The 55,978-nt window shown below is 61.2% G+C and carries 56 protein-coding genes (2 of these 56 only partly in view); 29 read left to right on the top strand and 27 right to left on the bottom strand.

Features of this window, described 5'->3' with window-relative positions; all coding sequences use genetic code 11:
- The 5 genes from VWZ85_RS10280 to VWZ85_RS10260 all read right to left on the bottom strand — a co-directional run.
- Positions 1-748, bottom strand: the 5' portion of a protein-coding gene (locus tag VWZ85_RS10280) for a FliM/FliN family flagellar motor C-terminal domain-containing protein (RefSeq protein WP_416588154.1). Its footprint begins 611 nt before the window's first position; 748 of the gene's 1,359 nt are visible here — the first part of the coding sequence; the start codon lies at positions 746-748; the stop codon falls past the left edge of the window.
- Between the two features lie 81 nt (positions 749-829).
- The gene (locus tag VWZ85_RS10275; RefSeq protein WP_416588151.1) at positions 830-3,508 is read right to left on the bottom strand and encodes an ATP-binding protein; all 2,679 of its coding nucleotides are present in this window, start codon (positions 3,506-3,508) and stop codon (positions 830-832) included.
- Positions 3,508-3,843 (bottom strand): hypothetical protein, encoded by a 336-nt coding sequence (locus VWZ85_RS10270; protein WP_416536172.1) that lies wholly within the window; start codon positions 3,841-3,843, stop codon positions 3,508-3,510. The genes VWZ85_RS10275 and VWZ85_RS10270 overlap by 1 nt, the downstream gene beginning before the upstream one ends.
- Positions 3,840-4,286, bottom strand: coding sequence for a response regulator transcription factor (locus VWZ85_RS10265; protein ID WP_340545327.1), 447 nt, complete (start codon positions 4,284-4,286; stop codon positions 3,840-3,842). The genes VWZ85_RS10270 and VWZ85_RS10265 overlap by 4 nt, the downstream gene beginning before the upstream one ends.
- A gap of 99 nt (positions 4,287-4,385) precedes the next feature.
- Positions 4,386-5,699, bottom strand: coding sequence for a short-chain fatty acyl-CoA regulator family protein (locus VWZ85_RS10260; RefSeq protein WP_340545326.1), 1,314 nt, complete (start codon positions 5,697-5,699; stop codon positions 4,386-4,388).
- Between the two features lie 232 nt (positions 5,700-5,931).
- Between VWZ85_RS10260 and VWZ85_RS10255 the strand changes: the two genes are divergently transcribed.
- The 9 genes from VWZ85_RS10255 (at position 5,932) to aat (ending at position 14,714) form a co-directional block, all read left to right on the top strand.
- A complete protein-coding gene (locus VWZ85_RS10255) occupies positions 5,932-7,278 on the top strand; it encodes a substrate-binding protein (RefSeq protein ID WP_340545325.1) in 1,347 nt (448 codons plus the stop codon).
- Between the two features lie 154 nt (positions 7,279-7,432).
- Positions 7,433-8,455 (top strand): branched-chain amino acid ABC transporter permease, encoded by a 1,023-nt coding sequence (locus VWZ85_RS10250; protein WP_340545324.1) that lies wholly within the window; start codon positions 7,433-7,435, stop codon positions 8,453-8,455.
- 4 nt (positions 8,456-8,459) lie between these two features.
- Entirely contained in the window at positions 8,460-9,662 is a 1,203-nt protein-coding gene (locus tag VWZ85_RS10245; RefSeq protein ID WP_416536174.1) for a branched-chain amino acid ABC transporter permease, read from the top strand.
- Between the two features lie 12 nt (positions 9,663-9,674).
- Positions 9,675-10,430 (top strand): ABC transporter ATP-binding protein, encoded by a 756-nt coding sequence (locus VWZ85_RS10240; RefSeq protein ID WP_340545322.1) that lies wholly within the window; start codon positions 9,675-9,677, stop codon positions 10,428-10,430.
- An 11-nt stretch (positions 10,431-10,441) separates the two neighbouring features.
- Positions 10,442-11,197 carry an ABC transporter ATP-binding protein gene (locus VWZ85_RS10235; RefSeq protein WP_340545321.1) on the top strand — a complete coding sequence of 252 codons (756 nt, stop codon included), beginning with the start codon at positions 10,442-10,444 and terminating at the stop codon, positions 11,195-11,197.
- Positions 11,198-11,399: 202 nt separating this feature from the next.
- On the top strand, positions 11,400-11,936 hold the full coding sequence (locus tag VWZ85_RS10230) for a LuxR C-terminal-related transcriptional regulator (protein ID WP_416536176.1): 537 nt from the start codon (positions 11,400-11,402) through the stop codon (positions 11,934-11,936).
- 160 nt (positions 11,937-12,096) lie between these two features.
- The gene (accB, locus tag VWZ85_RS10225; RefSeq protein ID WP_340545319.1) at positions 12,097-12,591 is read left to right on the top strand and encodes an acetyl-CoA carboxylase biotin carboxyl carrier protein; all 495 of its coding nucleotides are present in this window, start codon (positions 12,097-12,099) and stop codon (positions 12,589-12,591) included.
- Positions 12,592-12,600: 9 nt separating this feature from the next.
- Positions 12,601-13,953, top strand: coding sequence for an acetyl-CoA carboxylase biotin carboxylase subunit (gene accC, locus VWZ85_RS10220; RefSeq protein ID WP_340545318.1), 1,353 nt, complete (start codon positions 12,601-12,603; stop codon positions 13,951-13,953).
- Between the two features lie 128 nt (positions 13,954-14,081).
- Positions 14,082-14,714, top strand: coding sequence for a leucyl/phenylalanyl-tRNA--protein transferase (gene aat, locus VWZ85_RS10215; RefSeq protein WP_416536180.1), 633 nt, complete (start codon positions 14,082-14,084; stop codon positions 14,712-14,714).
- Here aat and VWZ85_RS10210 read toward each other — a convergent pair.
- The 3 genes from VWZ85_RS10210 to VWZ85_RS10200 all read right to left on the bottom strand — a co-directional run bounded on the left by VWZ85_RS10210 (position 14,678) and on the right by VWZ85_RS10200 (position 15,974).
- Positions 14,678-15,040, bottom strand: a complete 363-nt coding sequence (locus tag VWZ85_RS10210) for a DUF2155 domain-containing protein (protein WP_416538634.1) — start codon at positions 15,038-15,040, stop codon at positions 14,678-14,680. The genes aat and VWZ85_RS10210 overlap by 37 nt on opposite strands.
- Positions 15,040-15,492, bottom strand: coding sequence for an outer membrane lipid asymmetry maintenance protein MlaD (gene mlaD, locus VWZ85_RS10205; RefSeq protein WP_340545315.1), 453 nt, complete (start codon positions 15,490-15,492; stop codon positions 15,040-15,042). The genes VWZ85_RS10210 and mlaD overlap by 1 nt, the downstream gene beginning before the upstream one ends.
- 95 nt (positions 15,493-15,587) lie before the next feature.
- Positions 15,588-15,974, bottom strand: coding sequence for an NADH:ubiquinone oxidoreductase subunit NDUFA12 (locus VWZ85_RS10200; protein WP_340545314.1), 387 nt, complete (start codon positions 15,972-15,974; stop codon positions 15,588-15,590).
- 172 nt (positions 15,975-16,146) lie between these two features.
- On the opposite strand from VWZ85_RS10200, the gene VWZ85_RS10195 reads away from it, so the two are divergent.
- Positions 16,147-16,434 carry a hypothetical protein gene (locus VWZ85_RS10195; protein ID WP_340545313.1) on the top strand — a complete coding sequence of 96 codons (288 nt, stop codon included), beginning with the start codon at positions 16,147-16,149 and terminating at the stop codon, positions 16,432-16,434.
- A gap of 29 nt (positions 16,435-16,463) precedes the next feature.
- Here the strand turns inward: VWZ85_RS10195 and VWZ85_RS10190 are convergent, their stop codons facing one another.
- From VWZ85_RS10190 to VWZ85_RS10180, 3 genes are all read right to left on the bottom strand, one after another.
- A complete protein-coding gene (locus VWZ85_RS10190) occupies positions 16,464-16,823 on the bottom strand; it encodes a RidA family protein (RefSeq protein ID WP_340545312.1) in 360 nt (119 codons plus the stop codon).
- 106 nt (positions 16,824-16,929) lie between these two features.
- Entirely contained in the window at positions 16,930-18,198 is a 1,269-nt protein-coding gene (gene clpX, locus VWZ85_RS10185) for an ATP-dependent Clp protease ATP-binding subunit ClpX (RefSeq protein WP_340545311.1), read from the bottom strand.
- A gap of 140 nt (positions 18,199-18,338) precedes the next feature.
- Positions 18,339-18,971, bottom strand: a complete 633-nt coding sequence (locus VWZ85_RS10180) for an ATP-dependent Clp protease proteolytic subunit (RefSeq protein WP_340545310.1) — start codon at positions 18,969-18,971, stop codon at positions 18,339-18,341.
- A gap of 273 nt (positions 18,972-19,244) precedes the next feature.
- On the opposite strand from VWZ85_RS10180, the gene VWZ85_RS10175 reads away from it, so the two are divergent.
- Positions 19,245-20,252 carry a GlxA family transcriptional regulator gene (locus VWZ85_RS10175; protein WP_340545309.1) on the top strand — a complete coding sequence of 336 codons (1,008 nt, stop codon included), beginning with the start codon at positions 19,245-19,247 and terminating at the stop codon, positions 20,250-20,252.
- A 56-nt stretch (positions 20,253-20,308) separates the two neighbouring features.
- Here VWZ85_RS10175 and VWZ85_RS10170 read toward each other — a convergent pair whose 3' ends face one another.
- The 11 genes from VWZ85_RS10170 to VWZ85_RS10120 all read right to left on the bottom strand — a co-directional run bounded on the left by VWZ85_RS10170 (position 20,309) and on the right by VWZ85_RS10120 (position 30,770).
- Positions 20,309-21,118: a lytic murein transglycosylase gene (locus VWZ85_RS10170; RefSeq protein ID WP_416588827.1), complete on the bottom strand. Its 810-nt coding sequence runs from the start codon at positions 21,116-21,118 to the stop codon at positions 20,309-20,311.
- Between the two features lie 181 nt (positions 21,119-21,299).
- Positions 21,300-22,550: an Hsp70 family protein gene (locus VWZ85_RS10165; RefSeq protein WP_416588147.1), complete on the bottom strand. Its 1,251-nt coding sequence runs from the start codon at positions 22,548-22,550 to the stop codon at positions 21,300-21,302.
- A 184-nt stretch (positions 22,551-22,734) separates the two neighbouring features.
- Positions 22,735-23,766, bottom strand: a complete 1,032-nt coding sequence (locus tag VWZ85_RS10160) for a c-type cytochrome (protein ID WP_416588825.1) — start codon at positions 23,764-23,766, stop codon at positions 22,735-22,737.
- Between the two features lie 61 nt (positions 23,767-23,827).
- Entirely contained in the window at positions 23,828-25,099 is a 1,272-nt protein-coding gene (soxC, locus tag VWZ85_RS10155) for a sulfite dehydrogenase (RefSeq protein WP_416588145.1), read from the bottom strand.
- Between the two features lie 76 nt (positions 25,100-25,175).
- On the bottom strand, positions 25,176-26,873 hold the full coding sequence (gene soxB / locus VWZ85_RS10150) for a thiosulfohydrolase SoxB (protein ID WP_416588142.1): 1,698 nt from the start codon (positions 26,871-26,873) through the stop codon (positions 25,176-25,178).
- Between the two features lie 98 nt (positions 26,874-26,971).
- Positions 26,972-27,823, bottom strand: coding sequence for a sulfur oxidation c-type cytochrome SoxA (soxA, locus tag VWZ85_RS10145; protein WP_416536194.1), 852 nt, complete (start codon positions 27,821-27,823; stop codon positions 26,972-26,974).
- 73 nt (positions 27,824-27,896) lie between these two features.
- Positions 27,897-28,226, bottom strand: a complete 330-nt coding sequence (soxZ, locus tag VWZ85_RS10140; RefSeq protein ID WP_340545304.1) for a thiosulfate oxidation carrier complex protein SoxZ — start codon at positions 28,224-28,226, stop codon at positions 27,897-27,899.
- 49 nt (positions 28,227-28,275) lie between these two features.
- Entirely contained in the window at positions 28,276-28,692 is a 417-nt protein-coding gene (gene soxY / locus VWZ85_RS10135) for a thiosulfate oxidation carrier protein SoxY (RefSeq protein ID WP_340545303.1), read from the bottom strand.
- A gap of 49 nt (positions 28,693-28,741) precedes the next feature.
- Positions 28,742-29,218, bottom strand: coding sequence for a sulfur oxidation c-type cytochrome SoxX (soxX, locus tag VWZ85_RS10130; protein WP_340545302.1), 477 nt, complete (start codon positions 29,216-29,218; stop codon positions 28,742-28,744).
- Positions 29,219-29,419: 201 nt separating this feature from the next.
- Entirely contained in the window at positions 29,420-29,995 is a 576-nt protein-coding gene (locus VWZ85_RS10125) for a thioredoxin family protein (RefSeq protein ID WP_340545301.1), read from the bottom strand.
- A 37-nt stretch (positions 29,996-30,032) separates the two neighbouring features.
- Complete coding sequence (locus VWZ85_RS10120; RefSeq protein ID WP_416553500.1) at positions 30,033-30,770, bottom strand: cytochrome c biogenesis CcdA family protein; 738 nt, start codon at positions 30,768-30,770, stop codon at positions 30,033-30,035.
- 314 nt (positions 30,771-31,084) lie between these two features.
- Here VWZ85_RS10120 and VWZ85_RS10115 point away from each other — a divergent pair, with 314 nt between their 5' ends.
- The 10 genes from VWZ85_RS10115 (at position 31,085) to mdoH (ending at position 43,146) form a co-directional block, all read left to right on the top strand.
- Complete coding sequence (locus VWZ85_RS10115; protein WP_416588822.1) at positions 31,085-31,564, top strand: hypothetical protein; 480 nt, start codon at positions 31,085-31,087, stop codon at positions 31,562-31,564.
- Positions 31,565-31,583: 19 nt separating this feature from the next.
- Entirely contained in the window at positions 31,584-31,919 is a 336-nt protein-coding gene (locus tag VWZ85_RS10110; RefSeq protein ID WP_340546305.1) for an ArsR/SmtB family transcription factor, read from the top strand.
- A gap of 86 nt (positions 31,920-32,005) precedes the next feature.
- The gene (locus VWZ85_RS10105; RefSeq protein WP_416588140.1) at positions 32,006-33,076 is read left to right on the top strand and encodes a YeeE/YedE family protein; all 1,071 of its coding nucleotides are present in this window, start codon (positions 32,006-32,008) and stop codon (positions 33,074-33,076) included.
- Positions 33,077-33,299: 223 nt separating this feature from the next.
- Entirely contained in the window at positions 33,300-33,737 is a 438-nt protein-coding gene (locus VWZ85_RS10100; RefSeq protein WP_340546304.1) for a DUF302 domain-containing protein, read from the top strand.
- A gap of 81 nt (positions 33,738-33,818) precedes the next feature.
- The gene (locus VWZ85_RS10095; RefSeq protein ID WP_416588137.1) at positions 33,819-35,483 is read left to right on the top strand and encodes a thiamine pyrophosphate-binding protein; all 1,665 of its coding nucleotides are present in this window, start codon (positions 33,819-33,821) and stop codon (positions 35,481-35,483) included.
- Positions 35,470-36,690, top strand: a complete 1,221-nt coding sequence (locus VWZ85_RS10090) for a CaiB/BaiF CoA transferase family protein (protein ID WP_416588820.1) — start codon at positions 35,470-35,472, stop codon at positions 36,688-36,690. Before VWZ85_RS10095 ends, VWZ85_RS10090 begins: the two co-directional genes overlap by 14 nt.
- Before the next feature lie 369 nt (positions 36,691-37,059).
- On the top strand, positions 37,060-38,424 hold the full coding sequence (locus VWZ85_RS10085) for a tetratricopeptide repeat protein (RefSeq protein WP_416588134.1): 1,365 nt from the start codon (positions 37,060-37,062) through the stop codon (positions 38,422-38,424).
- A 23-nt stretch (positions 38,425-38,447) separates the two neighbouring features.
- Positions 38,448-39,719, top strand: coding sequence for an OpgC family protein (locus VWZ85_RS10080; RefSeq protein WP_416542416.1), 1,272 nt, complete (start codon positions 38,448-38,450; stop codon positions 39,717-39,719).
- The gene (locus tag VWZ85_RS10075) at positions 39,716-41,239 is read left to right on the top strand and encodes a glucan biosynthesis protein (protein ID WP_416588818.1); all 1,524 of its coding nucleotides are present in this window, start codon (positions 39,716-39,718) and stop codon (positions 41,237-41,239) included. The genes VWZ85_RS10080 and VWZ85_RS10075 overlap by 4 nt, the downstream gene beginning before the upstream one ends.
- Positions 41,236-43,146, top strand: coding sequence for a glucans biosynthesis glucosyltransferase MdoH (gene mdoH / locus VWZ85_RS10070; RefSeq protein ID WP_416588131.1), 1,911 nt, complete (start codon positions 41,236-41,238; stop codon positions 43,144-43,146). The genes VWZ85_RS10075 and mdoH overlap by 4 nt, the downstream gene beginning before the upstream one ends.
- A gap of 126 nt (positions 43,147-43,272) precedes the next feature.
- Here mdoH and VWZ85_RS10065 read toward each other — a convergent pair whose 3' ends face one another.
- Positions 43,273-44,133 carry an alpha/beta hydrolase family esterase gene (locus VWZ85_RS10065; protein WP_416540315.1) on the bottom strand — a complete coding sequence of 287 codons (861 nt, stop codon included), beginning with the start codon at positions 44,131-44,133 and terminating at the stop codon, positions 43,273-43,275.
- Entirely contained in the window at positions 44,133-44,696 is a 564-nt protein-coding gene (locus VWZ85_RS10060; protein WP_416588129.1) for a rhodanese-like domain-containing protein, read from the bottom strand. Before VWZ85_RS10060 ends, VWZ85_RS10065 begins: the two co-directional genes overlap by 1 nt.
- Positions 44,697-44,960: 264 nt before the next feature.
- Between VWZ85_RS10060 and VWZ85_RS10055 the strand changes: the two genes are divergently transcribed.
- From VWZ85_RS10055 to selD, 7 genes are all read left to right on the top strand, one after another.
- On the top strand, positions 44,961-47,822 hold the full coding sequence (locus VWZ85_RS10055; RefSeq protein WP_416588127.1) for a monovalent cation/H+ antiporter subunit A: 2,862 nt from the start codon (positions 44,961-44,963) through the stop codon (positions 47,820-47,822).
- Between the two features lie 2 nt (positions 47,823-47,824).
- Positions 47,825-48,178, top strand: a complete 354-nt coding sequence (locus VWZ85_RS10050; protein WP_340545289.1) for a Na+/H+ antiporter subunit C — start codon at positions 47,825-47,827, stop codon at positions 48,176-48,178.
- Positions 48,175-49,731: a monovalent cation/H+ antiporter subunit D gene (locus VWZ85_RS10045; protein ID WP_416588125.1), complete on the top strand. Its 1,557-nt coding sequence runs from the start codon at positions 48,175-48,177 to the stop codon at positions 49,729-49,731. Before VWZ85_RS10050 ends, VWZ85_RS10045 begins: the two co-directional genes overlap by 4 nt.
- A 1-nt stretch (position 49,732) precedes the next feature.
- Positions 49,733-50,230 (top strand): Na+/H+ antiporter subunit E, encoded by a 498-nt coding sequence (locus VWZ85_RS10040; protein ID WP_340545287.1) that lies wholly within the window; start codon positions 49,733-49,735, stop codon positions 50,228-50,230.
- On the top strand, positions 50,227-50,496 hold the full coding sequence (locus VWZ85_RS10035; RefSeq protein WP_014874349.1) for a K+/H+ antiporter subunit F: 270 nt from the start codon (positions 50,227-50,229) through the stop codon (positions 50,494-50,496). Before VWZ85_RS10040 ends, VWZ85_RS10035 begins: the two co-directional genes overlap by 4 nt.
- Before the next feature lie 9 nt (positions 50,497-50,505).
- Entirely contained in the window at positions 50,506-50,886 is a 381-nt protein-coding gene (locus tag VWZ85_RS10030; RefSeq protein ID WP_340545286.1) for a Na+/H+ antiporter subunit G, read from the top strand.
- Positions 50,887-50,977: 91 nt separating this feature from the next.
- Complete coding sequence (gene selD / locus VWZ85_RS10025) at positions 50,978-53,137, top strand: selenide, water dikinase SelD (RefSeq protein WP_416588817.1); 2,160 nt, start codon at positions 50,978-50,980, stop codon at positions 53,135-53,137.
- An 8-nt stretch (positions 53,138-53,145) separates the two neighbouring features.
- Here selD and mnmH read toward each other — a convergent pair whose 3' ends face one another.
- Positions 53,146-54,198, bottom strand: a complete 1,053-nt coding sequence (gene mnmH / locus VWZ85_RS10020) for a tRNA 2-selenouridine(34) synthase MnmH (protein ID WP_340545285.1) — start codon at positions 54,196-54,198, stop codon at positions 53,146-53,148.
- A gap of 163 nt (positions 54,199-54,361) precedes the next feature.
- Between mnmH and VWZ85_RS10015 the strand changes: the two genes are divergently transcribed.
- Positions 54,362-54,853 carry a MarR family winged helix-turn-helix transcriptional regulator gene (locus VWZ85_RS10015; protein ID WP_416536217.1) on the top strand — a complete coding sequence of 164 codons (492 nt, stop codon included), beginning with the start codon at positions 54,362-54,364 and terminating at the stop codon, positions 54,851-54,853.
- Between the two features lie 117 nt (positions 54,854-54,970).
- On the opposite strand, the gene VWZ85_RS10010 is transcribed toward VWZ85_RS10015, so the two are convergent.
- Positions 54,971-55,279: a DUF1992 domain-containing protein gene (locus VWZ85_RS10010; RefSeq protein ID WP_416588124.1), complete on the bottom strand. Its 309-nt coding sequence runs from the start codon at positions 55,277-55,279 to the stop codon at positions 54,971-54,973.
- A gap of 100 nt (positions 55,280-55,379) precedes the next feature.
- Positions 55,380-55,978: the 3' portion of a bifunctional metallophosphatase/5'-nucleotidase gene (locus VWZ85_RS10005; RefSeq protein ID WP_340545282.1), read on the bottom strand. Its footprint extends 979 nt past the window's final position; 599 of the gene's 1,578 nt are visible here — the last part of the coding sequence; its start codon lies off the right edge, out of view; it ends in the stop codon at positions 55,380-55,382.

Here is a 55,978-nt window from a genome sequence, read left to right as displayed (position 1 = left end):
AGGAGAATTCATTTGCGGGGATCTTCATCTTGCAGAGGATCGCGCGCAGCTCTGCACGCATTGACCCCATGTTGCTGCCCAGTGACGGACCCGCAGCATGGGCCGATTGCCCGGCCTGCCCCAGATCCTCCGGCGTGGGTTCCGGCAGGATCAATGTCAGCCCGCCCTGCATGGCACCGCAGGCCAGATCCAGCGTCAGCTCAATCACCCGGTAATCTTCAGCCTCAAGACCCAGAACGAGGCTGCGCACATCCTCTACCTGCGCGCCGAAACGGTAGCCGGAGAAGATCGCCTCATCCTTTTGCTGGGCCAGCATGGAGACCACCTTGGCAAAGGTGCGCTCAAGAAAATCGGCAACCATGGCCGCGTCTGTCGGGGTGTAATTACGTTCGCTCGGCGCCTTGCCCAGAACCTGCCCCATGGTCTGCTGCTGAATGAGGGCGGTCACGGTTGGCGCGTCCAGTGTCGCAGCACCGATACGCCCGTTCGGCCCGTCCAATACCACCAGCAGATGCTTGTCCGACAGATGCGGTGGCAGATCTTCCGGAACACGGTTGGACTGGCGCGCGGCCAGCACAGCGACCGGCAGATCACACAGATCCGCCGCCGCCCGCGCAATCGAGCGGCGCAACGCCTTGAGGGTCAGGGAGCTGGTAAGCCCGCCTTTGCCTTCTTTGGTGGCGGCCAATTTGCGAGCCAATACGCCGCTGCCACCAGTCGCTGCCGATTCCGATTTCGTTTCAGACATAGGTTGTAAACCTGCCCCTCTCGCACCGCTTTGCCATAGGTCTACCCCAAGAGTGGTTACCAATAACTTTACGATAAACAGTTAAACCGGGTTTTCCCGACGAAGAGGTAAGGAAACCTGAAACGCGCCGCCGACCTCATCCGATAGGTAGGCCACATCACCGCCGAGTCGCTGCATGATCTCGCGACAGATCGCCAAACCAAGACCGGCACCGCCTGCACGTTCTGGGCTAACTCGCGAGAATTTCTCGAAAATCATGGTCCGAAACTCCGCCGGGATTCCCTGCCCATTGTCGATGAAGTCAATGAACAACCAGTCACCGCTCTGCCGCGCCATGATACGCAGCTGCGGCTCTGACGCGGTGCAGTATTTGTCGGCATTGGCGATCAGATTGATAAACACCTGTGCCAGCCGGTCCAGATCCGATGACAGCCGCATCTCATCCGTCGCCGTATCACGCTGAACTTTCAGCCGCGCGGAACCATCCGCCAGCGCGGTTGCCTCCGCATGATCCAGCACATCGCCGAGCCGCCCGGCGCTGATGTTGAGGCTGACCTGACCGTTTTCCAACACGCTCAGATCCAGCAGATCGTTCAGCAGACGGGTCAGCCGCTGCGCCTCGTCATGGATGATACCAGCATAGCGGCTGTGATCACGGGGTTCGAGGTTCTCAGTGTCGCGCAGGATTTCGGAGAAGGCGCGAATAGAAGTCATCGGCGTACGCAATTCATGGCTCACCTGGCTAAGAAACGCATCCTTCTGCTGCGATAGCTGGGTCAGCTTTTCGTTTGTTTCCTGAAGCTTGCGCGCGGTTCTTGACAGCTCTTCAGATTGCGCTTCAAGCCGGTTGGAATACTCGAGGATCTGCGCTGTCTCATCCGCCACAGCCAGCAGATCCTGCACCGACACCGACGATCCCCCCACAATCTGCCCCACCATGGCGTGGGCCGCCGCCGCCCCGATCGAGGCGCTGAGTTCGCGTTCCAGCCGCTCCAGAAACGCAGGCGTCGGCTCCGGCAACGGACCACGCCCTCCCTGCCGCGCCAATTCGCTCTGAAAGAACTGCTGAGCCTCGCCCGCGCCCAGAATACGCTGCGACATGATCATCAGATCCTCGCTTTGCGCAACCGAGCCGGTCCAGCCGCGCGGCCCCGACGAATGATCGAACACATGAACAAACTGCGCGCCCTGTAACCGCTCCAAAGGGCTCGGAAAGGTCAGCAATGATCCGATAAGAAACGCCGCCGTGTTCAAGGCCATCGACCAGAGCACCGCATGGACCGTGGGATCAAGGCCCTCGATCCCAAAGAGCGCATGTGGCCGCAACCAGGATAGGCCCAGCAGCCCCTCGGCCAGCACCCGCGCGGGCAACAGCCCACCGCCAAGCTCCGGCAGCAGCATTGTATAAAGCCAGATCGCAAAGCCGACCGACAGGCCGGCCAGCGCACCGCTGCGCGTGGCGCCGCGCCAGAACAGGCCCCCGACAAGGCTCGGCAGCATCTGGGAGATACCGGTAAAGGAGATCAGACCGATGGCGGCCAGCGCCGCACCGCCGCCTGACAGCGTGTAATAGAAATACCCCAGCGCCATGATGCCTGCGATGGACAGACGTCGCGACAGCAGCACCACATGCCGCACATCCCCCGAGACCGAGGCGCCCACCTCCTGCCAGCGCAGCCAGATCGGCATCACGATATGGTTCGACACCATCGTCGACAGCGCCATTGCAGCCACAATGGCCATGGATGTTGCCGAGGAAAACCCGCCAAGGAAAGACAGCATCGCCAACCCTTGCTGCCCCTGCGCCAGCGGCAGGGTCAGCACGAACAGATCCGGATTCGACCCGGCCGGGAGCAACTCCAGCCCGATGACCGCAATCGGCACCACGAAGATCGAGATCAACAGCAGATAAAGTGGAAACGCCCAGGCCGCGACCCGCAGGTGGCGTTCATCCTCATTCTCGACCACCATGACCTGAAACATACGCGGCAGGCAGACAAAGGCGGCGGCAGACAGGAATGTAATGGTGGCCCAGCGACCGCCATCGACCTGCCACTGACCTATGCTGGAGGCGTCAATCCGCGCCATCGTCTCGCCCACACCACCCGCCACTCCCCAGACCACAAAAATGCCCACCGCCAGCAGGGAGATCAGTTTTACCACGGCCTCAAGCGCGACGGCGGTGACAACACCATGATGGCGTTCGTTGGCGTTGAGATTGCGCGTACCAAACAGAATGGCAAAGGCCGCAAGCCCCGCCGCCACCCAGAACACCGTCTGCGTTTCATTGACGCTGCGCAGCGGATCAGCCTCGGCAAAGATCGAGAAAGACAGTGTAATGGACTGCAATTGCAGCGAAATATAGGGGGTCGTACCAATCACCGCCAGAATCGTGACGCCAATCGCCAGAAGGTTCGACTTGCCATAGCGCGCAGACAAGAGGTCAGCGATAGAGGTGATCCGCTGGCTGCGGCCGACCCGTACCAGCTTGCGCAGCCCCCACCACCAGCCGACCATTACCAGCGTCGGGCCGAGGTATATGGTGATAAACTCCAGTCCCGAACGTGCCGCATAGCCCACGGCGCCATAGAAGGTCCAGGCCGTGCAGTAGATCGACAGCGACAGCGTATAGATCAGCGGAGATCGCATCCATCTGGCGGCGCGACCGTGGCTGGCATGGCGGTCCGCCGCAAAGGCGACGATGAACAGAAGGGCGACATATCCCAGACAGACCAGCGCCAGAACATTGAGTGACGCCATCAGTCTGCGTCCCCGCCTCGGCGCGGCTCGCCACCCTCTGTCCAATGTTCCGCCCAGCGGCGCACCGCCAGCGCAAAGCCGAAGCTGGCCAGGATCAGCCCCGCCCAAACGACCAGGATATAGATCATCGCCCGCGACAGGGGCATACCCGACACCGTGTCGGGGGCCGGATAGGGATCAGGGTCAGGCCACATCAGCGGTACCGCAAACAGCAGCGCGCCGAGCACCGGCAAGAATCGTGCGACATCCATCAGGCGACGGCGGCGGTAGGTCTTGCGCTCGACAAACGGCGCCGCGGTTTCACCCTCGCCTTCGGCCCCGTCGCCACGGATCATCCCTGGCGGGCCTGTTCGGCCAGATCGGCAGCGGCGGCAGCCGCCGCATCAGACAGTTTGGCCCGGTTCTGGGCAGCCTGCGCGTGCAGATCCCGCACAGCGGTCAGCACCTCATTGTTGGAAAACGGTTTGGTCATGAACCGCGTAACTCCGGCCTGTTCGGCCATCTCCCGGTCGCGCAGCTGCCCCCTTGCGGTCAGCATCAGCACCGGCAACCCCGGCAATCGCGCGCTCTCGCGCAGCTCGCGGATAATCTCCAGGCCGCTTTTGCCCGGCAACATCAGATCCAGGATCACCAGATCCGGCTTGGCTGCACAGATCACCTCTACCGCATCACTGCCATCGGCATGGCTGTCCACCTGCCAGCCGTCGCGGGTCAGCAGAAACCGGATTGCTTCGGTGATATTCGGCTCGTCTTCGACCAGAACAACATGCCTGCCCATTGTGTGGATAGTCCTCCCCTACGCCCGAACCTTCGCGGGGTCATTGCCCCCAGGCGCCTCCGTCCCTGGCGCAACAGTAGCGCTGCGCTTGCGCCGCTGTCAAAACTCTTCCTTCAGGATCGACGGCTCGCGCCGCGCCACACAGTCGCGGCGCGAACAGATCCGGCAGCTCGCGCCGACCGGCTGAGCGGTCTCGGCCACGTCACGCTTGGGCAGGATCAGCATCACAGCATGATACAACGGATCACTGTCGAAATCCGGTCGCTGATGCGGCCAGGAAACCGCCAGACAATCAAACCCGACTGCATTGCGCCCCTGTTGCACCACATCGCGGCGCACGGGTTCCTGCGGCCGCGACAGCGCCGTGTAAAGCGGCCAGAGCGGACAGGAGGCTCCAAAACGCGGCAGGGCGAACCCGGTAACAGGCTTGCGGAACAGGATCGACCCCGAGGCATCGCAGATCACCAGCCCTGCCTCCTGCCCCAGAACTTCAGGCGGCAAGGCCCCAAGCCGCCGCAGCACCGTCGGCAGGTCACAGTCGAACGCACGCGCCAGGGCGACGGGGGCCACGCCATCGCGGGCAAGCCGCTCGGCCAAATCTGTCAGCGGCATCGCCTCGGCATCGGCGCAATATTGCAGCAGCCCGGCGCGGGCAATGGCGGTTCCGGCGGCGCTGACCAGCTCATCGGCCTGCGACAGCAGCGCCTCGATCAGCCCGGGGCGGGCGGCCACATCCGCAACTTCCAGTTCCACAAAGTGGTGCTCATGAGCGGCAAAGAACTGCTCCGCCTCTTCCTGGGGCATCCCCCGCCGTTCGACCGATGTGTTGCTCTCATCAAGAAAATTAACCAGCGCGCGGCTGCTCTCGGCCAGACGCCGGGAATCCTCGTTGAGGTTCTTGTGGAACCGATCCCGCCATTCGGCCTCCAGCTCGCCGGTTTCGGCGAGGATCGAGGCAGTCGACCGGATGGCGGCAGCGGTAGACAGCACCTCATGCAGCGAAGCCGCCAGCTGAGGATCATGTGTCAGCCGGTCCGACAACGTCTGGACCGTCCGTTCCAAGCTGGCAATCCGCAGTCGGCCCTGGGCCAGAACCTCGGCCCAGCCGGGAAAGCGGCCCGCAAATTCGTCTACCCGGTCAAGTTCGGCCACAGGTCGGGTGAGATCAGCCGCCGCCTCCCGCAGGGTCGCCAGCAACGCCACCTCTGCCCCTTCGGTCAGCATGGAGGGTTCAACCGCCAGCACCCGTGCAAGATCCACCAGCAGCTTACCGCCGATTCTGCGGCGATTGTGTTCAATCAGGTTCAAATAGGAGGCCGAGATATCGACCAGCCGGGCCAGCTCCGCCTGACGCAGTCCCAACATCAAGCGCCTCTCCCGGATACGGCTTCCTGTCAGCGTGTCACGGCCCATGGCAATGCCCCCTCTCAAAAACACGGTGGATCAAGGGTTTTCTGCAACGCAACATAAGTTTCTTTACAAAAAATCCTTAACACCTGTTCATTTCTTTACAGAATAAACCTGCATTTCAAGGGTTTTATTGCGCAATTTTACAAGCCGCGCCCATACTGATTTTGCACGAAAACGTGCGGGCGCCAGCGGAAGTGAGGAGCTGTTGTCGTCATTACACAAATGGGAGGATTACATGTCCAAGACTGACGTATCACGTCGCGGAGTCCTGAAGACCGGCGCCCTGGCAGGTGCCGGCGTTGCGCTTCCGACAATCTTTACCGCATCGTCTGCTGCGGCGTTTACCAACGAACCGACCGGCAGCAGCGTGACGCTGGGCTTCAACGTTCCGCAAACAGGCCCCTATGCCGACGAAGGCGCGGACGAGCTGCGCGCCTACAAGCTGGCGGTCGAACATCTGAATGGCGGCGGCGACGGCGGCATGATGAACACCTTCTCGTCCAAGTCGCTACAGGGCAACGGTATCCTGGGCAAAGAAGTCAAATACGTCACCGGCGACACTCAGACAAAATCTGACGCCGCCCGTGCCTCCGCCAAGTCGATGATCGAAAAGGACGGTGCCGTAATGATCACCGGTGGCTCGTCCTCCGGTGTTGCGATTGCCGTGCAGGGTCTCTGCCAGGAGGCCGGCGTGATCTTCATGGCGGGTCTCACCCACTCCAACGACACCACTGGTAAAGACAAGAAAGCCAATGGCTTCCGTCACTTCTTCAACGGTTACATGTCCGGCGCTGCCCTGGCGCCGGTGCTGAAGAACCTCTACGGCACTGACCGGAACGCCTATCACCTGACGGCGGATTACACCTGGGGCTGGACCCAGGAAGAATCCATCGCCGCCGCCACCGAGGCCCTGGGCTGGAACACCGTGAACAAGGTGCGCACGCCGCTGGCTGCAACCGACTTCTCGTCCTACATCGCCCCGGTTCTGAACTCCGGCGCGGATGTGCTGGTGCTGAATCACTATGGCGGCAACATGGTGAACTCGCTGACCAACGCGGTTCAGTTCGGCCTGCGTGAAAAGGTTGTAAACGGCAAGAACTTCGAGATTGTCGTACCGCTCTATTCGCGTCTGATGGCGAAAGGTGCGGGCGAGAACGTGAAGGGCATCCACGGCTCCACCAACTGGCACTGGTCGCTGCAGGACGAAGGCTCGCAGGCATTCGTACGTTCCTTCGGGTCCAAGTATGGCTTCCCGCCCAGCCAGGCCGCGCATACCGTCTACTGTCAGACCCTGCTATATGCAGATGCGGTGGAACGCGCGGGTTCGTTCAACCCCTGTGCGGTTGTCGAAGCCCTCGAAGGGTTCGAATTCGACGGTCTGGGCAACGGCAAGACGCTCTATCGCGCCGAAGACCACCAGTGCTTCAAGGACGTTCTGGTTGTGCGCGGCAAGGAAAACCCGACCTCGGAGTTCGACCTGCTTGAAGTGGTCGAAGTGACCCCGGCAGCGCAGGTGACTTACCCGCCGGATCACCCGATGTTTGCAGGCGGTGCCCTGGGCACCTGCAACAGCGGCGCCTGATCGCGATAACCGGGGCGGGCACTCTCAACGGTGCCCGTCCCGTCACTCTCCCGGCTTGACCCTGCCCGACATGTCTAGACGACAGGACCAGCGCCAGCGGCGCTGAACAGCCGACTTATGCCAATTCCAGACGGACCAACCGAAGGTGGGGACAATGGACGCAATCCTATTGCAAATCTTGAACGGGCTCGACAAGGGCTCGGCCTATGCGCTGATCGCGCTGGGTCTGACACTCATCTTTGGCACGCTCGGCGTGGTGAACTTTGCCCATGGGGCGCTGTTCATGATCGGCGCGTTCTGTGCGGTCACCGTGCAACGCGTCCTGAGCCTCAGCTTTGAAACCGTGGATGAAACCCAGAAGGATTTTCTGGGCAATCCGCTCAAGGTGAAAACCCCCTATGTGGAGAGTTGGTTCGGCCCCGAGGTGGGCGGTGCCATCGTCGACTGGGCCGTGCCGTTGGCGATCCTATTTGCCATCCCGATCATGATTACGGTTGGCTATGTGATGGAACGCGGGCTGATCAAGCATTTCTACAAGCGCCCCCATGCGGATCAGATTCTGGTGACCTTTGGCCTCGCCATCGTGTTGCAAGAGGTGGTGAAATATTTCTACGGCGCCAACCCGATCCAGACGCCTGCGCCCGATGCGCTGAACGGCGTGATCAATCTGGGTGCGATCATCGGCCTCGACATCATCTATCCGGTCTGGCGCGTGGTCTATTTCGGCTTTGCCCTTGTGATCATCGGCGGCATCTTCTCCTTCCTGCAGTTTACCACATTCGGCATGGTGGTGCGCGCCGGTATGGCCGACCGTGAAACCGTCGGGCTGCTGGGGATCAATATCGACCGCCGCTTCACCATCATGTTCGGCATCGCGGCCGCCGTCGCGGGACTGGCCGGCGTTATGTACACACCGATCAACTCCCCCAACTACCACATGGGTATGGATTTCCTGGTGCTGAGCTTTGTGGTGGTGGTTGTCGGAGGTATGGGATCGCTGCCCGGCGCCGTGCTTGCAGGGTTCCTTCTTGGTGTGCTCGAAAGCTTCGCCTCGATGAATGAAATTAAATCCCTGATCCCCGGTATCGACCAGATCATCATCTATGTGGTCGCAATCATCATTCTGCTCACCCGCCCTCGAGGCCTGATGGGCCGCAAAGGTGTGATGGAGGACTAAGCACATGTTCGCACTCAACAAAAAAGACAAGACGCTGCTGCTGGTCGTTGCCATCCTGACCCTGTTTGCACCGTTCATCCTGAACCCCTTCCCGACTGGCAGCGCCCTGGCGCAGTTCAACGCGGGCTACCCGGACCTGATGCAGCGGTTTGTGATCTTCGGGATCTTTGCCATCGGCTTCAACATTCTCTTTGGCCTCACCGGCTACCTGTCCTTTGGTCATGCCGCCTTCCTTGGTGTGGGATCCTATTCAGCGGTCTGGATGTTCAAGCTGCTCAGCATGAACGTGGTTCCGGCCATCGTGCTGTCGGTGATCGTCGCGGGTCTGTTTGCACTGGTGATCGGCTATGTCAGCCTGCGCCGCTCCGGCATCTACTTCTCGATCCTGACGCTGGCATTCGCGCAGATGTCCTTCAATCTGGCCTATTCGGTGCTGACCCCAATCACCAATGGCGAGACCGGCCTGCAGCTGACGCTGGATGACCCGCGCATTCTGGGCGTGTCGGCGACCGCTGATGGCTCGATCCCGGTGACCAGCCTCTTTGGCCTGGAGATGCGCTCGACCTTCGAGATGGTCGTGGGTCCGTGGGCCTTCCAGTTCAACGCGGGCTACTACCTCTGCGCACTGATCCTGCTGGCCGCATTCTACCTGTCGATCCGTATCTTCCGCTCGCCCTTTGGTCTGATGCTGAAGGCGGTGAAATCGAACCAGCAGCGGATGAACTACACCGGCCTGAACACGCGGCCCTACACGCTGGCTGCCTTTGTGATCTCGGGCATGTATGCCGGTCTGGCTGGCGGCCTGATGGCCTCAATGGACCCGCTGGCAGGCGCCGAACGGATGCAGTGGACCGCCTCTGGTGAAGTGGTTCTGATGACAATCCTCGGCGGAGCAGGCACCCTGATCGGGCCGGTTCTGGGCGCAGGGTTCATCAAATACTTCGAGAACATCTTCTCCAAGATCAACGACAACGTCCTGCACAGCTGGTTCAGCTTCATGCCCGACGGGATCGAGGATGCGATGGTCTTCATCGTCCACCCCTTCATCGGCAAGGGCTGGCACCTGACGCTGGGCATCCTGTTCATGCTGGTTGTGATCTTCCTGCCCGGTGGCCTGGTCGAAGGCGGACAGAAGCTGCGCGGCTGGATCCAGGGGCGCAAACACGAAAAAGACAGCCCCTCGGGCAAAACTGAACCTGCGGAATAAGGAGCAAGACCAATGGGTATCCTTGAAGTCAAAAACGTAGGCAAACGGTTCGGCGGCCTTCAGGCGCTGTCAGAGGTGAACCTCAGCGTGCGCGAAAACACGGTCCATGCCATCATCGGCCCCAACGGTGCAGGCAAATCGACCCTTCTGAACTGCCTGGTGGGCAAACTGATCCCGGATACAGGGTCGGTGATGTTTGACGGCAAATCCGTTCTGGGCCGCGCGCCCTATGAGATCAACCAGATGGGCATTTCCCGCGTCTTCCAGACGCCAGAGATCTTTGGCGACCTCTCGGTGCTGGAGAACATGATGATCCCCTGCTTTGCCAAACGCGACGGCGCCTTTGAGATGAATGCGATCAGCGCCGTCTCCAGCCAGCGCGACATTCTGGAAAAGGCAGAGCATATGCTGGAGGAGATGAACATGGCCGACAAACGGCACATGAACGCGGCCTCCATGTCACGCGGGGATAAGCGACGGCTTGAGATTGGCATGTGTCTGTCACAAGAACCGCGCCTCCTGTTGCTGGACGAACCCACAGCGGGCATGGCGCGGGCCGATACCAACAACACCATTGATCTGCTGAAACAGATCAAGTCCGAGCGCGACATCACCATCGCGATCATCGAACACGACATGCACGTCGTATTCTCGCTGGCGGACCGGATCACCGTGCTGGCGCAGGGCAAACCACTGGTGGAGGATGATCCGCAAAACATCAAAGGCAACCCGAAGGTGCGCGAAGCCTACCTCGGCGAGTCGGCGTAAGGAGATCACAGATGAACGTCAAACCCGACTTTTCCAAACACGCCAACCACGCCACCACGGCCCCGGCCTTTCTCTCGGTCTGGGACATGCACGCCTATTACGGCGAGAGCTACATCGTTCAGGGCATTTCCTTCAATGTGCATGAAGGTGAGATCCTGGCGCTTCTGGGTCGCAACGGCGCTGGCAAGACTTCGACCCTGCGTTCCATCGCGCGCACGGGTTCACCGATGGTGACCAAGGGCGAAATCTGGCTCGATCATCAGCCACTGCACACGATGTCCTCGCATGAGGCTTCGGCGGCGGGCCTGGGTCTGGTGCCGGAAGATCGCCGCATCATCCCCGGCCTGACGGTTGAGGAAAACCTGCAGCTGGCCCAGATCGCCCCGCCCATCGGCTGGTCGATCGAACGTTTATATGAGCTGTTCCCGCGTCTTGGCGAGCGGCGCAAGCAAGAGGGCGTGACCCTCTCCGGTGGGGAGCAGCAGATGCTGGCCATCGCCCGCGCGCTGGCCCGTGACATCAAGGTGCTGCTGCTCGACGAACCCTATGAAGGTCTGGCCCCCGTGATCGTCGATGAGATCGAAAAGACCCTCATCCACATCAAACAGCAGGGCATCACCACCGTCATCGTCGAACAGAACGCGGTGCGCGCCCTGGAACTGGCCGACCGCGCGGTGATCCTCGACACCGGCGGCATCGTCTTTGATGGCTCAGCGGCCGAGGTTCTGGAAAACGAGGAACTGCGCGCCGAATATCTGGCCATCTGATCCAAACACTCCCCGTCGGGTCGGTACGAATGGCCGACCTTGGCACCTTGGGGCTGATGCCAGTGCATCAGCCCTTTTTTTGGTGCCGCATCCGCGCGGAATCCCGGACAATGAAGGCCTGCCACCACGAGACAGATCGGCACTGGCGCCTATCCGACGGAATTCGCTTTGCTTTGCACAATAACAGCGGTTATCTGCCCGCATGACCGATCTCGCCTTTGAATTTGCCCCGGTGGGGCTGGCTTTGCTTGACAAACGGGTGATCCAGCGCTGCAACCGGCAGTTTGCCGAAACCTTTGGCGGCGACAGCGCCAGTTATGTCGGCCTGCCCATCGCCGAGCTTTACCCCAGTCAGGAAGACTTCCAGCGGATTGGAGATCGGCTGCAACAGGCGGATGCGCAATCCGGCCACTATAACGACGAACGGATCATGCGCCGTCGCAACGGCGATCTGTTCTGGTGCCGGGTGCGCGGGCGGTCGCTGACACCGGAGCAGCATTTTCGCAGCGGTGTCTGGAGCTTTGCCGATATTTCAGACGACCGACCGGTGGTCAGCCTCACCCCGCGCGAGCGGGATGTCGCGATCCTTACCTGTCGCGGGCTGTCGGCCAAGGAAATCGGTGCGGAACTGAACCTTTCGTATCGCACGATAGAAACCCATCGCGCCCATCTCCTGGTCAAATTCTCCGCCCGCAAGCTGCCGGAACTGGTGGCAAAACTGACCGGAATGCCGCTCTGAGCTCTGATCTGCGCGACGAGATTGCAAATCCTGCCAATGGCGCTCATGTTAGCGGCTATCTTGTCAGCGCTTTCCTTGTGGTAAAGCATACCCTATAAGCGCCTTCAATTCTTATGCCCGTAGGGATCTGCGGGCCTGTCGGAACCGGCTGAGGACAACAATGACAAATAAGACCCACGAAGCAGACGTATCCTTCATCAAAGCGCTGGCGGAACTGCTGCGCGACAATGATCTGACCGAATTGCAGGTTAAACGTGACTACGGCGAAGACGACAGCCTGAACGTGCGCGTATCGCGCCAGACCATGGCCGCGGCCCCTGTACAGGCTTATGCCGCACCGGCCCCGGTGGCCGCGGCAGCTGCCCCGGCGGCCGCCGCCCCTGCCGCAGCACCCGCCGCCGCAGAGGATCCCGCCAGCCACCCCGGCGCCGTTCCCTCGCCGATGGTCGGGACCGTCTACACCCAGCCCGAACCGGGCGCGCCGACCTTTGTAAAAGTTGGCGATCAGGTGGCCGAGGGCGATACCCTCTTGATCGTCGAAGCCATGAAGACCATGAACCACATCCCGGCCCCGAAGGCCGGCACCATCAAGCGTATCCTCGTCGAAGACGGCGCAGCGGTCGAATTCGGAACGCCGCTGGTCATCATCGAGTAAGGGTCCAACATGTTTGATAAGATCCTGATTGCCAACCGAGGTGAGATCGCGCTGCGCGTGATCCGCGCCTGCCGGGAAATGGGCATCAAGTCGGTTGCCGTGCATTCCACCGCTGACGCGGATGCGATGCATGTTCGCATGGCCGACGAATCCGTCTGTATCGGCCCGCCGTCCGGCACCCACAGCTACCTGTCGATCCCCGCCATCATCTCCGCCTGCGAGATCACCGGTGCTCAGGCGATCCATCCCGGCTATGGCTTCCTTTCGGAGAATGCCAATTTCGTTCAGATCGTCGAAGACCACGGGCTGACCTTTATCGGCCCCACCGCGGAACATATCCGCGTCATGGGCGACAAGATCACCGCAAAGGACACCATGAAGGATCTGGGCGTGCCCTGCGTGCCCGGCTCCGATGGTGGTGTACCGGATCTGGAAACTGCCAAGAAAATTGGCGAGGACATCGGCTATCCGGTGATCATCAAGGCCACCGCCGGCGGTGGCGGACGTGGCATGAAGGTAGCCAAGACCGCCGCCGACATGGAACAGGCCTTCATGACTGCCCGCGCCGAAGGCAAAGCCGCCTTTGGCAACGATGAGGTCTATATCGAGAAATACCTGACTACACCGCGCCACATCGAGATCCAGGTCTTTGGCGACGGCAAGGGCAATGCCGTGCATCTGGGCGAGCGCGACTGTTCGTTGCAGCGGCGCCACCAGAAGGTTTTCGAAGAGGCTCCCGGCCCCTGCATTACCCCAGAGGAACGCGCGCGGATCGGCAAGACCTGTGCGGATGCTGTTGCAAAGATCAATTACATTGGCGCTGGCACCATCGAGTTCCTCTATGAAAACGGTGAATTCTACTTCATCGAGATGAACACCCGCCTGCAGGTGGAACACCCGGTCACCGAGAGCATTTTCGGTGTCGATCTGGTGCGCGAGCAGATCCGGGTCGCCGAAGGCCTGCCGATGTCGTTCACCCAGGACGATCTGGAGATCAACGGCCACTCGATCGAGGTGCGGATCAACGCCGAGAAACTGCCGAACTTCTCGCCCTGTCCGGGCAAGATCACCCAGTATCACGCCCCCGGCGGGCTGGGTGTGCGGATGGATTCGGCGCTTTACGACGGCTATTCGATCCCGCCCTACTACGACAGCCTGATTGGCAAGCTGATCGTGCATGGCCGCGACCGGCCAGAGGCCTTGGCGCGTCTCAGCCGTGCCCTTGGAGAGCTGATCGTGGATGGTGTCGACACCACCGTTCCGCTGTTCCACGCGCTGCTCGAAGAGAAGGATATCCACACCGGGCAATACAATATTCATTGGCTGGAAAAATGGCTGGAAACCAATCTCGGTAACGCCTGATCATTTGGGGCGGCCTTGCGGGGCCGCCTTTTTTCTTTCCCGCTGCCCGATTTTTAGCCCTGCCCTTTGCCTTGTATCATCGCGTTTTCCATTTCCCCGAACCCACTATCCCATTTTAGACTAGCCTTATGACCCTCACGCCAGAACTGCTGCTTCACGCCTATTCCGTCGGCGTTTTTCCCATGGCCGAGAGCCGGGACGACCCCGACGTTTTCTGGGTAGATCCGAAGCGGCGCGGCGTGTTCCCGATCGGTGGATTTCATCTGTCGCGCTCGCTGGCCAAAACCCTGCGAAAGGGGGGGCATGAAATTGCCGTGAACCGGGATTTTGCCGCAGTGCTTGACGGCTGTGCCGATCGCGCCGAGACATGGATCAACCCAGAAATCCGCGCCCGCTACATTGATCTGCACCAGCAGGGCAACGCCCATTCGCTTGAGGTTTATCACGCAGGTGAGCTGACAGGCGGCGTCTATGGGGTTGTGCTGGGCGGTGCGTTCTTCGGTGAGAGCATGTTCTCCCGGCGCCGGGACGCGTCAAAGATCGCATTGGCCTATCTGATGGATCGGCTGCAACAGACGGGTTTCACCCTCTGTGACACGCAGTTCCTGACGCCGCATCTCGCCTCTCTCGGCGCGGTCGAGATCAGCCGGGCGCGCTATCGCCGCCAATTGCGGGAGGCGCTGGATATTGACGCGGATTTTACCGCCGCCCCCCTGCCCACGCCTCAGGCGTTGGTGCAGCGCATCACCCAGATATCATAGCGGCTGTGATCCAGCGCGTTCAAAGCCGGGCTTGACGCGATCATCCAGCCGTCAAAATAAACCGTGGCATCATTGGGATTGCGCACCGTCACATAGGCATAGGCATCGCCGGTTGGGTTGTCGGCAGGAAAGCGGCATTCCTGCAGGCTGACGATCACGCCAAATATCTCAGCGCTGCCGCCCACCGGAATTTCCAGATCCTGCGTCTGACCATTGACCTTGTCGAGGCCGCGCAGAACGGCGGAGGTGCCATTTTCAGCAGCCCCCTGCGCGCAAGCGACACCCGTGGCTGTCACAAGTGCAAAAAGCGCCGCAATCAGACGCATCAGCCTTCGTCTCCGCTGCCTGCAACAAATTTCACCAGAAGCGAGATCAGGCTGACCGCGCCCTGAGTGTCCTCCACCGCGTCCCCCGCCTCAAAGGCAAAGGGCGATCCGCCGGGCATCACCTCAACGAAGTTGCCGCCAAGCAGGCCTTCGGAAGAAATCACCACCGCGCTGTCGTCGGGGATCTCGATCCCTTCCTTGACGGAGAACCGGGTATCGGCACGAAAGGTCTGCGGGTTCAGTTCAACACCGGTGACCGTGCCGATCTTGACACCGGCAAGACGGACATCGGTGCCAACGCTCACCCCTTCCAGAGACCGAAACGAGGCGTTCAGCTCATAAGCAGAGCCGGCGCGCGACAGACCGGCAGCCTGACCGGCATAGACGGCAAATCCGATGGCAGCGGCCAGAACCAGCCCACCTGCCAAAACCTCGGTAGTGTTATGCGACATGCTGTTTCAGCCCCTGCCTTTGGATGGGTCGACACCTGTGCCAACCGGCCAGCGCCGCTGGCGACGCTGTTGTCTCGATCAGATGTGACCGATGCTTATTCCGGCGACCATGCTTCATAGTCGCTGCGTTCCTTGGGAGCTCCGGCTGCGCGGATCGACCCGGCCGGCGCATAGGCCAGCATGGTGCCGGTCAGGTTTTCCTGATGCGGCTTTTCCCAGGGTTTATGCGCCAGAGGTTTTTCGGACGGCACTTCGTCAAACGTGCGGTGCAACCAGCCATGCCAATCTGCCCCGATGCGCGAGGCCTCAACCTCGCCGTTGAACATCACCCAGCGCTTGCTGTCGTCGGCATTGCGATAATACACGTTGCCCTGATCGTCCTCACCCACCTTGGTGCCCTTACGGGCGGTGAAGATACGCGTATTCAGGGTCGAGCCGTTCCACCAGGTCACAGCCCGCAAGAGAGAGTTCAGGATTCCCATCGGTTCCTCCGAAAATTTCGCTTCTGATATGGCGCAATTTACCGCCAAGGTCCAGACACGCTGCACCCGCCCATGGGGATTGTCGCAAAACTTCTCGGGCATTTGCACAATCGGGCCATAATTGCCGCCTAAGATGCGCGTGAATTCTTAACATCCGATAGCGAGGCCGCCCGTGCGCTTCATCCTTTCTCTGGTCGCAACCCTTATTGTCGCCGTTACTGTGCTGGACCTGATGCAGGTGACCAGCCTGATGATCCACGGCGACCGTGCCCAGCAGGGGCCAAAGACGATCCGCCTGACCGAACCGGATGAAGGAGATTGGCAGCAGATGACAATGAAAACGCTGGACGCGGCGAAATCCATGCTGGGCCTGGATGCAGACCCAGAGAAAAGCGAGTTGCAGAAGCTGATGGAGCGGCGCCGCAAGGAAACCGCCCCTATGCGTAGTTTCGAGTTCTAGCCCGCAGTCGGCCCAGGCCAGAGTTCCCCTTAGGCCGACGCCAGGGCCGTTACCTCGATCTCGATCCGAAACTTGGGATCAATCAGCCCGCATTCGATCATCGTGGCAGCTGGCGGGTTATCGCCAAAGGTCTGCGCCAACAGCGGCCAGCAGGGCTCGAACTCAGCGCGATCGGGCAGGTAGTAGTTCACCCGTACCACATCGGCAAAACTGCTGCCCGCCTGCTCAAGCGCGGCGCCAATGATATTAAGCGCTGACTGGCACTGCGCGACCACGTCGTCCCCCTGTCCCACGGTGCCTGCCACATGCACAAAGCCGCCCGCAACCACGGCGCGGCAATAGCCGATCTTGGCCTCAAATTCGCCTCCGGAGGAAATGCGTTTGATCATGTTCTCTGTCTCTTTCTTACCGAAAATCACATGGAAAAGCGGCGCAAGGTTACCCTCACGCCGCCTTTCAATCATCTCAGCTCTGCCATTGGCATCGCTACAAAGCTTAACCAGCTGTCGCCGACTCTTTTTCGGCGTCGGCGTGGATCATCAGCGGTTGTGCGTCCGAGTTCACAGCCTCTTCGTTCACGACCACTTTCTCGACGCTGTCCATTCCCGGCAGCTCAAACATGGTGTCGAGCAGGATATCCTCCAGAATGGAGCGCAGACCACGGGCGCCGGTTTTGCGTTCGATCGCTTTCTTCGCAATCGCACTCAGCGCTTCCTCGGTAAAGTCCAGCTCGGTATCTTCCAGCTCGAACAGGCGCTGATACTGTTTGACCAGAGCATTCTTCGGCTTGGTCAGAATGGTGATCAGCGCGTCCTCATCCAGATCTTCCAGTGTTGCCAGAACCGGCAGACGGCCGACGAATTCCGGGATCAGGCCGAATTTCAGCAGGTCTTCAGGTTCAAGCTTCTTGAAGGTTTCACCGACACCCGCATCGCTGTCATCACGCACATCCGCGCCAAAGCCCATGGCCGAGCCCTTGCCGCGCTGTTTGATGATCTTGTCGAGACCGGCGAAGGCACCACCGCAGATGAACAGGATATTGGTGGTGTCCACCTGCAGGAATTCCTGCTGCGGATGCTTACGCCCGCCCTGCGGCGGCACGCTGGCCACGGTACCTTCCATCAGCTTCAGCAGCGCCTGCTGCACCCCCTCGCCCGACACGTCGCGGGTGATCGAGGGGTTTTCCGACTTGCGGGTGATCTTGTCGACCTCGTCGATGTAGACAATGCCGCGCTGCGCACGTTCGACGTTGTATTCCGACGCCTGCAACAGCTTGAGAATGATATTCTCGACATCCTCGCCCACATAACCGGCTTCGGTCAGCGTGGTCGCATCCGCCATGGTGAAGGGCACATCCAGAATACGCGCCAGCGTCTGCGCCAGCAGCGTCTTGCCGCAGCCGGTTGGGCCGATCAGCAAAATGTTGGATTTTGACAATTCGATGTCCGAACCCGCCTTCTGAGCGTGATTCAGGCGCTTGTAGTGGTTGTGCACCGCAACAGACAGCACCCGCTTGGCCATTGCCTGACCGATCACATAATCGTCAAGGACCTCGCAGATGTCCTTCGGCGTCGGAACGCCGTCGGTGGACTTCAGCCCGGAGGCCTTCGTCTCTTCGCGGATGATGTCCATGCACAGTTCGACGCATTCGTCGCAGATGAACACGGTTGGGCCCGCAATAAGCTTGCGTACCTCATGCTGGCTCTTGCCGCAGAAGCTGCAATAAAGCGTGTTCTTACTGTCGCCGCTTGAGTTCGTTGCCATGGTCTACCTTTCCGTCCAGGGCGTGCATGCGCCTCCTGCGCCACCCGTAATATTGGCAGCTTATGCCACAGGCACAGCAGCCACAATCGCAAAGTGTGCCCCGATGACGACGGGGCACACCTGCCAGCTCACACCGCTGATCAGCTGTCCTCGTCGTCCAGCTTGCTGCGGTTTTCGACGATTTCGTCGATCAATCCGAATTCCTTCGCCTCTTCGGGAGACATGAAATTATCCCGCTCCAGCGCGTTCACGATCTTGTCGTATTCCTGGCCGGTGTGCTTGACGTAGATTTCGTTCAGGCGCTTCTTCAGCTTCAGGGTTTCCTCGGCGTGGATCATGATATCCGTCGCCTGCCCTTGGAAGCCACCAGAGGGCTGATGCACCATGACGCGGCTGTTGGGCAGCGAGAACCGCATCCCCGCCTCACCCGCCGTCAGCAGCAGCGAGCCCATGGAGGCCGCCTGGCCGATCACCAGTGTCGAAACCTTCGGCTTGATGTATTGCATGGTGTCATAGATCGACAGACCTGAGGTCACAACGCCGCCGGGGCTGTTGATATACATCGAGATCTCTTTCGACGGGTTCTCCGCCTCGAGGTGCAGCAGCTGGGCCACGATCAGGGAGCTCATGCCGTCGTGAACCGGACCATTAAGGAAAATGATCCGCTCCTTCAGCAGGCGCGAAAAGATATCATAGGCGCGTTCACCGCGGCTGGTCTGTTCCACCACCATCGGCACCAGCGTGTTCATGTATGTTTCTCTTGGATCGACCATATTGACCTGCCTGCTTTGAATTGTATCGGCATCATAGCCGACTGAGTATTACCCGAGTCTTAGTGCCGCCACATTTGGGCTGCAAGGGGCGGCGATTGTTTTTGCGCTGGCCTGTGCCCTGCACCCGAATGCGGCCTCGGTGGCGCAAACAGTCAGGTCCGCGTCGAAAACCATCGCCCCGCCGTCGCAAAAGGTGGGATGCAGGCCGTAGATCGGGGTTAACTAGCAAAGATCACAGACCCAACCGAAACCGGTGTGTTACAGGTTCCCGAAATGATCGATGACTATTTTGTGCAAAAAGGGGCGTCGGCCAATCTGACGATCCCCTTTGACGGTGAGCCGCAGGATTTCTATTTCCTGCTGCTGCCGAAGGCGACGATGCTGCCCATCGCGGCCGCCGTCGAGCCGTTGCGCATTGCCAATCAGGTCACCAATACGCAGCTCTATCGCTGGTATGTGATGACACCGGATGGCGAACCGATCCGCTGTTCAAACGGGATGACCATCACGCCGGACCTGCCAATGGGTCCGCTCCCGGGGGATGCTCTGGCTTTTGTCTGCTCGGGCGTGGAACCGCAGAATGCCGCCAGTGAGACGGTGTTGAACTGGCTGCGGCGCGAACGCCGCTTTGGCCGCTCGATCGGCGGCATCTGCACCGGGGCCTTTGCTCTGGCGCAGGCTGGGCTACTGGGCGAGCATCGGTTCACCCTGCACTGGGAGAACCAGCCCGGTTTTGTCGAGAGATATCCGGACCTGCTCCCATCGCCCCGGATCTTTGAAATCAGCGATACTCTGATGACATGCGGCGGCGGCAATGCAGCCACAGATATGATGCTGAACCTGATCGAGGAACGCCATGGCAAGCAGCTGGCGATCATTGTTGCCGACATGTGCCTGCATGTGCGTACCGGCGGGCAGAGCACACCGCAGAAGTCCAATTACGCGGTCGCAATCGGCAGCCGCAACCAACGGCTGCTGAACGCGCTTCAGCTGATGCAGGAATCAATTGAGGAGCCACTCTCAATCGGCGAGCTCTGTGATCGGCTGGATATCTCGCGCCGTCAGCTGGAGCGGCTGTTTGCGCGCTATCTTGACCAGAGCCCGATGCATGTCTATTTCGACATGCGGCTCAGCCATGCCTTTGCGCTGATGAACGAGACCTCGATGTCAGTGACCGAGATCGCGCTGGCGTCTGGCTTCAACAGCGCCACGCATTTCTCGCGCCAGTTCAAACGCAAGTTCGGCGCCAGCCCGCATTTTTTCCGCAAGGGGTGGAACTGAGCCGCAGCAGCCGCCGACAGCAGCAGCCCCCCGTTGCGGATGAGCAGGCGGTGTCCTCAGCCGTCGATCTTGCGCCCCATGATGGCCAGCGACTGCTGGTAGACGGTTGCCGCATTCCATTCCTTCAGCACGCGGTAATTCGGCTCCCCCTGTTGGTAGCCACGCCCGGGTTTCCAGCCTTTCTTGCGCAGGAAATGGGCGGTTGAGGCCAGCGCATCCCCCATGTTGTAGAAATCCACCCGCCCGTTGCCATCCCAGTCCACACCGTAGTTGAGCGCATTCCCCGGCAGGAACTGGGTGTGCCCCAGTTCGCCGTGTTTGGCGCCTTTGGTCGCGCTGGTAATGGCGCCCTGATCCACCAGTTTCAGCGCACCAATGGCATGGGGTTTGAAGAAATCGGAGCGGCGGCAGTCATAGGTCAGCGTCACGATGGCCGAGACCACCTGACTGTCACCCATGTAATTGCCAAACGCAGTTTCCATACCGTGAATCGCAATCAGGATCCCGGCCGGAACCCCGAACTTGCGTTCCAACGCGGCAAAGAACTCCGCATTGCGTGCCTTGCGCTTGCGGCCTTGGGCGATGATCGTATTGGCGCCGCGGATCTGCATGAATTTCTCAAGAGAATAGCGAAAGCTCTTCTGGTTGCGATCTGCGGCGATGGTGCGGCTGGCGTAGCTGGTATTGGCCAGCGCGTTCAGCCCGGCCTGGCGGACGCCGGCGCGTTGCGCCTCCTGGGCGAAATCGCGTTTCCAGGTCTCAAACCCGGCAGAGGTATTGCCGCAGGATGCCGCCATCGCGGCAAGGGGAAGGCCAGAGGCCAGTATCGCGGCGGCTGCGATGGCTGACAGTCGACGGCTGAGCAGCAGCGGCGCTCGACGATGAGTGGCGGCGGCATCTGAGGTGAAGGGGCGAAACAACTGGAACATCTTAAAAAACCTGAATCCGAAGCTTATGGGCTGAACCTTCAGTCTAGCTGAAATCTGCGTCGAGACCAGCCATCAGATCACCCCAGCGCAAGCCTATGTCCGGCGTCAGTTCGCGGCCTCAGGCAAACGCGCTGCCCGCAGCCAGCGCCAGACCATCGGCGACAGCTGTCATCGCGTTCTCCGAATATAGCTCAGCGCGCGGACAGAGCTGCTGCATCTGCGTCTGCACCGCCGCAAGCAGGGCCGAACCCCCGACCAGAACCACCCGCGTGACCTGATCACCGCGCAGATCCGCCCGACGAAGGGTCTCGCGGGCGCAGGCGGTGATCTCCTCGATATCGCTCGCCAGGCTCTGCTCAAGCGTCTGCGTGTCCAGGGGCACCGACAGCCCCGGTTCCAGAACCTTCAGATCAATCACCGCGCGGCGGCGATCTGGGTGATTGACCGCGATTTTGCCCCGCTCTACGGCAAAGGCCAGATCGTGCCCCAGCTCATCTTCCAACACGGAGACAAGCCGTGCCAGTTTTTCAGGTTCTTCGGCATTGCGCGCCAGATCCTGCGCGGCGCGGCGACTGTCGGCAGCATAGAGGAAAGGGATCATCTGCCAGGTCGCCAGATCGTTGAACAGCCGGTTGGGTGCAGGCAGGCTGCCGCCGCCAAAACTGTTGCGAATGGCACTGCCGCGCCCCAACAGCGGCATCACGTGATCAATGCTCAGCTGCCGGTCGAAATCGGTCCCGCCAAGACGCACGCCATGCGAGGCCAGAATACGCGCGGTCCCATCCCGTGACTGCTCAAAGGCTGTGAAGTCCGAGGTGCCGCCGCCGATATCAACGATCAGGCCGATGCCGGGCTTGGGCTGTGCCGAGCGCAGGGCCGCTTCGGGTTCCAGCATGAAACGGACCTCCTCAAACCCTGCGGCCAGATAGCAGGCGCGCAGGTCCACTTCGGCCTGGGCATCGCGGGCTGCATCCTTGCTGTGAAACAGCACCGGACGGCCTGACAGCGCATGGCTGAACGACTGGCCGGTTGCCGCCTCTGCCCGGGTCTTCAGCTCGGCCAGAAAACGGGCCACGATAGTGACAAAATCGACCAGCTCACCGTTCAGACGACGCTTTTCATACATCAGCGGCGTGCCGAGAAGGCTTTTCAAGGCACGCATGAAGCGGCCTTCGTCCCCATTGATCAACGCGCGGGTGGCTGGCCGCCCGATAATCATCTTGCGACGATCAGGATCAAAGAAAACGGCGGTTGGCAGCGTGGTTTCCCCCGGCTCGATCTCCACCAGCCAGGGTCGTCCGTTGACCGCAACACCGGCTGCCGAGTTGGAGGTGCCAAAGTCGATTCCAAGGGTGTTGGGAGTGGGCATGTCTGGCACCTATCGCTGAGAAAGAACCGGCGTGAGTATCTGAAGACGTTGTGCAAAACAAGTGTTCAGACAGCGGCGGAACGACACAACTCTGGCGGAACGCAAACCACCCCCGCGATAGCCATCGCGGAGGTGGTGGGAGGCAGGCATCGCCTGACGCCTGCATTGAGGAGTGCTGGCGGGGTCAGTCGGCGGTTGCGGCCTTCAGATAAGCGATCACCGCTTCGATATCGGCGTCTTTCTTCAACCCCGCAAAGGACATCTTGGTCCCTTTCATGTATTTCTTCGGATTTGCGAGAAAGGCCGCAAGCGCGGCCTCATCCCAGACCAGCCCATTCTCTGCCGCCGCTAGCAGAGCCTTGGAATAGCGAAACCCATCAACATGGGCGGCTGGCGACCCGATGATTCCGTTCAGGATGGGACCGGTTTTCGATTTCGCGCCCGCGCCGATCTGGTGGCAGGATTTGCATTTGCGAAAGGTCTTCTCGCCCTTTGCGACCAGCTCAGGGTCTGGGCCGATGTCTGGGGTAGCCTCTGGGGCGACGGCCTCTTTAACGGACGCGCTGTCTGCCTCTGCGGCGGGCACGGCCGGTTCGGCTGCAGTGTCCGCTTGTGTCTCAGCGGCATCGGTTTCGTTCGGCGTCACATCCAGCACCATGGCGCGCATGGTAATCTCGACGCTGTCCTTGCAGCTCTCCATGCAGGGCGAAGCGGTCCAGAAGTGTTTTTCCGCTTCCAGCCGGTCATCCAGAATGAAGCCATCCGCATTGGGCAGCTGCACCCCGGCAAAGGTTTCGTCCGACAGCACAAACTCATCATCGGCCAGGTCGTTGGAATAGAGGATATAGGCGACAATCGCATAGACCTCATCCGGGGTCAGAGATTGTGCATCGCCAAAGGGCATGGAACGGTTCACGTAATCCCACGTGGTCGAGAGATACGGCCAGTAGCTGCCGACAGTTTTCAGCGGATCGTCATGGTCGAGCGTGCCCTGCCCGCCCGCCAGCTTGGGCCAATTGCCCACACCCTCGGCGAAATCGCCGTGGCAGACCGCGCATTTTTCGGCAAAGACCTCCTCGCCGGTGAAGACATCGCCCGAGCCTTCGGGCAGCCCGGTGCCATCGGGAGAGACATCGAGATCCCAGGCCGCGATTTCCTCCGGCAAGGCCGGGCGACCGAGGCCGAATTTTTCCGCCGCAGCTGGCGTCACGACCATCGTGGAAACGACAGCCGCTGCAAGCAAGCTCCGCCTCCCCTCGGTGGGCTTTATCACCACTTCAAGAAACCTCGACATTTTCCGCCTCCCCGTTTGCCTTGACCCACCAGGTCTGGATGGCGTTGTTGTGATAAATCGAATTCAGCCCCCGCACCTCGCGCAGCTGCGCCTTGGTTGGCTGCACATAGCCCGACGCGTCGCGGGCCCGGCTTTGCAGCAGCATCTCGGACCCGTCCCAGTTGATATCCAGATAGAACCGGGTCAGCGCCTTGTCCGTTCCCGGTGCCGCCAGCCGCGCCTCGGTCCAGTTCTTGCCGCCATCCAGGGACACATCCACGCCAGTGATTGCGCCGCGCCCGGACCAGGCCAGGCCAGTGACCACCAGCGGCCCGGCGCCATGGGTAATCGGTGCCTGAGGGCTTGGGCTGGTCACAACGGATTTTGCGTCCATCTCCCAGGTCCACTTGCGGCTGATGCCATTGGCCAGCGTGTCGGTATATTTCGAGGTTTCCTCGCGGCTCTCGACCGGACCTGCCATGACCTCGATCCGGCGCAGCCATTTGACCCACATGTTGCCTTCCCAGCCGGGCACCACGAGGCGCACCGGATAGCCGTGCTCCTTGCGCAGCGCCTCACCGTTGGCCTTGAAGGCGACCAGCACGTCGTCCATCGCCTTTTCCAGCGGGATCGAGCGCCCGTTGGAGGACGCATCCGCCCCCTCGACATAAACCCATTTGCCTGCGGGGTTTACGCCCGCTTCCTCAAGCAGGGTGCGCAGCGGGACACCGGAATATTCCATGTTGTGGATCATGCCATGGGTGAACTGCGCGCCATTGAGTTGTGCACCGGCCCACTCCATGCCGGAATTCGCAGCACATTCGCAGAAATAGACGCGGTTTTCGCGCGGGAAGCGTTCCAGATCCGCATAGGTAAACACCAAAGGCGTGTCGACCAGGCCGTTGATCATCAGCCGGTAGTCATCCTTGCGCAGCTCAATCGCGCCGGAGTGATGACGTTCAAAGGCGCAGCCTTGCGGGGTGATGGTTCCGTCCAGCGCGTGGATCGGCGTGAAGTTGATCGAGCTGATGGTGTCCGCCGTCAGCCACTCCACATTGCGCCGGACCACGTCGCTTTCGTATTTGATCGGCAGGCCGTAGGGGGTGGTATCCACGCCGTCGCCAAGACCGGATGCCCAGTCCTGCACCTCTGTGATCAGCGGGTCGGGTGTCGCAGCGCCAGCAGAACGGCTCGCCATTGCCCCTGCCCCAACCGCCGCAGCACCGGCCAGGAACTGGCGGCGCGACCGGCTGGTTTGCTTCGGTTTATCAGTCATCTCTGATTGCCTCCTTACATCGAAAAATTCACTTTCGTGAATTCATCAGCGCAAAAATTTTTGGCGGATGCCGGGCTTAGGCGCCCGACACCTGCACGGAATTGTTCGGGGAAAGGGTAACGGTGCCCATCTTGCGAATGTGGCTTTCGACCACATCCCAGATCTGCGGGCCCTCGGTCCCTTCATTCACGCTGGCCCAACCGGCAACGATATAGGTCTTGGCCGGGTCAATCGCCTCGCCGGTCTTCAGCAGTGTCATATTGCTGATCCGTTCGCCCTGCGGCTTGGTGATGTCGATATGGTAGCCCATGCCACCGACGCGCACCATGTCGCCGCCCTGCTGGTAATAAGGGTCGGGATTGAAAATGTTGTCGGCCACGTCCTCCATCACCACCTTCAGGAATTCGCCTGTCATTTCATTGCGATAGGCTGCACCGTAGCTCATCGACGTGACATTCCAGATATCCTCGCGGGTGATGTCGTCTCCGGGCAGCAAGGACGGCCCCCAACGCACGCCGGGCGACAGGGCGATATCGGCTTCACGCTCGGTCAGCAGCGCGTCACAGATGAGATCGTCCCAAGTGCCGTTGAAATTGCCGCGCCGATAGAGCAGCTCATCAGTCTGGCCGATCACCTCGGCCAGCTCTGCCTCATAGGGCGCGCGCTGGTCGTTGATCAGCTGGCTGATCACCGGATCCGGCGCAATGACGTCGGAAAACACCGGGATCAGCTTGTGCCGCAGCCCCATCAGCTGGCTGTCACGCACATCCAGATCCACGCGGGAGACGAATTTACCATTGGACCCAGACGCAACAATGTGGGTCTGACCAACAAGAACCGATTCCGGCAGCGCATCATGGGTGTGGCCGGACAGGATCACGTCGATGCCGCTGACCACACCGGCCATTTTCTTGTCAACGTCAAAACCGTTGTGCGACAGCACCACAACAACATCCGCACCAGCGGCGCGTACCTCGTCGACCATCTCCTGCATATGTTCATCGCGGATCCCAAAGGAGTATTCCGGGAACATCCAGCCGGGGTTTGCAATCGGCATATAGGGGAAGGCCTGACCGATCACGGCTACCTTGGCCCCGCCCCTTTCGAAAAATTTGTAAGGTTTGAACAGCTCAGCCGGTTCATCCCATTCCGCGTCAAAGATATTCTGGCCAAGTGCGGCAAAGGGCAGCCCCTCGACGATCTCATTCACCCGGTCCGATCCCAGCGTGAACTCCCAGTGGAAGGTCATCGCATCCGGCTTCAGCGCGTTCATCACATTGACCATGTCCTGGCCTTCGGTGTGATGACAGGTATAGGAGCCATGCCAGGTGTCGCCGCCATCCAGCAACAGCGCATCGGGGCGGTCGGCGCGGATGGCATTGATGATTGTTGCAACACGATCCAGCCCCCCGACCCGGCCATAGCCCTGCGCAAGCGACGCAAAATCATTGTAGGTCAATGCATAAGCTGAGGGGCTGCCATCGGCGATCCCATAGGCCTTGCGGAAATCCGCGCCGGTGATATGCGGAACATGGCCCTTGTTGTCACCAACCCCAAGATTGACCGAGGGCTCACGAAAATAGATCGGCTTCAGCTGAGCGTGAATGTCCGTGACATGGATCAGGCTGATGTTGCCATAGGTGTCAAACTGCAGGAGCTGATCCTGTGTCAGCTTCTGCTGCGCTGCCAGTCTGGCCCAGCTGCCAAAACCTGAGGCCCCGACAAGCGCTGACGCTGCCATGGAGACCTGCAAGAAATCACGCCGCGAGATCATGGGTTCATCTTCCTACTGAGACACACGATATATTCGCATGTTTGAATGATATTGAGGGAAACGCGCCCCGCATCATCTCTGACACGGGGCCACGCGGATCAGTTGCGGACAGACGGTGCCTCGACCGAGAGGCCGTTGCCACGCGATGCGACATAGAGCTCCAGCGCCACAAACTCAGCCGAACCCGGTTTGTAAGTCTCGGCGCGGGTGTCACGCACGCAGCCTTTGAACCGCGCATGGGCCGTGTTCAGCTTGGTGTTCTTCAAGCGGTAGACCGGGAAGCCATTGATCTGGCCCTGGCTCAGATGGTCGGCGCGGATCATGTTGCCATAGTTGTCTTCATGGCAATTGGCACAGGAGAGTTCCAGCTGACCGGTGCGGGTGTAGTAGAGCTCCTTGCCCTGTTCCCAGGTGGACTGGGCCGGGCCGTCAATGGCCACGTTGACCGGCATCCCGCGCGATTGCACCGAAATCAGCGCTTCCATGGCCGCCATCTTGCCGCTGGTGTATTTCCACTTCTCCGCGCCCATCTGGTTCTCGCGGCAGTCGTTGATCTGCATGACGAGGGTACGCATCTCGCCTGCATCCTCGTTCCACTTGGGGTAAACCGCGCGGACGCCGACCATGCTCTCTTCGACATCGTCGTGGCAGGAGGCGCAGGATTTCTCCGCGGTGCCTTCAACCTTGGACCATGTATCCATTGCCTGATCGACAAAGACCATTGCAGGGTTGTCAAAATCATCCATCTGCAGCGCCTGCGTCTCATCCGAGCGGAAATGCCAGCCTGACATCACCTCGTCCAGCACATCAGCAACATGCGCGGGTGCGGCGGTCTTGGTGACCATTTCGATCTCGTCATTGACGACCAGCGTATCATCATCCGCCTCGGCAAAGGCGGTAACGGGCAAGGCCAGCGCCATGGCAATTGCGGTGATTGCCTTATTATTCATCTTGTTTCCTCCCTTGGGTGGTCGTCCCGCCCGGCGTTCCGGACAGGGCGTTTGCCTATGGATCCGGAAGGGATCAGCCGATCGCGATCGGTTTTTGTTCCGTGTAGACAGAACCGTCATCGTCGTACCAGGTGAAGACGAATTCACCCGCCTCGGGGACGGTGGCGTCGAACTGGAAGTAAGGGTTGGTGGAAATGGCGGGTTCCATGGCCACATCAACAACGGACTGACCGTTAAACTCGCAGGTAAAGCGATTGATGATCGACCGCGGAATGACGTTGCCTTCCTTGTCCTTGCGCTGACCGCTTTCCATGTTGTGGCTGATCAGCGTCTTGATGGTCACCGCTTCGCCTGCGGCTGCTTTCTTCGGGACTTTGACGCGGGGTTTTACACCGGATGCCATGTCGTTAACTCCTGATATCTATGGGGCGAACCTGACGGACAGGTCGCGCTTAGCCGCCGCAGCCGCCGATGGTCACCTTCACGGTCGCGCTTGCCTTGGCAAAGCTGCCGTCGGCCATTTTGGCAACCGCCACAATGTCTTGCGTGCCTGCGAGGCGAATCCGTGTGGCGGCTGACTGGCTGGCAGCCAACGGACCAAAGGTAAAGGTCGCGACGCCCGGGGTCGGGTTGCCGGTCGCCAGGATCATGATGGCGGAAGCACCGGGCGCATCGACCTCGATCGGTACGGTATTGCCGTTTTCGGCGATTTCGGGCGCGGTCAGTGTCAGGCCGGTGTCAGCCATATCAGCGCCACCCGTGAACTCTGCAATCCGATCCTCGGCTGCAGCAACGACACGCAGGGGCAGCATGGTCAGGGCAGCGGCCCCAAGGCCAAGGCCAAGTGTGTCGCGACGTGAGAACTCCATCGTATGTCTCCTTTGACGTTGATGGCGCAAAAGATCCCGGTCCTTTGCGTCAGTCTTCTTTCAGGGTCGCAAGGAATGCGACCACATCTTCGATTTCCTGGGCGGTCAGGATCGGCGGCAATGGCTCGGTCCCCGCCTCGCCCGTGTAGGCATCGCCCGGCCGGATGAAGCCATCGACCTTGTAAAAGGCGGGCATCATCGTGCCGTCGAATGTCATCTTGGCATTGGCCACCAGACCGCGCAGCTCCGCCTCGCTCCAGCGGCTGCCGGCACCATCCAGCGCAGGGCCGATTTCACCGTGAAACGGCACATCCGACAGCGCGGACACCTGATGGCAGGCCACGCAATTGCCCTTGGATTTGTCGCCAACCAGCAATGCGCCGCTGGCGGCATCCCCGGCAGCACCGCTGAGCGATACGGCAACAGCGCCGTCATCGTCATAGGCGACCTCTTTCGGCGCGATCTCAGCGGCAAACGCAACTGTCCCGGCCAGACAGGCTGCCAGTGTCAGAGATATTTGCTTCATGTTTCCTCCCATTGGCTCCCACGCGCTTTGGCGTGCTTCGCTGGCGTTTACCCTAGGCGACCTCACCCGGCTAACGCAACATCAAATTCAGTAATTTGAATTTCATTATGTCGTTTCGACCGTTCAACCTATCCGGCCTCGTCTGCCCGACGGCACGCAGGCAAGGCCATCTTTGCTGCAAAGACGATCAAATCACCGGTATCAATCGGTGGAGCCGTTGTTCCGTTCCTGGATGCGTCGGGCATGGTAACGTTGAAAATCTTCTCCGTTATCAAGCAAATAGCGCTCTTCGTTCACCCATGTGAACATATCGAGCGTAGTGCCGACCCCAAAGGCACCGGGCATGATCGCCACCGCGGCCTGCGGCGCCGGAATCTCGGGCACCTCCTGCGGCAGGAACATCATTGTCGGGGTAAACAGAACGCCCCATTTTCGGGCCATATCTTTTTCCGACAGGGTTTCACCGTCAAAATCCGTCACTTCGACATCGCCATATAGATTGAGCTGCACCACAAAGAAATTGTCGCCGATGTAGGACCCGACCTCGGGTGTCGGGAACACCTCCTCGTGCATCTTGGTACAATAGACACAGCCCCTTTGCTCAAAGAACAGCACCAGCCGCTTGCCCTCGGCATTGGCCTCGTCCAGATCCTCGCGCAGATCCTTGAAGGTCTCGCGCATCCAGGGGGTCTTGTGCAGGCCATCATCGCCGAGCTCCACCGCCCCCGCAGAGCCGACACAAAGCAGCCACAACAGTCCGATCATTAGTCGTTTCATCTCTTACCCTCCCAATACGGCCGCCATTCTGGGCCGCTCAGCCGATACTTGCAAAACCCGGGAACCACCGGATCATAGCCTCGGCAATATAACGCACGCTGCCCGTGGCGATCAGAACCGCAAAGATGATGAGCATGACGCCCATCCCCTTTTCCACCCAGGCAAAGGCAGACCGGTGGCGGGCCACAAACCTAAGAAAAGGCCCGGCAAACAGCGCCGCCACCACAAAGGGCGCGGTCATCGCCGCGCCGTAGACCAGCAACAGCAGCCCGCCGCGCCAGATATCGCCAAGGCCAGAGGCAATCATCAGGATAGAGGCCAGGGCGGGCCCCACGCAGGGTGTCCAGCCAAAGCCAAAGGCCAATCCCATCAAATAGGCGCCAGCCAAGGTCGCGGGCGGCGCGGTGCTTTCGATCCGGGCCTCGCGATAAAGCAGTGGAATCCGCAGGACCCCCAGAAAATGCAGCCCAAAGACCAGCAGCAATACCGCAGCGCCATAGGCCAGCACATCCAGATATTGGCCAAACACCTGCCCCAGTGCGGTGGCTCCCATTCCCATCAGCACGAAGACAGTGGTCACCCCTGCGGCAAAGCAGATCGACGCCAGCACAAGGCGCCGCCGCGCGCCCAAAGCGATCTCGCCGTCGCTGCGCAGCTCCGCGATGGAAAGCCCCCCCATATAGGAGAGGTAAAACGGCACCATGGGCAGCACGCAGGGCGTGAAGAATGACAATAGCCCCGCAACAAGCGCTCCGAACAAAGAGATTTCCAGCATGTATCAAGGCCCCTTGCCATCTTCTGCGTTCGAACCAGACAAGACCACAGTTGCCGATCCACATCGCGCCGAGAGGTATCTTCTGTCGGCTGCTGGCGGTCGATCTCCGTGTGCAAGCCGCGATTGCTCAAATCAGGCACAGCTCCAACAAGATGCGCGGGCCGCCGGTCCACCCCGGTAGAAACTTGTACTATTCACATATTCAAATTACGTAGTACATATAGACACCCTTCATGACGACCCGTCAATCACCGGCCGTGGCTCAGACATCGTACTTCACGGCCCCCACACAGATCATCGAGACAAATCGCATCATGGCCTTTTCTTCGCTGACCTCCCTGCCCTATCGCAGCTGCCGCGCCGCTGCCTCGGCGCTGGCAAAGGTCGCTGTCATGGCGGCATTGCCGCTGATCGCATCGGCCAGCGATGCCGCAGAGCTGGTTTTGGTCGAGCAGCCGGGCTGCGCCTGGTGCGAACGCTGGGACGCGGAAATTGCGCCGATCTATCCAAAGACCGCCGAAGGCACCTTTGCCCCGCTGCGCCGGGCAGATTTGCGCGACATGCCGAAAGATCTGACGCTGTCACGGCGGGTCACATTCACGCCAACCTTCTTGATCGTTGAGGGCGGCCATGAGATGGCGAGACTGGAAGGCTATCCGGGAGAGGATTTCTTCTGGCCGCTGATTTCCGGTCTGCTGCAGGCGCACGCAGGCTTTGTCCCGCCCGCTGCCGAGCAACCAGACGCGGGACAAGCCCCCGACCAGCAGCCCGCACCGATGGCCACCAATGGTTGAACCAGGAGAGAACACCGATATGGCCCTGCCACAGTTTTCCGCCGATATGGCCCCCGAAGATCTCGATACGATGGTGGACAATGCCACCCGCGCCTCGAATTTTCTGAAGGCGATCAGCCACGAGGGACGCCTGATGATCCTGTGCCATCTGGTGTCGGGTGAAAAATCGGTGACCGAGCTGGAAGAGCTGCTCTCCGCACGTCAGGCGGCGGTTTCCCAACAGCTGTCGCGCCTGCGTCTGGAAGGTCTGGTCATTCCACGCCGTGAGGGCAAGGCGATCTATTACCGGCTGGCAGATGATCGTCCACGCCGGATCCTGGAAGTGGTCTACGAGCTGTTCTGCAAAGAGGACTGACCGACGACCGGTCGGCCCGGCCACACTGGCAGCGGACCCTCCAGCCGCCAGCCCCGCAGCTCTTTCACCGGCGGAACCCACACAAGATGCCAACCCCCCTGTCCGACCTCCTGAGCGATACGCAACTGACCGCCCTGCTGGGGGTGTTTGGCGGCGTCCTGCTGGGATTGGCGGCGCGGCTGGGGCGGTTCTGCACGCTGGGCGCCATCGAGGATCTGCTCTATGGCGGCTCGTCCCTGCGTCTGCGGATGTGGGGCATGGCAATTGGCATGGCAATCCTGGGAAGTTTTGGCCTCATGGCTCTAGGCTGGCTGGATCCGGCGCAGTCGCAATATCTTGCCATTCGCTGGATGCCGCTGGCCTCTATCGGCGGCGGCCTGTTATTTGGCTATGGCATGGCCCTGAGCGGGATGTGCGGCTATGGTGCCATAGCCCGGCTCGGCGGCGGCGATCTGCGCAGCTTTGTCATCGTGCTGGTGATGGGCGTATCGACTTTCGTCGTGCTGACAGGCCCTCTCGCCCCGCTGCGCAACCTGTTTTTCCGGCAACAGAGCATCACCGATGACTCGCCCGCCGGCATCGCCCATCATCTGGCCAACCATCTTGGAGCGTCGGTCAGCGCTATCGGCCTTGCCATCGGCGGTGCGATCCTGCTGATATCCATCCTCGGGCGCGAGGTGCGCGAGTCTCCGGCCGCTATTGGCTGGGCTGCGCTGGTGGCGTTTGCCATCATCAGCGGCTGGGCAGGCAGCAGCCATATCGCGCGGACGGGGTTTGACGCGATACCTCTGGTCTCGCATTCCTTCTCCGCGCCGCTTGGCGAAACCATCATGTGGACAATGACCGGCAGCCTGCGGCCGATCAGCTTTGCCGTCGGCTCGGTCAGCGGCGTCTGGCTCGGTGCCTTTATCGGTTCGCTGATCAAGGGGCATTTCCGCTGGGAGGCCTGCGACGACCCGCGCGAGCTGCGCCGCCAGATCATCGGGGCCGCGATCATGGGGGGCGGCGCGGTCCTTGCAATGGGCTGCACGGTCGGCCAGGGGCTGAGCGCCTTTTCGCTGTTGTCGATTTCTGCCCCGGTGACCTTTCTGTCGATCTTTGCCGGGGCCGCTGTTGGGCTGCGCCAGCTGATCACCGGTTTTCGCCGCGCCGCCTGACTGTACCGCCTGACTGCACCACCTGACTGCCCTGCCGCGCCGCTCGCACCGGCTGCACGACAATGTGACTGCGGTGCAGCCGCCGAGGCATTAACCTCGTAAGCAACGACAGGAGATCACCGCCATGTTTCAAAACGTGATGGGCCCGATGCCCCCCCGCCGCAGCCATCTGTTCGCTGCGGCACTGGCCTTCGTGCTGCTTGCCGCAACAGGGTCACATACGATGGTTGCGACCGCCGCACCGCTGGCCAAGCGCCAGGGCTGGGCGGTTCACCAGACCCGCAAGCCCTACCCGCAGCTGGTCGAAGATGTGATTGCGGCGACGAAGGCGCAGGGTCTTGTCGTGGTGACGCAGGCCGGGCCGACCAAGGCCGCTGCGGCCCGTGGCATTACCATACCCGGCAACCGGGTGATCGGTGTTTTCAACAATGACTATGCGGTGCGGGTCCTCAGCCATTCCACCGCCGCAATGATTGAAGCCCCGATCCGCCTTTATGTGACCGAAGGCGAAGATGGCTTGGCGACGCTTTCTTATAAAACCGCAACCCATGTCTTTGCCCCCTATCTCGATGAAGGCGGGGCTGATCTCGCCGATATCGCGGCAGAGCTGGACCAACATCTTGATGCCATTGCGCAAAATGCGGCGCGCTCGGCGCCTTGACGCTCACACCCGCGTGAGGAGGCTTGCAACCTTGCCCGGTTCCGGCAATTTGGCGGCACTTGTTCACGAAGGGTGGATTTCATGACACAGACCGACACCGCGGCTGCGACGGCCACAGAACCATTGCGCGCGGCGGATGTGCTGGCCCGGCGACTATATGCCGCCGGATGCCGCCATGCCTTCGGCATGCCCGGTGGCGAAGTGCTGACGCTTGTCGATGCGCTGACCAAGGCGGGCATCCGCTTTCACCTTGCCAAACACGAGAACAGCGCCGGTTTCATGGGCGAAGGCGTGCACCACAGCGATGGCGCACCGGTTATCCTGGTGGCCACGCTGGGCCCGGGGGCGCTCAATGGGGTGAACGTTGTCGCCAATGCGCATCAGGACCGGGTGCCGATGCTGGTGCTGACAGGATGTGTGGATGCGGCGGAAGCGGCCACCTATACCCATCAGGTACTGGACCATCAGGCGGTTTTTGCCCCGATCACCAAGGCCAGCTATCGCCTCGACGCGGAGGCTGCCGGTGTGATCGCCGACAAGGCGGTGCGGATCGCAACCGCGCCGCGCAATGGGCCGGTGCATATCGATGTGCCGATCTCCGTCGCCGATTCCCCTGCCGGCACCCACCGTCCTTGCCTCGCGCCTGCCAGAGCAACGCAACCGCAGCCCGCTGACCTGGCGCAGGCGCGCGCGTGGCTTACCGAGGCCGAGCGCCCGCTGGCGGTGATCGGTCTTGACGCTGTTGCCGAGGCCGCATCCGCGCCGCTTCTGGCCTTTCTCGAACACTACCAGATCCCTTTTGTAACCAGCTACAAGGCCAAGGGCATCCTGCCTGAGAAGCACCCGCTTTGCCTTGGCGGCGCCGGGCTGTCGCCGCTCGCCGATCGTCACCTGCTGCCGCTGGTGCGCGAGGCCGATCTGGTTCTTGCGCTGGGGTACGATCCAATCGAGATGCGCCCGGGCTGGCGCAACGCCTGGGATTGTTCCCGCCAGCGGGTGATTGATATCTGCGCCGAGGACAACACCCACTACATGCACGCGGCCACTCTGACGCTGGTTGCCGGTCTTGCGCCCAGTCTGCGCGCCCTGACGGTTGGGGCGCAGCTCGCCGATGACACGCAGCCGTCCCCTCGGCGCTGGCCCGAAGGTCAGCCTGAGGTGGCCCGGGCAGCCCTTCGCTCCGCCTTCACCCCGCAGGCGGACTGGGGACCCGCTGCGATCGTTGCCGAATGTCAGGCCACCCTGCCCAGCGATACGCTGGCGACGGCAGACAGCGGCGCCCATCGGATCCTGCTCTCGCAGATGTGGAGCTGCCATGAGCCTCGCGCCCTGATCCAATCCTCGGGCCTCTGCACCATGGGCTGCGCGGTGCCGATGGCCATTGGCCGCAAACTGGCAGAGCCGCAGCGCACGGTTGTCAGCTTCTCCGGTGATGCGGGTTTCCTGATGGTGGCGGGCGAGTTGTCCACCGCCGCCGAGCTTGGCGTTGCGCCGATCTTTGTCGTCTTCGTCGATGCCAGCCTCGCATTGATCGATCTGAAGCAGCGACAGCGACGGCTGGATAACGCTGGCGTCGACTTCGGCCAGCACGACTTTGCCGCGATGGGCCGGGCCTTTGGCGGCCATGGCGTCAGGGTCCGCGACCGCGCAGGCCTGCGCGCTGCCTTGCAAGAGGCACAGCAGGCCGAGCGTTTCACCGTCATTGCCGCAGAATTCGAGCGGGAGGCCTATGATGGGCTCATCTGACCGGACATCCGAAGCCAAGCTGTCCCATGGCCCGCTGACTGGCGTCAAGGTGCTGGACCTGTCCCGCATTCTGGCAGGGCCGACCTGCACCCAGATGCTGGGAGATCTGGGGGCCAGTGTGCTCAAGGTCGAAAACCCGCGAACCGGGGGCGATGACACCCGGCAGTGGGGGCCGCCCTATGTGGTGGATGGAGACGGTCACCAGTCGGATCTGTCGGCCTATTTCATGGCCGCAAACCGCAATAAGCGCTCGGTTGTGGTGGACATCGCCACGACCGAGGGCCAGCAGGTCATACGTCGTCTCGCCGCTGAAGCCGATATTCTGCTGGAAAACTTCAAACCCGGCGGGCTTGCCAAATACGGCCTCGACTACGAGAGCCTGCACGCAGAGTTCCCGCATCTGGTCTATGGTTCGATCTCCGGCTACGGCCAGACTGGACCCAATGCCCATAAACCCGGCTATGACCTGATGGCACAGGGCTATGGCGGGATCATGTCGCTCACCGGTGAGCCTGAGGGCCGACCGATGAAGGTCGGCGTCGGCATCGCCGACGTAATGTGCGGAATGTATGCCTGTGTCGGCATCCTCGCGGCGCTGCGCCACAAGGAACAGACCGGCGAAGGCCAGCAGGTCGATATCGCGCTGGTGGATGCGCAGATCGCCTGGCTGATCAACGAAGGTGTGGCAACACTCAACACTGGCAGCGCCCCCAAACGGCGCGGTAATGAGCATCCCAGCATCGTGCCATATGGGTTATATGAGACCTCAGATGGCCATGTGATCCTCGCGGTCGGCAATGACGCGCAGTTTGGCCGCTTCCTATCTTTTCTCGGACTGGACGGGCTGGCGCGGGACCCGCGCTTTGCAACCAACCCGGCCCGCTTGCAGCACCGCGACGCGCTCGCCGATATCCTAGTACCGGCGCTGCGCCAATACCGCACCGATGAGGTGATCGCCGCGATGGAGGCCCGCAAGGTGCCAGCAGGACCGGTGCAGACGCTCGATCAGGTTTTTGCCTCTGATCAGGTGGCGGCGCGGGATATGACAATTGAAATGTCCTCGGCGGCGGGGCCGGTGCGGTTGCTTGGCAATCCGCTCAAATTCTCCCGGACGCCGGTGACCTACCGCCATGCGCCTCCAATCTGCGGTGCAGACAGCGACCTCCTTGCCAGGACCGAGGACCCGTTTTCGGAAGACGACAACTAAGACAGCGGCGCAGCGCCGACCGAGAACAGGCAGACGCCCCGTCACCCGGGGGCGGCTGCCTGCTCAATATCTCTGCTATCCCCTTAAGACACCGCAGAAAACGCCTGTTTCTCGGGCTTGCAACCGGCAGGATCTGGCCGAGTGTTACAGAAACTGGCGGTCTTCGGCCAAAGTCGCGCTGCACGGGCTTGCCAGATTACAAAAAATGCGGGAAATCGCTGTCAATCAATATGGTTGGCCCATTAATCCGGCGAGATTGCACACGCCGCTTCACCAAACCGCGAGCGGGCATCGCGAGACGCGCGGCCGTGCTTTAGGCTCGACGACAAAGCACCTCTGCTTTCGTTTTTGACACGGATCGGACAAACGATGATGCAAGATATTTTTGGCCAGGACACCAGCCTGACAAACGCCGCGGCGCTCGAGAACTGGAACTGCGTTCAGATGGGGGTGTTGTCTCACGGCGCTGCCGCGCCGCAACATCTGAGCGCCCTGCTGGAGGCTGCACCGGAGTTTGCCATGGCCCAGGCGGCCAAGGGCATGTTTGTGCTGCTGCTGGGTCGGGCAGAACTGATGCAGGCCGCACGGGACGCCCATGCCGCGGCCAAGGCCGCCGAGGATGGTGCATTGCCACGCGAACGCCACTATATCGCTGCGCTCGGTGCTTGGCTGGAGGGCCGTCCATCGCTGGCGATTGCAGAGATGGAGACCGTGCTGCGCAGCCACCCCGAGGACGCGCTGGCGATGAAGCTGAGCCACGCGATCCGCTTCATCCTGGGCGACAGCGCCGGTATGCGCCGGTCGATCGAGCGGGTCCTGCCCGCCTATGCGCCGGATCACGCCGGACGCGGTTACCTGCTTGGATGCCACGCCTTTTCGCTTGAGGAAACCGGCGCTTATGACCTGGCCGAAGCAACCGGGCGTCAGGCGCTCTGGATGGCACCGGATGATGCCTGGGGCCTGCATGCGGTGGCCCATGTCCATGATATGACGGGCAACTCCCGTGCCGGGCTTGACTGGCTGAACGGTCGCGAAGAGGCCTGGGCGCATTGCAACAACTTTCGCTACCACGTCTGGTGGCACAAGGCGCTGATGCATCTGGATCAGGGGCAGACCGAACAGGTGCTGGCGCTATACGATCACGAGATCCGCAAAGACAAAACCGATGATTACCGTGACATTTCCAACGCCACCTCACTGCTGATGCGGCTGGAGCTAGAGGGCGTTGCAATCGGCGACCGCTGGGAAGAACTCGCAGAACTCTGTGCCAACCGGACCGAAGACGGCTGCCTGATCTTTGCCGATCTTCACTATCTTCTGGCACTGGTGGGCGATGATCGCAAGGTTGAGGCTGGTCAGCTGGTGCAGCGGATCCACGCTGATGCGCGTCGCGGCGCCAGCGAGAGCGATGGCCGCATGGCAACGCCAGGCTGCGGCCTTGCGCTGGGGCTCGAGGCCTTTGGCGAAGGTAACTACAGCGAAGCCTTCGGCTATCTCGCCAGCGGACGCAGTTCCCTGCAACTGGCAGGGGGCAGCCATGCCCAGCGGGACGTTTTCGAACGCGTGACCATTGATGCGGGCATCCGCGCGGGGCGTCTGGACGCGGTGGAGGCCATCCTCAACGAGCGGCGCGCCCAGCGGGGCGGCGCCGAGGACAGCTATGCACAGGCGCGCCGCGCACTGATCGCTGCCGGACGTGGCGCGCCCTGCGCGCAAAGCGTCCCGGCAGAATAACAAAAGTAAGGACACAACAGCCTATGGCGACCATCTCGCCCTTTCCCGGTGCCAAGGGCACCGAGACCACTCCAGTGGCCAATCGCCCGGTTGCCCCGCAATCGGACGCGCAGACCCGCGCGCTTCGCGATCCCCGGCTGGATTTCTACCGCGGCATTGCGATGTTCATCATCTTGTGCGCTCATATTCCCGGGAACCGCTGGACCGGCTGGATTCCGGCCCGGTTTGGCTTCTCCGACGCGACGGAGATCTTTGTCTTCTGTTCGGGCATGGCCTCGGCCATCGCCTTTGGCGGCACCTTTGCCCGCCGCGGCTGGCTAATTGGCAGCGCGCGCGTGGTGTTTCGCTGCTGGCAAGTCTACTGGGCCCATATCGGCCTGTTTGTCTTTCTCGCCACCACCATGGCGGCGCTGGATCTCTACGGGGCTTTTGACAAGAGCTATATTGCCTCGCTGAACCTGTTGCCGTTCTTTGAAAACCCGGTGCCGCAGCTGGTTGGGCTGATGACGCTCAGCTACGTGCCAAACTACTTTGACATTCTGCCGATGTATCTCGTCGTGTTGGGGCTGATGCCGCTGATGATGGGGCTGGAACGCGTCGGCGTCTGGGCAGTGGCGGCCACCTCGATCGCGATCTGGCTGCTGGCCAACCCGTATATGATCGGCCTCGGGCCGAATGGGCTGTCGCTCTCCGCCGAACCCTGGTCGAGCCGCGAATGGTTTTTCAACCCCTTTGGCTGGCAGCTGCTGTTCTTCACCGGCTTTGCCTTCATGAAAGGCTGGCTGCCCGCCCCGCCGGTCTCACGCGGACTGATGATCATAGCCACGGCCTATCTGCTCCTGCTAGCGCCCTTCGGCTCCTGGAAAGTCTTCCTCTGGGTCGAAGCCTGGAACACCGGTCTGGCGGAGCTGATCCGACCGACCTGGCAGCTGACAGCCGAATGGCGGGAAAAAACCGACTTTGGCCTTTTGCGCTATGGCCATTTCCTGTCGCTGGCCTACCTCGGCTGGGTGGTTGCGGGCGAAGGCGGTCGCCGTCTGATCGCCTCCGGGCAATCCACACCCGCGCGGATCTGGGCCGTGCTGCTGTCGCTGATCACCAAAGTCGGTCAGCAATCGCTTGCGGTCTTTGTGTTTTCCATGGCGCTGGCCCGGTTGCTGGGCTTTGCCATGGATCTCACCGACAGGTCGATCATGACCACTGCATTTTTTAACCTCACCGGGTTTGGCCTGATCATCGGCTGCGCCTATATCGCTGCCTGGTTCAAATCACATCCATGGAAAACCAAGAGATGAAAGAATTCTCGCGACGCACCTTTCTGGCAACCGCCCTGGCCAGCACGGCCCCGCTTGCGCTTGCCGCGCTGACCTCGCCTGCGCGTGCGACCGGAGGCCCTGCATTCTCGCGCGAAACGGTTGTGACGCTGGCGCGCGAGTTGGCGGCCGCCCCTTATGCGCCCCGGCCCAGCGTGCCGCAGGACTGGCAGGAGCAGACCTATGAGGAATACCAGACCCGCTGGTTCCGCAGCCGCGATGCGCTCTGGTCGAAGACCCCGCGCAGCTACAATGTCGATTTCTTTCTGCCCGGCCTTTATTTCCCGCGCCCGGTCGAGATCTACACCGTGGATAACGGCCTCGCCCAGCCGGTGGCCTTTGACCTGTCGCTGTTTGACAAAACCGACAAAGCCCCCGACCTCAGCGTCGACGACAGCCTCGGCTACTCCGGTTTCCGACTGCGTACCGATCTGAAGGAACCCGGCAAGAAAACGGAATTCTGCGTATTCCAGGGCGCGAGTTATTTCCGGGCCATCGGGGCTGCACATACCTATGGGTTGTCGGCGCGCGGCCTGGCGGTGAATACCGCTACCTCCAAGGGCGAAGAATTCCCTGAATTCATTACCTTCTGGCTCGAAGCTCCAGTTCCTGGCCAAAAGAACATGATCGTCCATGCGCTGATGGATTCGCCGTCTGTCACCGGGGCCTACCGGTTTGACATACTGCCGGGGCAAGACACGGTGATGGATGTCGAGGCGCGCCTGTTTGCACGTGCGGAACTGGACAATATCGGGCTTGGACCACTCACCTCGATGTTCCTGTTTGATCAGACCAATCGCAACCGGTTTGACGATTTCCGCCCTGCGGTTCACGACAGCGACGGTCTGCTGGTGGTCAACGGCAACGGCGAGACCCTGTGGCGCCCACTGGCCAACCCCAAGACGCTGCAGCTGTCGTCCTTTGTCGATGAAAACCCGCGTGGCTTTGGCCTGATGCAGCGCCCGCGGCTGCTGTCTGATTTTGAGGATCTGGAAGCGCATTATCACCAGCGCCCGGCGCTCTGGGTTGAGCCGAAGGGTGATTGGGGCAAAGGCGCCGTCACGCTGGTCGAAATCCCGGCGGACAAGGAAATCTACGACAATATCGTGGCCTATTGGCGCCCCCGCGACAGCTACGCCCCTGGCTCAGAGATTGCCATTGACTATCGGCTGACCTGGGGCAACGGCCCGGATCTGCCGGTGCCACAGGTGATCAACACCGCTGCGGGCGCGCGCATCTTTGGTGATCCGGGTCGGATCATCACCATCGATTTCGCCGCCCATCCGCTGTTTGCCGGTGGCGTTGATGATCTAAAGGCGCATATCACGTCACCTCATGTCACCCCAACCGAAGGCGTCTTGCAGCAAAACCCGGAAACTGGCGGGGTGCGGTTGGCCTTTGCCTTTGACCCGGGCGAACGCGACCACGTCGAATTGCGCGCTGAACTGCGCAAGGATGATCAGCCCGCCTCCGAAGTCTGGCTTTACCGGTGGACCAAATGACCAATTTCTCCCTGACCCCACCGGAACAACCGCTGGCTATGCCAGAGCAGAATTTCGGTGCCCATTTTCAGGATCACGCCTGCCCCTTACCCGGTGACAGCGCGGCAACTGGCGGACAGCCCAGCGAGTCAAGCCAGCGTCAGGTGGCGCTATGGCGTGTTCTGGCCTTCTCTCCGGCGATGGCCGCTACGGGGCTGTTGACCTGGGGTATGAAGGACTGGTTCGCGGCAGACGGGTTTTCCATGCTGGAGGTCGCACTTCTGGTGTTGATCGCGTTCAATTTCTTCTGGATCTGCTTTTCGGTCTCTACCGTTCTTCTGGGTCTCTGGGGCCTGTCCCAGCGCCCCCGCGCGCTGGGACGAGGCCGCCCGCAGCGGATGAAGGTCGCGCTCCTGATGCCGATCTACAACGAGGTCCCCTGGTATGTACTTGGCAATGCCCAATCCATGCTGGAAGAGCTGCACGCCCGTGGCGGTGTCCATGACTATGCAATGTTCATCCTGTCCGACACCCGCGACGATGCCATCGCCGCAGAGGAACGTGCCAGTGTCGAGGCCCTGCGCAGTATGCTCCCCGCAGGGGCCCAGCTCTATTATCGGCGCCGCGATGACAACGCAGGACGCAAGGTCGGCAATATCGCCGACTGGGTGCGCCGCTGGGGCGCCGGCTGGGACGCCATGCTGGTGCTCGATGCCGACAGCCTGATGACCGGGCGCGCCATTGCCCATCTGGCCGACGCGCTGGCTCGTGATCCCGGCGCAGGTCTGATCCAGAGCTATCCGCAGCTGATCGGTGCGCATTCCGTCTTTGGCCGGATGCAGCAGTTTGCCAATGGCGTCTACGGCCTGGCTCTGGCCGAAGGTCTGGCCCGCTGGGCAGGGCATGAAGGCAATTACTGGGGGCATAATGCGATCATCCGCACCCGTGCCTTTGCCGCCTGTGCAGGGCTGCCGCCGCTGCGCTCTGTCTTTGGTGGTGAAAAGCTGATCATGAGTCATGATTTCGTGGAGGCCGGGCTGCTGCGTCGCGCCGGTTGGAGCGTGCAGTTCCTGCCCCGCATTCGTGGGTCTTACGAAGAAACTCCGCAGACGCTGATTGATCACGTGCTGCGGGATCGGCGCTGGTGTCAGGGCAATCTACAGCACCTGAACCTGCTCAACGCCAAGGGGTTTCGCGCCTTGTCACGCTTTCATCTGCTGCATGGGGCCATCGGCTACCTGATGGCGCCAGTCTGGTTCGCCCTGCTGGTGATCTGGGCGCTGATCGGACGTGGCGAGGAAGCTTCGGTCCTGACCTATTTCAGTGAAACCAATCCGCTGATGCCCTCCTGGCCGGACATGTCAGAGCCGCGCCATGTGCTGGTGATCCTGCTCATCTATGCCATGCTGCTCGCCCCAAAGCTTCTGGCCGTGGCGGCGCTGCCGATGACCGGGAGCCGCTTCTCCGACTATGGCGGCGCGGGCGCCTTTGCCCTGTCACTGTTGACGGAAATCCTGCTCGCGATCCTTTATGCGCCGATCCTGATGGTTCAGCAGATGATCGCGGTGCTGCGCACCGCCTTTGGCCTCCAAAAGGGATGGGCGCCGCAGGCACGCGACGGTGGCAGCTACTCCTGGCGCACGCTGTTCACCTGCCACGCGCTGGAAACCGTCAGCGGCATCGCGCTGTGGACGGGGATTCTTGCCGGCGTGGTATCCGTCTGGCTATTGCCAATCGCCGTATCGCTGATCCTTGCGGTGCCCCTTTCGGCCCTGTCGGGCGTACCGTTGCAGCGCTTTGCCAAAGCCCTTCTGGCCACCCGTGAGGTCCATAACGAGCCCCGCATCACCCGCATCGCCCGTGCCAGACGGGACAGGTTGCGCCTGGCATTGGAGCGATCCCCCGCCCATCCCACAGCCGCTGAGTAAAAAAGACAGTTCAGGCGAAAATATCCACAATTTGCATTAAATTGAAAATTCCGGCAGGAACCATCAGGTTTCTCCGGAATTTTTTATTGAGAATCCACAGCCACCCCGTCGACGCCACATGTTGCACTACTGCGACAGCGGGCGATCCTCGAACCAATCGGCAAGCCATGCGGCCCAGCCCTCCGGCACCCGGTGCCCGCCGTCGAAAAGCACCACGTCGATATCCGCGCCTGTACCGCAGGCCCATCGGCGCCTCAGGGTGCCACCTTCAGATCCGCTGTGGCTTGGCGCGTGTGTCGTGCAGCCGTTGGTATCGCGCCACAGCTCAAGCCCGGCAAAGATATCTCCCTGCTGAAAACGACGATTGCCAAGGTATCGGCCTTCCAGTGGCACCACCTCATCGCGCCATCCGTGAGTGTGCATCAAACGCACCGGACCGGTGCAGCTCTCAGGCTGCGGCCGCCAGAAACTGCCCGCAATCGTTGCGTAAGCGGCAAATTGATCGGGGGTTGCACAGGCCAGATAGCTGACCATGAAGGCGCCTGCGGAAAATCCTGATAAAACAACGGATTTCCGGTCGATATTAAACCTATGTTCAGCATCTGCCAGCACCGCCTCAAAAAACGCGGATTCGTCGCGACCACCGAAATCCGGCAAGAACGCCCAAGAGCGAGGGCCACCGGGATTGCGCGGCAGCGCCGTGGGGGCGATCACCGCGTAGCCCCGATCGTTCAACCCATCGACCATCGCGCGATTGCGCAGTGCAGCCTCACCCGACCCGCCGTAGCCGTGCAGGAACATCACCGCCGGCAGCGCTTTCTCATCGCCGGTATCCGGCAGCACGATGTGATAGTCGCCCCCGTCAATCTGGCAGGCATCGGCAAGGGGCCCGCATCCAGCCTGTAGCGCCGAGCCGAAAAGCAGGCCCGACAGAGCAACGCTTACGCCCGGCCAGAGGCGCCACATACCTGCTATCACCTGTTTCATCAGCCCTGCCCCGTCCAGCGCGCGACCGGCAGATTGCTACGCAGCCATCCCGGTCCGGCGGCGGAGCCGAGCATCCCCTCCGGCACGTCGATCACATTTGTATAACCGGCCGCGTCCAGCGCCAGCGTCACCCGGGCGGAGCGCACACCGCGCGCGCAGATCAGGGCCAGCGGCGCGCTGCGATCACCACCGGTGACGTGATCAAGCGCGGCCAGAAAATCCTCACGCCGCATGTCGATCTGATGGCTGCCCACTGGCACACCGCTGGCCCGCCACTCACGCGGTGTGCGGATATCTACCAGGATCAGCTCCCCCGCCTTGGCCCTGGCAAATGCGTCCTCAACCGACAGGCGGGGACGGTCATGGGCCGGGGGTTGCCTGCGCCACCATGTATACCCACCGCCCCCCGCAATGGCGATCCCGGCGAAGGCCACACCGGCCTGCAGTAATCGACGCCGCGAGATCAACGGATCACCCGCCTCCGCCTCAGCTGCCGGGTCCCTGTCCGCGCCATCAGTCTGAGGGCCGGAGTTATCTGACCGTTTTGATTGAGAATGCGACATCTGGCCTCTCCCCGCGCTGCCGGCGCCGTCCTACATGACCCAAGACCTAGCAGGTTCCTGCAAAGTGTTCAGCCTGAGACATCCCGCATGGTGATCAAGTTGTTGTCAACCTGACACCGGGCCGCGCCAAATTGCTGCGGCGGGCAAAAAACTCACCGGATCGCTGCCTTTGCAGGGTTTGCAGGCGCGGTCGGGGCTGGCACAGTTGCGAAAAATTGCTTAGGCACCAAACGATCTGGCCTTGTGCATGGAGGAGAACCGCACGTGTCCCTGTTCCTGATTGCAGCCCTGCCCTTTCTCGGCGCGGTATTCCCCGCGCTATTGATCCGTGCCGGGCGCAATGCCTCGGCATCGGCGGCAGGCCTGACAACATTGCTCGCGTTTGTCGGACTGATGCTGCACGCCCCGGCGGTGATGCGCGGCGAAGTTATTCAGGCGCAATTCGACTGGCTGCCGGCGCTTGGGCTGAATGCCAATTTCTTTCTCGACGGCCTGGGCTTTCTCTTTGCCGGGCTGATCCTTGGAATTGGCCTGCTGATCATCCTCTATGCCCGGTTCTACCTGTCGCGCGAGGATCCGATGGGTAATTTCTACACCTATCTGCTGCTATTTCAGGGCGCGATGGTGGGGATTGTCACCTCGGACAACATTCTGCTGCTGCTGATCTTCTGGGAGCTGACGTCGCTCAGTTCTTTCCTGCTGATCGGCTATTGGAAGCATCTGCCCGAAGGACGTCAGGGCGCGCGAATGGCGCTGACTGTTACCGGCGCCGGTGGCCTTGCCATGATCGGTGGCATGCTGATCCTCGGCAATATCGTCGGGTCTTATGATCTGACCGTGATCCTGGGCGCAAAGGAGGTCATTCAGGCCTCGCCGCTCTATCTGCCGGCCCTGATCCTGATCCTGATTGGCGCCTTCACCAAGTCGGCGCAGTTTCCGTTTCATTTCTGGCTGCCGCACGCCATGGCCGCACCGACGCCGGTGTCGGCCTATCTCCACTCCGCAACCATGGTGAAGGCAGGCCTGTTCCTGATGGCGCGGATGTGGCCTGTGTTGGCCGGTACGCCGGAATGGTTCTACATCGTCGCAACGACGGGTCTGATCACGATGGTGCTGGGGGCGATCATTGCCCTGTTCAAGGATGATCTGAAGGCGCTTCTGGCGTTTTCCACCGTCAGCCACCTGGGCCTGATCACCATGCTGCTGGGGTTCGGAACCAAATTTGCTGCCGTCGCCGCCGTTTTCCACATCATCAACCATGCCACCTTCAAGGCGGCTCTGTTTATGAGCGCGGGCATTGTCGACCACGAGGCCCAGACCCGCGACATCAAACGGCTGGGCGGCCTGCGGCACCTGATGCCGATCACCTTTGCCATCGCCACAGTCGCGGCCCTGTCGATGGCTGGCGTTCCGCCCTTCAACGGTTTCCTGTCGAAGGAGATGATGCTGGAGGAAACCGTTCACACGGTCTGGGCGGGTTCACATTATCTGGTGCCGGGTCTAGCGCTATTGGGGGCCTTGTTCTCCGCCGCCTATTCGTTCCGCTTCATCGCCCATGTCTTCCTCGGGCCAAGGCGTGACGACTACCCTGCGACCCCGCATGATCCCGGCACCGGCATGTGGCTGGCCCCTGCGTTTCTGGTTGGTCTTGTCGTGCTGATCGGCCTGTTCTCTGCCAAGATCGTCGGGCCGTTGGTGGCCACTGCGGCCTCTGCCGTGATTGGTGGCGAGAAACTGCCCTATTATTCGCTGAAACTCTGGCACGGATTTACTCCGGCGCTTTATATGTCGATGGCGGCGGTTGCCGGGGGTGTCGTCCTGCTGATGCTGCACAAACCGCTGATGCGTATGTGGGATGCCGCACCGCGCCCGGAGGCGAAGGTGATTTTCGAGGCGCTGATCGGCGCGCTCACACGGCTTTCGCGTGCCATTACCGACGGTATGCACAACGGCTCGATGCCACGCTATGCCGGGATCATGATCACCTTTACCGCGGTACTGTCCTTCTATGCCTATCAATCCGGCACATTGGCGGCGCCGACCCGCAGCCTTCAGGATGTCGGGCTGATCCCGATCCTTGGCTGGGCCAGCCTGCTGATCGCAACCGGTTTTCTGGTTGCCATGCACCGCAACCGCCTGCTGGCGCTGGTGCTGATCGGCGTTGTTGGACTGGTGGTGTCGATGGGCTTTAACTACATGTCAGCGCCGGATCTCGCTCTGACGCAGATTTCGGTCGAAGTGGTCACCATCATTCTGATGCTGCTGGCGCTGAACTTCATGCCCAAGGAAACCCCGGTCGAAAGCTCTGCCGGCGCCCGCCTGCGTGACATCTCCATTGCCGGCATCTCAGGCCTTGGGGTTGCGGGGCTGATCTATGCACTGATGACCCGTGATTTCATCGGCGAGACGATTTCCGGCTTCCACCTTGAAAACTCCTACAAGGGCGGCGGCGGCACCAATGTCGTCAATGTGATCCTGGTGGATTTCCGAGGCTTCGACACCTTTGGCGAGATCATCGTTCTTGGCATTGCCGCGCTGGTGATCTTTGCGCTGACCGAGGCGGTGCTGGGCACCCGAGTGCGGGCCTATCTGCTGAACCGGAAGCCCGATCTGCCGCAGGCCGGTGACTCGCATCCGATGATGATGGTGGTGGCGACCCGCGTGATGATGCCGCTGGCGCTGATGGTGGCGGCCTATATCTTCTTCCGGGGGCACAACCTGCCCGGTGGCGGCTTTATCGCCGGGCTGATCGCGGCGATTGCGGTCATCATGCAATATATGGCGTCGGGCTTTGCCTGGGCGACCGAGCGGCAGCGCTACCCCTATCATGGCATCATCGGATCCGGTGTGCTGATCGCCGCCGCAACCGGCATGGGATCATGGTTCAGCGGCAAGCCCTTCCTGACCAGCGCCTTTGGGTACATCCACTGGGAACCGCTGGAAGAATTTGAATGGGCAACTGCTGCGCTGTTCGACCTTGGCGTGTTTCTGGCAGTTGTTGGCGCTGTGCTGCTGGCGCTGGAGAGCCTGTCACGCTTTGCCTGGCAGCCTGGCACCGACAGCACCCACGCGATGGATATCAACCCGGCCCGCGATGACGTGGCCATGACCGAGAACGAGGGCTGACTATGGAAATTCTAGTCGCTTCGGCCGTGGGCGTCCTGACCGCGGCCGGCATCTACCTGATCCTGCGCCGACGCAGCTTTCCCGTCATCCTCGGGCTGTCGCTGATCTCCTATGCGGTGAACGTGTTCCTGTTTGCCACTGGCCGCTTGATGACCAACGCCCCTGCGATCCTCAATAAATACGAAGAGGTCCCCTATACCGACCCGCTGCCGCAGGCTCTGGTGCTGACCGCGATCGTGATCTCCTTTGGCATGACGGCCGTTGTGGTGATGATTGCGCTGGGGGCCTATCTGTCGTCGCAGGATGACCGGATCAATCTCAGCGATGATGATGCCAAAGTAGGAGATGACGCATGAACCACCTCGTGATTGCGCCGATTGTCCTGCCGGCAATCGTCGCGCCCTTTATTATCATGGTCCTGCGCTACCATCTGGACCTGCAACGGATCTTCTCGGTCGCCAGCAGCCTGCTGGTGCTCTGCCTGACCCTGGCGCTGGCAGCGCAGGCCGCCGACGGCACCGTGCAGGTCTATGAGCTGGGTGACTGGCCTGCGCCTTTTGGCATCGTGCTGGTGCTGGATCGCCTGTCGGCAATGATGATCGTCCTGACATCGGTTCTGGCGCTGGCTGTCGTGCTCTACGCGATTGGCACCGGCTGGGATTCTCGCGGCGCCAATTTCCACGCGCTGTTCCAGTTCCAAATCATGGGCATTCTCGGCGCCTTCATGACGGGCGATGCCTTCAACCTGTTCGTGTTCTTCGAAGTGCTGCTGATTGCCTCCTACGGGTTGATGATCCACGCAGGCGGCGCCAAGCGGTTTCAGGCCGGCGTGCAATATGTGGTCTATAACCTCCTAGGCTCGACCCTGTTCCTGTTTGCGCTCGGCACGATCTACGCCGTCACCGGCACGCTGAACATGGCCGATCTGGCGGTGCGCGTGGCCGAGATGTCGGGCGAGGAAACCGCCCTGCTGCGCGTTGGTGCGGTCATGCTGCTGCTGGTCTTCGCGATCAAGGCTGCGGTGCTGCCGCTGCATTTCTGGCTGCCCGCCTCCTACAGCCATGCCCCGCTGCCGGTGGCCGCGCTGTTTGCGATCATGACAAAGGTCGGCGCCTATGCAATCCTGCGAGTCTACACGCTGATCTTTGGCCCGGATGTTGCGATCACCGAAGGGCTGGTCGGCGATTGGCTGCTGCCTGCCGCCATGGTCACGCTGGTCGTCGGCGCCATCGGTGTCCTCGGCTCGCGCGAGATCGGGCGACTGGTCGCCTTTGGGGCGATCACCTCGATGGGAACACTGCTGATTTCCATTGCCCTGTTCACCCCTGCCGCAACCGGAGCCGCACTCTACTACATCGTCCATTCGACGCTGGCGACGGCGCTGATGTTCCTGATTGCCGATCAGGTCATGGAACGCCAGGGCGGTGCTATTGCCGCCCTTCGTCTGATGCCGCAGAGCGGCTTGCTGTCGGTGATGTTCTTTATCGCCGCTATCGCGCTGGCCGGTATGCCACCAGTCTCCGGCTTCATCGGTAAGCTGCTGGTGATGGATGCCGCGCGCGATCATGACCTGGTCTGGTGGATCTGGGCGGTCATTCTGCTCGGCTCGCTTGTGACCATCGTTGGTCTGGCTCGTGCAGGCACGCTGATCTTCTGGAAAAGCCATGGTCTGCAGGCAACCGACGGCACGGTCGCATCCGATGCAGGTGACGAGGATCTTCTCGACGGCAACGCCACCGCAGCCCCAGCGGCGGCGCCGGTCCTGCCGCTTGTTGTCTGCTTTGGGCTGATGGGGGCGATTGTGCTGCTCACCGTCTTTGCCGGGCCGATGACCCGCTATGCCGACGCCACGGCGGCCCAGCTGTTCACCCCAACCGCCTACATCGAAACCGTCCTTGGGGGGCTTTGAAATGAAGCTGATGCGCCGCGTACTGCCACACCCGATCCTGACACTGGTGCTGACCGCAACCTGGCTGTTGCTGGTGAATGGCTGGTCGCTCAACTCGCTGGTCTTCGGGTTCATGCTCGGGGTTTTGATCCCCTTCCTGACACAGCCCTACTGGCCCCAACAGCTGAAGATGAAAGGCCCGGTGAAGATCGTCGGCTACATCCTCATCGTACTCTATGATATCGTGGTGGCCAATCTGGTGGTGGCCAAGATCGTCCTGTTCAAATCCAATGCCAGCCGCCACCCCAATTGGGTGACGATCCCGCTGGACCTGCGCACACCCGAAGCGATCACGGTGCTGGCAGCGACCATCACCATGACCCCGGGGACCGTCTCTGCCGATCTCTCAGCCGAAGGTCATGCGCTGCTGGTCCACTGCCTTGACGCGCCGGACCCCGAAGCAGTGCGCGACGAGATCAAGGACCGCTACGAACGCCGCCTGAAGGAGATTTTCGAATGATCGAAACAGCTGCAATCTTTGCGTTTGTCTGCTTTGCGCTGTCGCTGCTGATGAACCTGTGGAAAGTTGTCTCCGCCGAGGATGTTGCCGACCGGATCCTGGCGCTGGATACGATGTTCATCAACGCCATCGCGCTGATGGTGCTCTATGGGCTGGCGCTGGGAACCGAGATCTTCTTTGAGGCGGCAATGATCATCGCCATGCTGGGCTTCGTGTCCACAGTGGCCTATGCGCGCTTCATCCTGCGCGGCAATATCATCGAGTGAGGAGATATCATGGACCTGTTCTTTGACATCGTGATCGCCGGATTTCTCGTGATCGGCGGCATCTTCGGTATCGTGGGATCATTTGGCCTGTTGAAGCTCAACGACCGCATGTCCCGGCTGCACGCGCCCACCAAGGCGACGACGCTGGGCGTTGGCGGTGTGCTGCTGGCCTCGATGACCCATGCCGCCGTCTACGAATACCACCTGTCGGTGCATGAGCTGATGATTACGCTATTTCTGTTCCTGACGGCGCCGATCACGGCAAATTTCATTGCCAAGGTTCACATCCACCGGCACGACACGCCAGACAGCCTGCCAGACGCAGGTAAAGATAAGATATGGGCGACGCATAAACTGCCCGAAAACGAAGTGATCGGCCCAGAGGTCTGATCTCCCAGCGCCCCCGCCCGTCCGGCGGGGGTCTTTCATCCGGGGCGGAGCCTGTCCGGGTGAGCCAGCCCAGCCCGGTGACACATAGATGATGCACGCAGCCCCCCTCCCCCTGACCAAAGACGTGGTATTGATCGGCGGCGGCCACACCCATGCGCTGGTGCTGCGCAAATGGGGTATGCGGCCCCTCGCCGGAGCGCGCCTGACCGTGATCAACCCCGGTCCGACCGCCCCCTACTCCGGCATGTTGCCGGGCTTTGTCGCCGGGCATTACGCGCGCGAGGCGTTGGATATTGATCTGGTGAAGCTGGCACGCTTTGCCGGGGCGCGATTGGTGCTCGGGGCGGCTGATCACATCGACACCGATAGACGCGAGGTCCATGTCTCGGGCCGCCCCCCAATTGCCTATGACATTGCCGCAATCAACCTGGGCATCACCTCTGCCATGCCCGATATGCCGGGATTTGATGACCATGCGATCCCGGCAAAACCACTCGGCCGTTTTGCGGAGAGCTGGGCCGCGTATCTGCACGGCGACAGCGCCGCCCATGTTGCGGTGATCGGTGGCGGTGTGGCCGGAGTGGAGCTGATCCTCGCCATGGCCCATGCGCTGCGGGCCCGGGGCCGGACGGTGCAAGCCACGTTGATTGATCGCAGCGAAATCCTGACTGACACCGGCACCAAGTCCAGCGCCCGGCTGCGCGCTGCGCTGCGCGGTCTTGACGTCACCGTGATAGAACACGCGAAGATTGCCCAGATCGAGGCCACTCATGTGTTGCTGGCGGACGGCCGCGCAATCCGGTCCGATTTCACAACCGGGGCTGCGGGTGCACGTCCCTACCCCTGGCTCAACGGAACCGGGCTGGACCTGCACAACGGGTTTCTCTCGGTTGATGCCTATTTGCAGACCAATCGCAAAGGCGTCTTTGCTACCGGCGACTGTGCTCATTTCAGCCCCGACCCGCGTCCGAAGGCCGGGGTCTATGCGGTGCGTCAGGCGCCGATCCTCTATCATAATCTGCGCGCCAGCCTGACGCGGGATCCGCTGCGCCGCTACCGCCCGCAGAAAGACTATCTGAAACTGATCTCGATGGGCGGCAAAACCGCTGTTGGAGAACGCTTTGGACAGACCTTTTCGGGCGGTTGGATCTGGCGCTGGAAAGATCACATCGATCAGAGCTTCATGGCGCAGTTCCGTGATCTGCCGCAGATGGATCAGCCGGCGCTGCCCCCCGAACACACCCATGATCTGCCAGAGGCGCTTGGCCATAAACCGATGTGCGGAGGTTGCGGTGCCAAGGTTGGCGCGCGCACGCTCAAGGCGACGCTCCGATCGCAGCCGCATAATCAGCGCGCGGACATCACCCCGCTTCCCGGTGATGACGCCGCGCTGCTGATAACGGGCGGGCAAAGGCAGGTGATCAGCACAGATCACCTGCGGGCCTTTACCGCCGACCCGGTGGTGATGGCCCGTATCGCGGCGGTCCATGCGCTTGGCGATATCTGGGCTATGGGCGCCGAGCCGCAGGCCGCGACCGCAAACTTGATCCTGCCCCGACTGTCGGCGGAACTTCAGGCCCGGACTCTTGATGAAATCATGTCTGCCGCCGGTGACATCCTGAGGAAAGCCGGCGCCGAGATCGTTGGTGGCCACACCTCCGTGGGAGACGAGCTGACCATAGGGTTTACCGTGACCGGACTATGCGACGCGGCGCCCATCACCCTGGCCGGGGCACAGCCGGGTGACGCCCTGATCCTGACAAAACCGCTGGGCACCGGGGTGATCATGGCGGCGGAAATGGTGGGAAAGGCCGAGGGTGCCTGGGTCGCCGCGGCATTGACGTCGATGAGCCAGTCGCAGGACAAGACCGCCGAGCTGCTGCACGCCGCACATGCGATGACCGATGTGACCGGATTTGGCCTGCTGGGCCATCTGCTGGGGATCTGCGAAGCCTCCGCTGTTGGAGCTGAACTGGACCTTGGGGCAATTCCTGCGCTGCCCGGTGCCGCCGCACTGACAGCACGCGGGGTCAGGTCCTCGCTCTTTGAAGAGAATGCCGCGCTTTTGCCGCAGATAACCACCGGCGGGCCACAGGATCTGCTGTTCGATCCGCAGACTGCCGGTGGCCTGCTGGCCGCACTGCCGCGCGATCAGGCCCAGGCGCTCTTACCCGAACTCCGCAGATACGCAGCTGAGGCCGCGATCATCGGCCATATCACCGGCTCTGCGGGCGCGATCACGCTGATCTGAAGTCGCGGCTATAGCCGGTCCAGCTCAAGACGCAGATCCGCGGCCAGCCGGTCCAGATCTGGCCCCCGCAGGTCGGTTGCCCCCAGCGTGGTTATCACATCGGCACCGATGGCCCGGCGCGCAGTCTCATAGGCGGGGTCGTAATGCTGCGTGATGAGCGCCTCCGTCAGTGCCGGTTTGTCGCCTTCGGCAATCCTCTGCAACCAGCCATCGACCACCGCATTGGAGCGATGTGCCCGCAACCCATCGAGACGCACGCGCAGCATCTCCGTGTTTGACAGAATATCATCATAACCCGCCAGCAAGTATCGACAACGCGCCGCCACGGGTGCGTGGATCTCGATCCGCGGAGCCTGTTTCATGGCCGCCCAGAGCTGCGGTGGGATGATCCGTGCGCCGATCTTGCTCGACTCCGCCTCCACCAGCACCGGGCGTTTCGGGTTCATCCGTGCCAGTTGACCGGCCAATGCGGATTCAAACGCCTTCTGGCTGGGCTGCGGGGTTGGGTGATCGCCAAGCAGCGAGCCACGATGATGTGCCAGCCCCTCGAGGTCCAGCACCTGTGCGCCAAGCAGTCCAACACGCTGGAGGATATCGGTTTTTGCGGTGCCCGTGTAGCCATCCAGCGCCACGAAACGATGCGGCAACGCGGCTTTATAGAGATAATTATGGACCAGTCTGCGGTAACTTTGGTAGCCGCCCTCGACCACATCCGCCCGCCATCCAATCTGCTGCAACAGCCAGGTAAAACTGCCGGACCGTTGCCCGCCGCGCCAACAGTAGACCAGCGGGCGCCAGGATCCCGGATGATGGCTCAGCCGTTGCTCAATATGGTCGGCAGCGTTGCGAAACACCTTCGCCGCACCGACCTTGCGGGCCAGAAACGGACTTTGCTGGACATAGATCGTGCCGACTTCGGCGCGTTCTTCATTATCCAGAACCGGCAGGTTTATGGCCCCGGGCCAGTGATCCTCAGCAAATTCGGCGGGACTCCGCACGTCAATGACACAATCGTAGTCTTGATCGAGAATTTCGGATAGCGATGTAAAACGAAGGGCCATGTCTGATGATCTACCGCGCCGCGCGCGCAAGGAAAAGTCGCATTCCCTTTATACCTTAAACATTTTATTATGGATCAAAGATTCGTTTGAAATTCTATCTATAAACCGATCTCAGCCGGTTCCCGGATGTGAACTGGATGCTTTTTCCAGCGGGAGGCAGGACATGGCAGAGCCACAGATAGATACCTTGCAGTTCCCAGGTCATCTGATCCGGCGGTTGCACCAGATCTCTGTTGCCCTGTTTGCGGATCATATGGCGCGCAATGACATCGACCTGACACCGGTACAGTTTGCCGCGATTGACGCCCTGGCCCACGAACCCGGTGTTGATCAGGCAACAATCGCGGCCCGCATTGCCTATGACCGCGCAACGCTTGGAAAAGTGATCGACCGGCTAGAGGCCAAGGGGCTGATCCGGCGTGATATTTCTCCAGCTGATAGACGTGCGCGCGTTGTCACCCTGACGGAGGCTGGCCAGTCGCTCCTGAACAAAGCCATGCCGATTGTCGAGGCGCTACAGTCCGAAATCCTGACCGGCCTCAGCCCGGCGGAGCAGGTTCAGATCACCACATTGTTGACCAAGGCGACCCAGATCGGCGACCGGCTGCGCCGCGCTCCGCACCGCGCGCAAACAGGCTCGCAGAAGGAATTCTGACCCCGCTATCGCGCGGAGACGGCCCGGCAGCCATATGGTGAGTAGCGGATAACAAGCTGCCGACGCAGGACCCGAACAGCACCGTCAACGCCCTAGCCAGATCGCGTGCAACGCTGGTTATCGACCATAGGCCTTGCGCGCAAGGTCGATGCGGGCTTCCAGCATTGTCATTTCTTTCATGATATCACGGCGTTTTGAACGGTCGCCGGTATCGGCAAGCTGTTGGCGCAGAACCGCAAGCGTGCGCGACAGCGTGACGAACTCCGGCACACCGCCGCTCTCCTTGATCAATCGGTTGACCAGCGCATTCCCCGGGTCGTCAACCGGTGGCAACGGTTTGCCCGCTCCTGACAGGTTGTCAAAAGCGCCATCGGCCTCCGCCTTCTGGATACGCGCGTTGATAAGGTCAATCAGGGGGTGATCCATAACGGTGTTATGCCGCAGCTGACAGGAAAAACAAAGACCGCGCCGAAGATACGGCGCGGTCCAGTCTGGATTGTTGAGGCAGCGCAATAGCTGCGCCCGGTCACTTCTGGCTGATGCGGCCGTCGGTGTAGGGCTTATAGGGGGAGTTCTCGACCAGATACTCTGCCATGACATCCGCCAGATCCGGGCCAAAGTCATAGGCGTTCTTGTCGTCGCCTGCGAAGACCTTGTAGCCATCACCGCCATTGCGGACGTAGTTGTTTGTCACGACAACATAGGTCTTGGCCGGATCAATCGGCACGAAGCTGTCGCCTTCGCTCACCATGACCTCCTGAATGCGGCCCTCATTGGGTGCAACCGACGGATCCCAGGTGAATTTCAGACCAGCGACCTGCGGGAAGCGGCCCTTGACCTCTTCAACCTGGCTCACCCCGTTTTCCAGGGCCGCGATGACATCCTCGCCAGTGATTTCAAAGGTCGAGAGCGTGTTCTGGAACGGCAGGACCGTCAGGACCTCTCCCATCGTGACCTCGCCCGGCTCCAGGCTCGCACGGATACCGCCCGAGTTGGCAATCGCTATGCTGACACCCTGATCCTTCACTCGGTCCAGCATCGCATCGGCCACCAGGTTGCCCATCTGGCATTCCTGAACACGGCAATTGTCGCGGTCGCCGTCAACAGCTTCTGCGCTCTCGGCCA

The sequence above is a fragment of the Phaeobacter sp. JH20_29 genome (assembly GCF_048056175.1).
In the GTDB taxonomy this organism is placed as follows: Bacteria; Pseudomonadota; Alphaproteobacteria; order Rhodobacterales; family Rhodobacteraceae; genus Phaeobacter; species Phaeobacter bryozoorum.
Note: the sequence above shows the minus strand (reverse complement) of the source record. Positions and strands in the feature narration are given on the sequence as shown.

Coding starts and splice junctions, on each gene's coding strand:
- VWZ85_RS10275 (WP_416588151.1), bottom strand. CDS start 3,508: ATGGCGTCACTCAATGTTCTGGCGCTGGTCTGTCTGGGATATGTCGCC.
- VWZ85_RS10270 (WP_416536172.1), bottom strand. CDS start 3,843: ATGATCCGTGGCGACGGGGCCGAAGGCGAGGGTGAAACCGCGGCGCCG.
- VWZ85_RS10265 (WP_340545327.1), bottom strand. CDS start 4,286: ATGGGCAGGCATGTTGTTCTGGTCGAAGACGAGCCGAATATCACCGAA.
- VWZ85_RS10260 (WP_340545326.1), bottom strand. CDS start 5,699: ATGGGCCGTGACACGCTGACAGGAAGCCGTATCCGGGAGAGGCGCTTG.
- VWZ85_RS10255 (WP_340545325.1), top strand. CDS start 5,932: ATGTCCAAGACTGACGTATCACGTCGCGGAGTCCTGAAGACCGGCGCC.
- VWZ85_RS10250 (WP_340545324.1), top strand. CDS start 7,433: ATGGACGCAATCCTATTGCAAATCTTGAACGGGCTCGACAAGGGCTCG.
- VWZ85_RS10245 (WP_416536174.1), top strand. CDS start 8,460: ATGTTCGCACTCAACAAAAAAGACAAGACGCTGCTGCTGGTCGTTGCC.
- VWZ85_RS10240 (WP_340545322.1), top strand. CDS start 9,675: ATGGGTATCCTTGAAGTCAAAAACGTAGGCAAACGGTTCGGCGGCCTT.
- VWZ85_RS10235 (WP_340545321.1), top strand. CDS start 10,442: ATGAACGTCAAACCCGACTTTTCCAAACACGCCAACCACGCCACCACG.
- VWZ85_RS10230 (WP_416536176.1), top strand. CDS start 11,400: ATGACCGATCTCGCCTTTGAATTTGCCCCGGTGGGGCTGGCTTTGCTT.
- accB (WP_340545319.1), top strand. CDS start 12,097: ATGACAAATAAGACCCACGAAGCAGACGTATCCTTCATCAAAGCGCTG.
- accC (WP_340545318.1), top strand. CDS start 12,601: ATGTTTGATAAGATCCTGATTGCCAACCGAGGTGAGATCGCGCTGCGC.
- aat (WP_416536180.1), top strand. CDS start 14,082: ATGACCCTCACGCCAGAACTGCTGCTTCACGCCTATTCCGTCGGCGTT.
- VWZ85_RS10210 (WP_416538634.1), bottom strand. CDS start 15,040: ATGCGTCTGATTGCGGCGCTTTTTGCACTTGTGACAGCCACGGGTGTC.
- mlaD (WP_340545315.1), bottom strand. CDS start 15,492: ATGTCGCATAACACTACCGAGGTTTTGGCAGGTGGGCTGGTTCTGGCC.
- VWZ85_RS10200 (WP_340545314.1), bottom strand. CDS start 15,974: ATGGGAATCCTGAACTCTCTCTTGCGGGCTGTGACCTGGTGGAACGGC.
- VWZ85_RS10190 (WP_340545312.1), bottom strand. CDS start 16,823: ATGATCAAACGCATTTCCTCCGGAGGCGAATTTGAGGCCAAGATCGGC.
- clpX (WP_340545311.1), bottom strand. CDS start 18,198: ATGGCAACGAACTCAAGCGGCGACAGTAAGAACACGCTTTATTGCAGC.
- VWZ85_RS10180 (WP_340545310.1), bottom strand. CDS start 18,971: ATGGTCGATCCAAGAGAAACATACATGAACACGCTGGTGCCGATGGTG.
- VWZ85_RS10175 (WP_340545309.1), top strand. CDS start 19,245: ATGATCGATGACTATTTTGTGCAAAAAGGGGCGTCGGCCAATCTGACG.
- VWZ85_RS10165 (WP_416588147.1), bottom strand. CDS start 22,550: ATGCCCACTCCCAACACCCTTGGAATCGACTTTGGCACCTCCAACTCG.
- VWZ85_RS10160 (WP_416588825.1), bottom strand. CDS start 23,766: ATGGTCGTGACGCCAGCTGCGGCGGAAAAATTCGGCCTCGGTCGCCCG.
- soxC (WP_416588145.1), bottom strand. CDS start 25,099: ATGACTGATAAACCGAAGCAAACCAGCCGGTCGCGCCGCCAGTTCCTG.
- soxB (WP_416588142.1), bottom strand. CDS start 26,873: ATGATCTCGCGGCGTGATTTCTTGCAGGTCTCCATGGCAGCGTCAGCG.
- soxA (WP_416536194.1), bottom strand. CDS start 27,823: ATGAATAATAAGGCAATCACCGCAATTGCCATGGCGCTGGCCTTGCCC.
- soxZ (WP_340545304.1), bottom strand. CDS start 28,226: ATGGCATCCGGTGTAAAACCCCGCGTCAAAGTCCCGAAGAAAGCAGCC.
- soxY (WP_340545303.1), bottom strand. CDS start 28,692: ATGGAGTTCTCACGTCGCGACACACTTGGCCTTGGCCTTGGGGCCGCT.
- soxX (WP_340545302.1), bottom strand. CDS start 29,218: ATGAAGCAAATATCTCTGACACTGGCAGCCTGTCTGGCCGGGACAGTT.
- VWZ85_RS10125 (WP_340545301.1), bottom strand. CDS start 29,995: ATGAAACGACTAATGATCGGACTGTTGTGGCTGCTTTGTGTCGGCTCT.
- VWZ85_RS10120 (WP_416553500.1), bottom strand. CDS start 30,770: ATGCTGGAAATCTCTTTGTTCGGAGCGCTTGTTGCGGGGCTATTGTCA.
- VWZ85_RS10115 (WP_416588822.1), top strand. CDS start 31,085: ATGGCCTTTTCTTCGCTGACCTCCCTGCCCTATCGCAGCTGCCGCGCC.
- VWZ85_RS10110 (WP_340546305.1), top strand. CDS start 31,584: ATGGCCCTGCCACAGTTTTCCGCCGATATGGCCCCCGAAGATCTCGAT.
- VWZ85_RS10105 (WP_416588140.1), top strand. CDS start 32,006: ATGCCAACCCCCCTGTCCGACCTCCTGAGCGATACGCAACTGACCGCC.
- VWZ85_RS10100 (WP_340546304.1), top strand. CDS start 33,300: ATGGTTGCGACCGCCGCACCGCTGGCCAAGCGCCAGGGCTGGGCGGTT.
- VWZ85_RS10095 (WP_416588137.1), top strand. CDS start 33,819: ATGACACAGACCGACACCGCGGCTGCGACGGCCACAGAACCATTGCGC.
- VWZ85_RS10090 (WP_416588820.1), top strand. CDS start 35,470: ATGGGCTCATCTGACCGGACATCCGAAGCCAAGCTGTCCCATGGCCCG.
- VWZ85_RS10085 (WP_416588134.1), top strand. CDS start 37,060: ATGATGCAAGATATTTTTGGCCAGGACACCAGCCTGACAAACGCCGCG.
- VWZ85_RS10080 (WP_416542416.1), top strand. CDS start 38,448: ATGGCGACCATCTCGCCCTTTCCCGGTGCCAAGGGCACCGAGACCACT.
- VWZ85_RS10075 (WP_416588818.1), top strand. CDS start 39,716: ATGAAAGAATTCTCGCGACGCACCTTTCTGGCAACCGCCCTGGCCAGC.
- mdoH (WP_416588131.1), top strand. CDS start 41,236: ATGACCAATTTCTCCCTGACCCCACCGGAACAACCGCTGGCTATGCCA.
- VWZ85_RS10065 (WP_416540315.1), bottom strand. CDS start 44,133: ATGAAACAGGTGATAGCAGGTATGTGGCGCCTCTGGCCGGGCGTAAGC.
- VWZ85_RS10060 (WP_416588129.1), bottom strand. CDS start 44,696: ATGTCGCATTCTCAATCAAAACGGTCAGATAACTCCGGCCCTCAGACT.
- VWZ85_RS10050 (WP_340545289.1), top strand. CDS start 47,825: ATGGAAATTCTAGTCGCTTCGGCCGTGGGCGTCCTGACCGCGGCCGGC.
- VWZ85_RS10045 (WP_416588125.1), top strand. CDS start 48,175: ATGAACCACCTCGTGATTGCGCCGATTGTCCTGCCGGCAATCGTCGCG.
- VWZ85_RS10040 (WP_340545287.1), top strand. CDS start 49,733: ATGAAGCTGATGCGCCGCGTACTGCCACACCCGATCCTGACACTGGTG.
- VWZ85_RS10035 (WP_014874349.1), top strand. CDS start 50,227: ATGATCGAAACAGCTGCAATCTTTGCGTTTGTCTGCTTTGCGCTGTCG.
- VWZ85_RS10030 (WP_340545286.1), top strand. CDS start 50,506: ATGGACCTGTTCTTTGACATCGTGATCGCCGGATTTCTCGTGATCGGC.
- selD (WP_416588817.1), top strand. CDS start 50,978: ATGCACGCAGCCCCCCTCCCCCTGACCAAAGACGTGGTATTGATCGGC.
- mnmH (WP_340545285.1), bottom strand. CDS start 54,198: ATGGCCCTTCGTTTTACATCGCTATCCGAAATTCTCGATCAAGACTAC.
- VWZ85_RS10015 (WP_416536217.1), top strand. CDS start 54,362: ATGGCAGAGCCACAGATAGATACCTTGCAGTTCCCAGGTCATCTGATC.
- VWZ85_RS10010 (WP_416588124.1), bottom strand. CDS start 55,279: ATGGATCACCCCCTGATTGACCTTATCAACGCGCGTATCCAGAAGGCG.